Annotated in this window: 50 protein-coding genes, 1 tRNA gene and 1 pseudogene (1 of these 52 running past the window's edge); 10 read left to right on the top strand and 42 right to left on the bottom strand. The window is 43.5% G+C overall.

Annotation, left to right across the window (positions count from 1 at the left end):
- Positions 1 to 695, top strand: partial view of a LytR/AlgR family response regulator transcription factor gene (locus tag OCV77_RS08225; protein WP_262574553.1) — the 3' portion only. The gene continues 25 nt to the left of window position 1, outside the view; only the last 695 of its 720 coding nucleotides appear in the window; the start codon falls outside the window, past its left edge; its stop codon occupies positions 693 to 695.
- Here OCV77_RS08225 and OCV77_RS08220 read toward each other — a convergent pair.
- A complete protein-coding gene (locus tag OCV77_RS08220; RefSeq protein ID WP_262574551.1) occupies positions 690 to 1,526 on the bottom strand; it encodes a DegV family protein in 837 nt (278 codons plus the stop codon). The two genes, OCV77_RS08225 and OCV77_RS08220, sit on opposite strands and share 6 nt — an antisense overlap.
- A gap of 213 nt (positions 1,527 to 1,739) precedes the next feature.
- Here OCV77_RS08220 and OCV77_RS08215 point away from each other — a divergent pair, with 213 nt between their 5' ends.
- The 3 genes from OCV77_RS08215 to OCV77_RS08205 are packed head-to-tail and all read left to right on the top strand — an operon-like array spanning position 1,740 to position 4,451.
- Positions 1,740 to 2,894 (top strand): NAD(P)-dependent malic enzyme, encoded by a 1,155-nt coding sequence (locus tag OCV77_RS08215; protein ID WP_262574549.1) that lies wholly within the window; start codon positions 1,740 to 1,742, stop codon positions 2,892 to 2,894.
- Positions 2,895 to 2,896: 2 nt separating this feature from the next.
- Positions 2,897 to 3,913, top strand: coding sequence for a tRNA modification radical SAM protein MnmL/YtqA (gene mnmL / locus OCV77_RS08210; protein ID WP_262574548.1), 1,017 nt, complete (start codon positions 2,897 to 2,899; stop codon positions 3,911 to 3,913).
- Positions 3,914 to 3,938: 25 nt separating this feature from the next.
- Positions 3,939 to 4,451: a DUF4364 family protein gene (locus OCV77_RS08205; RefSeq protein WP_118798725.1), complete on the top strand. Its 513-nt coding sequence runs from the start codon at positions 3,939 to 3,941 to the stop codon at positions 4,449 to 4,451.
- Between the two features lie 52 nt (positions 4,452 to 4,503).
- On the opposite strand, the gene OCV77_RS08200 is transcribed toward OCV77_RS08205, so the two are convergent.
- The 4 genes from OCV77_RS08200 to OCV77_RS08185 all read right to left on the bottom strand — a co-directional run bounded on the left by OCV77_RS08200 (position 4,504) and on the right by OCV77_RS08185 (position 10,680).
- The gene (locus OCV77_RS08200; protein ID WP_262574546.1) at positions 4,504 to 6,408 is read right to left on the bottom strand and encodes a DUF5722 domain-containing protein; all 1,905 of its coding nucleotides are present in this window, start codon (positions 6,406 to 6,408) and stop codon (positions 4,504 to 4,506) included.
- Positions 6,405 to 7,766 (bottom strand): replication-associated recombination protein A, encoded by a 1,362-nt coding sequence (locus OCV77_RS08195; RefSeq protein WP_118798723.1) that lies wholly within the window; start codon positions 7,764 to 7,766, stop codon positions 6,405 to 6,407. The genes OCV77_RS08200 and OCV77_RS08195 overlap by 4 nt, the downstream gene beginning before the upstream one ends.
- A 3-nt stretch (positions 7,767 to 7,769) precedes the next feature.
- Positions 7,770 to 8,615 (bottom strand): formate/nitrite transporter family protein, encoded by an 846-nt coding sequence (locus OCV77_RS08190; protein ID WP_262574545.1) that lies wholly within the window; start codon positions 8,613 to 8,615, stop codon positions 7,770 to 7,772.
- An 88-nt stretch (positions 8,616 to 8,703) separates the two neighbouring features.
- Complete coding sequence (locus OCV77_RS08185) at positions 8,704 to 10,680, bottom strand: RsiV family protein (RefSeq protein WP_262574544.1); 1,977 nt, start codon at positions 10,678 to 10,680, stop codon at positions 8,704 to 8,706.
- Positions 10,681 to 10,951: 271 nt separating this feature from the next.
- Here OCV77_RS08185 and OCV77_RS08180 point away from each other — a divergent pair, with 271 nt between their 5' ends.
- Positions 10,952 to 11,104 carry a hypothetical protein gene (locus tag OCV77_RS08180; protein ID WP_262574543.1) on the top strand — a complete coding sequence of 51 codons (153 nt, stop codon included), beginning with the start codon at positions 10,952 to 10,954 and terminating at the stop codon, positions 11,102 to 11,104.
- Complete coding sequence (locus OCV77_RS08175) at positions 11,088 to 11,765, top strand: GNAT family N-acetyltransferase (protein WP_262574540.1); 678 nt, start codon at positions 11,088 to 11,090, stop codon at positions 11,763 to 11,765. Before OCV77_RS08180 ends, OCV77_RS08175 begins: the two co-directional genes overlap by 17 nt.
- A 67-nt stretch (positions 11,766 to 11,832) precedes the next feature.
- On the opposite strand, the gene OCV77_RS08170 is transcribed toward OCV77_RS08175, so the two are convergent.
- The 9 genes from OCV77_RS08170 to OCV77_RS08130 all read right to left on the bottom strand — a co-directional run bounded on the left by OCV77_RS08170 (position 11,833) and on the right by OCV77_RS08130 (position 19,160).
- Positions 11,833 to 12,573, bottom strand: a complete 741-nt coding sequence (locus OCV77_RS08170; protein ID WP_262574539.1) for a polysaccharide deacetylase family protein — start codon at positions 12,571 to 12,573, stop codon at positions 11,833 to 11,835.
- Between the two features lie 128 nt (positions 12,574 to 12,701).
- Complete coding sequence (locus OCV77_RS08165; RefSeq protein ID WP_118798719.1) at positions 12,702 to 12,890, bottom strand: hypothetical protein; 189 nt, start codon at positions 12,888 to 12,890, stop codon at positions 12,702 to 12,704.
- Positions 12,891 to 12,990: 100 nt separating this feature from the next.
- Positions 12,991 to 14,130 carry a serine hydrolase gene (locus OCV77_RS08160; protein ID WP_262574538.1) on the bottom strand — a complete coding sequence of 380 codons (1,140 nt, stop codon included), beginning with the start codon at positions 14,128 to 14,130 and terminating at the stop codon, positions 12,991 to 12,993.
- Positions 14,064 to 14,282, bottom strand: a complete 219-nt coding sequence (locus OCV77_RS08155) for a hypothetical protein (RefSeq protein ID WP_262574536.1) — start codon at positions 14,280 to 14,282, stop codon at positions 14,064 to 14,066. Before OCV77_RS08155 ends, OCV77_RS08160 begins: the two co-directional genes overlap by 67 nt.
- Positions 14,251 to 14,430, bottom strand: coding sequence for a DUF4250 domain-containing protein (locus OCV77_RS08150; protein ID WP_118798717.1), 180 nt, complete (start codon positions 14,428 to 14,430; stop codon positions 14,251 to 14,253). The genes OCV77_RS08155 and OCV77_RS08150 overlap by 32 nt, the downstream gene beginning before the upstream one ends.
- 30 nt (positions 14,431 to 14,460) lie before the next feature.
- Positions 14,461 to 17,052, bottom strand: a complete 2,592-nt coding sequence (clpB, locus tag OCV77_RS08145) for an ATP-dependent chaperone ClpB (protein ID WP_262574533.1) — start codon at positions 17,050 to 17,052, stop codon at positions 14,461 to 14,463.
- Positions 17,053 to 17,291: 239 nt separating this feature from the next.
- Positions 17,292 to 18,515 carry a site-specific integrase gene (locus tag OCV77_RS08140; protein WP_055147117.1) on the bottom strand — a complete coding sequence of 408 codons (1,224 nt, stop codon included), beginning with the start codon at positions 18,513 to 18,515 and terminating at the stop codon, positions 17,292 to 17,294.
- Positions 18,516 to 18,715: 200 nt separating this feature from the next.
- A complete protein-coding gene (locus OCV77_RS08135) occupies positions 18,716 to 18,910 on the bottom strand; it encodes a hypothetical protein (protein WP_004841353.1) in 195 nt (64 codons plus the stop codon).
- A 100-nt stretch (positions 18,911 to 19,010) separates the two neighbouring features.
- Positions 19,011 to 19,160, bottom strand: a complete 150-nt coding sequence (locus OCV77_RS08130) for a hypothetical protein (protein WP_242858392.1) — start codon at positions 19,158 to 19,160, stop codon at positions 19,011 to 19,013.
- Between the two features lie 357 nt (positions 19,161 to 19,517).
- Here OCV77_RS08130 and OCV77_RS08125 point away from each other — a divergent pair, with 357 nt between their 5' ends.
- A complete protein-coding gene (locus tag OCV77_RS08125; protein WP_055147120.1) occupies positions 19,518 to 20,078 on the top strand; it encodes a helix-turn-helix domain-containing protein in 561 nt (186 codons plus the stop codon).
- Between the two features lie 180 nt (positions 20,079 to 20,258).
- Here the strand turns inward: OCV77_RS08125 and OCV77_RS08120 are convergent, their stop codons facing one another.
- From OCV77_RS08120 to OCV77_RS08040, 17 genes are all read right to left on the bottom strand, one after another.
- Positions 20,259 to 22,007, bottom strand: a complete 1,749-nt coding sequence (locus OCV77_RS08120; protein ID WP_055147124.1) for an ABC transporter ATP-binding protein — start codon at positions 22,005 to 22,007, stop codon at positions 20,259 to 20,261.
- Entirely contained in the window at positions 22,000 to 23,817 is a 1,818-nt protein-coding gene (locus tag OCV77_RS08115; RefSeq protein WP_055147127.1) for an ABC transporter ATP-binding protein, read from the bottom strand. The genes OCV77_RS08120 and OCV77_RS08115 overlap by 8 nt, the downstream gene beginning before the upstream one ends.
- Before the next feature lie 72 nt (positions 23,818 to 23,889).
- The gene (locus OCV77_RS08110; RefSeq protein ID WP_055147130.1) at positions 23,890 to 24,660 is read right to left on the bottom strand and encodes a hypothetical protein; all 771 of its coding nucleotides are present in this window, start codon (positions 24,658 to 24,660) and stop codon (positions 23,890 to 23,892) included.
- A gap of 112 nt (positions 24,661 to 24,772) precedes the next feature.
- Complete coding sequence (locus OCV77_RS08105; RefSeq protein ID WP_081016865.1) at positions 24,773 to 25,795, bottom strand: helix-turn-helix domain-containing protein; 1,023 nt, start codon at positions 25,793 to 25,795, stop codon at positions 24,773 to 24,775.
- A 242-nt stretch (positions 25,796 to 26,037) separates the two neighbouring features.
- Positions 26,038 to 26,727: a DUF6040 family protein gene (locus OCV77_RS08100; protein ID WP_242849369.1), complete on the bottom strand. Its 690-nt coding sequence runs from the start codon at positions 26,725 to 26,727 to the stop codon at positions 26,038 to 26,040.
- Positions 26,663 to 27,904: a relaxase/mobilization nuclease domain-containing protein gene (locus OCV77_RS08095; protein WP_242849370.1), complete on the bottom strand. Its 1,242-nt coding sequence runs from the start codon at positions 27,902 to 27,904 to the stop codon at positions 26,663 to 26,665. Before OCV77_RS08095 ends, OCV77_RS08100 begins: the two co-directional genes overlap by 65 nt.
- Complete coding sequence (locus tag OCV77_RS08090) at positions 27,853 to 28,233, bottom strand: plasmid mobilization protein (protein ID WP_055147136.1); 381 nt, start codon at positions 28,231 to 28,233, stop codon at positions 27,853 to 27,855. Before OCV77_RS08090 ends, OCV77_RS08095 begins: the two co-directional genes overlap by 52 nt.
- 803 nt (positions 28,234 to 29,036) lie before the next feature.
- On the bottom strand, positions 29,037 to 29,483 hold the full coding sequence (locus OCV77_RS08085) for a hypothetical protein (RefSeq protein ID WP_055147143.1): 447 nt from the start codon (positions 29,481 to 29,483) through the stop codon (positions 29,037 to 29,039).
- Positions 29,480 to 30,424, bottom strand: coding sequence for a ParM/StbA family protein (locus OCV77_RS08080; RefSeq protein WP_055147146.1), 945 nt, complete (start codon positions 30,422 to 30,424; stop codon positions 29,480 to 29,482). The genes OCV77_RS08085 and OCV77_RS08080 overlap by 4 nt, the downstream gene beginning before the upstream one ends.
- 159 nt (positions 30,425 to 30,583) lie before the next feature.
- Positions 30,584 to 32,383, bottom strand: coding sequence for a DNA primase family protein (locus OCV77_RS08075; protein ID WP_242849371.1), 1,800 nt, complete (start codon positions 32,381 to 32,383; stop codon positions 30,584 to 30,586).
- Positions 32,384 to 32,506: 123 nt separating this feature from the next.
- A complete protein-coding gene (locus tag OCV77_RS08070) occupies positions 32,507 to 32,854 on the bottom strand; it encodes a TnpV protein (protein WP_055147149.1) in 348 nt (115 codons plus the stop codon).
- A gap of 274 nt (positions 32,855 to 33,128) precedes the next feature.
- Positions 33,129 to 34,040, bottom strand: a complete 912-nt coding sequence (locus OCV77_RS08065) for a hypothetical protein (protein ID WP_262574521.1) — start codon at positions 34,038 to 34,040, stop codon at positions 33,129 to 33,131.
- A 59-nt stretch (positions 34,041 to 34,099) separates the two neighbouring features.
- A complete protein-coding gene (locus OCV77_RS08060; RefSeq protein WP_262574519.1) occupies positions 34,100 to 35,398 on the bottom strand; it encodes an ATP-binding protein in 1,299 nt (432 codons plus the stop codon).
- Positions 35,399 to 35,796: 398 nt separating this feature from the next.
- Positions 35,797 to 37,143 (bottom strand): ATP-binding protein, encoded by a 1,347-nt coding sequence (locus tag OCV77_RS08055; protein ID WP_262574518.1) that lies wholly within the window; start codon positions 37,141 to 37,143, stop codon positions 35,797 to 35,799.
- A gap of 303 nt (positions 37,144 to 37,446) precedes the next feature.
- Entirely contained in the window at positions 37,447 to 38,460 is a 1,014-nt protein-coding gene (locus OCV77_RS08050; protein ID WP_262574517.1) for a DnaJ C-terminal domain-containing protein, read from the bottom strand.
- Between the two features lie 63 nt (positions 38,461 to 38,523).
- Positions 38,524 to 38,964 (bottom strand): Hsp20/alpha crystallin family protein, encoded by a 441-nt coding sequence (locus tag OCV77_RS08045; protein ID WP_118798705.1) that lies wholly within the window; start codon positions 38,962 to 38,964, stop codon positions 38,524 to 38,526.
- A 325-nt stretch (positions 38,965 to 39,289) separates the two neighbouring features.
- On the bottom strand, positions 39,290 to 39,598 hold the full coding sequence (locus tag OCV77_RS08040; protein WP_262574516.1) for a tyrosine-type recombinase/integrase: 309 nt from the start codon (positions 39,596 to 39,598) through the stop codon (positions 39,290 to 39,292).
- A gap of 152 nt (positions 39,599 to 39,750) precedes the next feature.
- On the opposite strand from OCV77_RS08040, the pseudogene OCV77_RS08035 reads away from it, so the two are divergent.
- A pseudogene (locus tag OCV77_RS08035) lies at positions 39,751 to 40,182 on the top strand (helix-turn-helix domain-containing protein); the annotation flags it as partial.
- A gap of 680 nt (positions 40,183 to 40,862) precedes the next feature.
- On the opposite strand, the gene OCV77_RS08030 reads toward OCV77_RS08035, so the two are convergent.
- The 3 genes from OCV77_RS08030 to OCV77_RS08020 form a co-directional block, all read right to left on the bottom strand.
- Complete coding sequence (locus OCV77_RS08030; protein ID WP_262574515.1) at positions 40,863 to 42,197, bottom strand: ATP-binding protein; 1,335 nt, start codon at positions 42,195 to 42,197, stop codon at positions 40,863 to 40,865.
- Positions 42,198 to 42,337: 140 nt separating this feature from the next.
- Complete coding sequence (locus OCV77_RS08025; protein WP_262574513.1) at positions 42,338 to 44,077, bottom strand: ABC transporter ATP-binding protein; 1,740 nt, start codon at positions 44,075 to 44,077, stop codon at positions 42,338 to 42,340.
- A 1-nt stretch (position 44,078) separates the two neighbouring features.
- Positions 44,079 to 45,833, bottom strand: coding sequence for an ABC transporter ATP-binding protein (locus OCV77_RS08020; RefSeq protein WP_262574512.1), 1,755 nt, complete (start codon positions 45,831 to 45,833; stop codon positions 44,079 to 44,081).
- A 405-nt stretch (positions 45,834 to 46,238) separates the two neighbouring features.
- Here OCV77_RS08020 and OCV77_RS08015 point away from each other — a divergent pair, with 405 nt between their 5' ends.
- Positions 46,239 to 47,519: an IS110 family RNA-guided transposase gene (locus OCV77_RS08015; RefSeq protein WP_262574511.1), complete on the top strand. Its 1,281-nt coding sequence runs from the start codon at positions 46,239 to 46,241 to the stop codon at positions 47,517 to 47,519.
- Between the two features lie 99 nt (positions 47,520 to 47,618).
- Here OCV77_RS08015 and OCV77_RS08010 read toward each other — a convergent pair whose 3' ends face one another.
- From OCV77_RS08010 to OCV77_RS07985, 6 genes are all read right to left on the bottom strand, one after another.
- The gene (locus OCV77_RS08010) at positions 47,619 to 48,569 is read right to left on the bottom strand and encodes a glycosyltransferase family 2 protein (RefSeq protein WP_262574510.1); all 951 of its coding nucleotides are present in this window, start codon (positions 48,567 to 48,569) and stop codon (positions 47,619 to 47,621) included.
- The gene (locus OCV77_RS08005; protein ID WP_118799421.1) at positions 48,562 to 49,314 is read right to left on the bottom strand and encodes a lysophospholipid acyltransferase family protein; all 753 of its coding nucleotides are present in this window, start codon (positions 49,312 to 49,314) and stop codon (positions 48,562 to 48,564) included. Before OCV77_RS08005 ends, OCV77_RS08010 begins: the two co-directional genes overlap by 8 nt.
- Before the next feature lie 28 nt (positions 49,315 to 49,342).
- Complete coding sequence (locus OCV77_RS08000) at positions 49,343 to 50,737, bottom strand: glycoside hydrolase family 9 protein (RefSeq protein WP_262574508.1); 1,395 nt, start codon at positions 50,735 to 50,737, stop codon at positions 49,343 to 49,345.
- Between the two features lie 211 nt (positions 50,738 to 50,948).
- A complete protein-coding gene (locus OCV77_RS07995; protein WP_262574506.1) occupies positions 50,949 to 51,815 on the bottom strand; it encodes a peptidoglycan DD-metalloendopeptidase family protein in 867 nt (288 codons plus the stop codon).
- Between the two features lie 148 nt (positions 51,816 to 51,963).
- On the bottom strand, positions 51,964 to 54,255 hold the full coding sequence (locus OCV77_RS07990) for a hydratase (RefSeq protein WP_262574505.1): 2,292 nt from the start codon (positions 54,253 to 54,255) through the stop codon (positions 51,964 to 51,966).
- A gap of 131 nt (positions 54,256 to 54,386) precedes the next feature.
- Complete coding sequence (locus OCV77_RS07985) at positions 54,387 to 55,130, bottom strand: SDR family NAD(P)-dependent oxidoreductase (RefSeq protein ID WP_262574502.1); 744 nt, start codon at positions 55,128 to 55,130, stop codon at positions 54,387 to 54,389.
- Between the two features lie 264 nt (positions 55,131 to 55,394).
- Between OCV77_RS07985 and OCV77_RS07980 the strand changes: the two genes are divergently transcribed.
- Positions 55,395 to 55,480: transfer RNA gene (locus OCV77_RS07980), tRNA-Ser, on the top strand.
- A gap of 110 nt (positions 55,481 to 55,590) precedes the next feature.
- Here OCV77_RS07980 and OCV77_RS07975 read toward each other — a convergent pair.
- Positions 55,591 to 56,982, bottom strand: a complete 1,392-nt coding sequence (locus OCV77_RS07975) for a flagellin N-terminal helical domain-containing protein (RefSeq protein WP_262574501.1) — start codon at positions 56,980 to 56,982, stop codon at positions 55,591 to 55,593.
- A 153-nt stretch (positions 56,983 to 57,135) separates the two neighbouring features.
- Complete coding sequence (locus OCV77_RS07970) at positions 57,136 to 57,411, bottom strand: carbon storage regulator (protein ID WP_262574499.1); 276 nt, start codon at positions 57,409 to 57,411, stop codon at positions 57,136 to 57,138.
- Positions 57,412 to 57,671 lie beyond the last annotated feature (260 nt).

The following is a 57,671-nucleotide window of genomic DNA, read 5'->3' as shown; positions in this document are numbered from 1 at the left end:
ATATTGCTGACAGAAAACAGCTGGAACGTCTTCTGAAGCGGGAATCGGATAAACGGAAGGCCAAAACCGGACTTTTATTTGCCGATTCCTTTGGTGACTGCCGCATTCTTTCCACCAACCATATGCAGTATGATCTTTTTTTTCTGGATATGACAGCGTCTGCACCCGATGGGCTTACCTTTGCCCTGCAGCTTGTCGAAAACGGAGTTACAGCTCCTATTGTGCTGTGCTCCTCGAAAATCAATTATAAGGAAAAAGCCTCTGCTCTGTCAGGGATACCGGATAGTATTCTGTATCTGGATAAGCCCATTATCACGGCAGAGCTCACCGCTGTTCTTGACAGAGCAGAAGAGCTTGGTGCCTGCCGTGTTCCGAAAATCGAGCTCCGCAGTGAACAGAAAACCTGGTATGTAGATGAGGATGATATTCTCTATGCGGTCCAGGAAGGACGCTATGTACATGTTTTTCTCCAAAACGGAAAAAAGGTTTCCGTTCTTTCTGAAATGTATAACTTTTATAATACTATTTCCGCCTTTGAACACTTCGTGTTCCTGAATGACCGGGGGCTTATCAATGTTGTCCACATGGATCATTATACCCCCCTTGCTGTCTTCATGAAGGACGGATACCGTCTTCCCTCCAATCCCTTCGTGATGAAGTATATTAAAAGTGCTCTACAGAATATCACCTTATAGCGTAACGATCACACCACCATCATTGGCATACATGCTGCTGACACCTCTGGTGTCCATGATCACCACATCCCCGCAGGAAATCTTCTGCAGGATCATGTCCTTTACTGCTTCTGCTCTTTCAAGGCAGTTACAGTGAGTGATCATCAGTGTCTTCTCTTCGGGATGTACTGCATCTGCTGCAACGGCTGCTGCCATCTTTGCCAGTCCCTTCTTGATCCCGATCGCCTGTCCAAGCTGGATGATAGCTCCCTTCTCTGATCCCATTACCGGCTTGATGCTTAAGGTGGATGCTACCAGTGCCTTGATTCCGGTCAGTCTTCCGTTTTTCCGTAAGGTTTCCAGATTATCTAGAACAAAATAGGTATGCATATGATCCCGGTACTCAGATACCCTTCTGCACACCTCTTCAAAGGACAGTCCCTCTTCACAGAGCTTCGCTGCAAGCAGTGCCTGATTTGTTTCTCCACAGCTTGCAGATTCTGAATCACAGATAAAGATATTCTTATGTCCATATTTTTCCAGATACAGCTTTTTGCCAAGCTCTGCGCTGTTGTAGCTTCCGCTCAATTTGGAGGAAAGAGTAAATACAAACACATTCTCTGCCTCAGTCCGGTAAGCCTCCATAAATCTCTCGGGTGACGGACAAAATGACTTCGGGCATTTCGACGAAGCTGCCACCTTTTTTAGGAAATCAATCTGATCAAAGTTCTCATCATCCATGATCACTTCCCCTTCTACCTCAAGGCCAAGGGGCACACGCTCAAAGCGGATATCATTCTGGTACTGAAAAGGCAGTTCACCGCAGCTGTCAATCACAATTTTATATTTCATCAGAACCTCCAAAACTATTTCATTTATTATTTAACATTTTATAACATAGTTTTCATTACTACTTATAATAGCATATTATATCTTACATGTAAAGGTTAATTCACGATATCACATTTTTCAGAAAGCACATTTTATTTTTCCTTCCCTTGCACCCCCGTCCGAAATAATATATGATAGAAATGATGTATAAAAATGAAAAGTGAGGTATTCGTCATGACAATAAATGAAAAAGCCCTGAAGCTTCATGAAGAATGGAATGGCAAGCTTGAGATTGTAGCCAAGTCCCCTGTCAAATCAAGAGAAGATCTTTCCCTGGCCTATACGCCCGGTGTTGCAGAGCCCTGTAAGGTGATTGCACAGGATAAGGAGGCTGCTTACAAATATACCATGAAAGCAAATACTGTCGCTGTTGTATCCGATGGCAGTGCCGTTCTCGGCCTTGGCAATATCGGTCCCTATGCCGCTATGCCGGTCATGGAGGGAAAAGCTGTTCTGTTCAAGGAATTTGGCGGTGTCAATGCAGTTCCGATCTGTCTTGATACCCAGGATACGGAGGAGATTATCAAGGCTGTGACCTATCTTGCCCCCGGCTTTGGCGGCATCAATCTGGAAGACATCAGTGCTCCCAGATGCTTTGAAATAGAAGAACGCTTAAAAGAAATCCTTGACATCCCTGTCTTCCATGATGACCAGCATGGTACAGCCATCGTTGTGCTTGCCGGCATCATCAATGCCCTGAAGGTAGTTGGCAAGAAAAAGGAAGACTGCCGTATCGTGGTAAATGGAGCCGGAAGTGCCGGTGTTGCCATTACCAGGCTTCTTCTGACATACGGATTTCCTCATATTACCATGTGTGACAAGGTTGGTATCGTCTCCAAAAAGACAGAGGGACTGAACTGGATGCAGCAGAAAATGGCTGAGCTTACCAATCTTGATCAGCAGACCGGTACTCTTGCAGATGCCATGAAGGGTGCAGATATTTTTGTTGGCGTTTCCGCTCCCGGCATTGTGACTCCCGAAATGGTAGCCTCCATGAACAGGGATGCCATTCTCTTTGCCATGGCAAATCCGGTTCCCGAGATCATGCCAGATATTGCAAAGGCTGCCGGTGCAAAGGTCGTTGGTACCGGACGCAGTGACTTCCCCAATCAGGTCAACAATGTAGTGGCTTTCCCCGGAATCTTCAAGGGCGCCCTGGAAGGACGTGCTCCAAAGATCACCGAAGAAATGAAGCTTGCCGCTGCAAACGCTATCGCTTCCCTTGTTCCTGATGAAGAATTAAACGAAGACAACATCATGCCTGAAGCCTTTAATCCCAGAGTAGCAGAGGTTGTTGCAGAAGCTGTCAGATCCCATATTGAAAGATAACTATGTCAGTATCAGATTTTTCTGCAGAAAATAAGGTTTCTCTTCCGGAATACTGGCTGGACAAGCCCTACTATTCTCTGGATGCCTTTTTTAAGCAGAAGTTTTCACAGAAAATATATAAGATCTCTCTGAATGCCGGACTGACCTGTCCAAACAGGGACGGAACCTTAGGCAGAGGAGGCTGTATCTTCTGCAGCAGTGGAGGGAGCGGTGATTTTGCCGCTCCTCTTCTTGACAGATCTTCCATCCGTGAAAGTCTTGAGAAGGGAAAGTCTCTCTTCCACCACAAGCAGACCGGCTCCCGGTTTATGGCTTATTTTCAGGCCTTTACCAATACCTATGGTCCTGTTTCCTACCTGGAACAGATCTATCGAGGTGCCCTTGAGCTTGAAGAGATCATCGGCATTTCCATTGCCACAAGACCTGACTGCCTGCCGGATGAGGTGCTATCCCTGCTTAGCCGGCTGAAGGATGAATATCCCGACAAGCTGATCTGGATCGAGCTTGGCCTTCAGACCATCCACGAAAAGACGGCACGCTTTATCCGAAGGGGCTATGAGCTGCCCTGCTTTGAAAAGGCCGTTCACAGTCTGGCTACCCTTGATATACCGGTCATAGTTCATCTGATCCTCGGTCTTCCTGGTGAAACAGATGAGGATATGTACGCTTCCGTTTCTTACCTGAATACCCTGCCAGTATCCGGAGTCAAGCTGCAGCTTCTTCATATCCTGAAAGGCACAGATCTTGCTGACCTGTATGAAAGGGATCCTGCTTCCATCTGTCTTTTTCCAGACCGTGATGATTACCTGGCTGTACTGATCAGGTGCCTTATGCTTCTTTCTCCGGATATTGTAGTACACCGTGTCACCGGAGACGGCAGCCGCTCCCTCCTGACCGCACCACTCTGGAGCCTTGATAAAAGAGGAGTATTAAATGCCCTGCACAAACAGATGAGAGAACAGAATGCCTTTCAGGGTGCCCTGTTTCCGGGCAGCAGTTCCGATGAATCTATTTTTTAGCTTATTTTGAAACGGAGTTTTTATTATGTCAGATCCCTTAACTTTATATAAACTGATCGTACTTTATATGCTGAACAGGGTCAGCTTCCCTCTGACTGCTGCCCAGATCAGCGATTTTATCCTGACAAGGGAATATACCAACTTTCTTACCCTGCAGCAGGTCATCCGGGAGCTTACAGATACCGGCCTCGTAGATGCCAGAACGGTCCGGAACAGAACCCAGCTTCTGCTGACAAAGGATGGAAAGCAGACCCTGGATTTCTTTTCCCAACAGATCAGTGCTTCTATCCGACAGGAAATTGATGAATATCTGAAAGAAAATGAAATGGAGCTTCGTAATGAGGTTTCTATACTTGCCGACTACTACAAGTCAACCTCCGGCGAATACGAAGCCCATTTAAAGGCCAAGGAAGGAAATGTCACGCTTGTCGACCTGATCATTTCCGTCCCTGTAGAAGAAACAGCTGCTGCCATCTGTGACAACTGGCAGAAAAAAAACCAGGAAATCTATCAGTACCTGATAGAGCAGCTGTTCTGAATGTAACGCCTATGCAAAAACCGCAGGTGCATCACTGCTCCTGCGGTTCTTTTTATCTCATGATCTCACTCCAGCTTGATATGCCAATGATCGACTTGGCGAAATCCGTATACTGGGCATGATTTGGTGTATCTATATATTTATATACATTGTAGGACTGCTTTGGACTTCCGTTTGCATGGTTTAACCCAAAGGCAAGTCCCTGCGCCACTTCTTCTGAAGCATCGGTCTCACGGTTTAAGAGGAAACCATCAATATGAGGGTTATTCTCTACCCGGTAATACGCATAGGCGATCGCAGCTGCCTGCAGTGCCTCCCCTGCTGTGGAGGTGTAGCCCTGTTCACTCAGGATAATGCTTCTGACCTCTCCGTCATCTGTCCGGTAGGCATCCTGTGCCATATAATTGGTCAGCACCTCGATATTGGCCATTGTGATCATGGACGTATCCGCACTGTGGGTGACCAGCTTATTTGACTTCCAGATCCTTGCCTCTGTCAGAGGTACATTGTAAGGATGCTGGGAAAGACCCCAGTCAATATTTCCCGTAGATTTGATATTTCTGTTAAACTCATCCACAATATCACGGCCATCATAGTTCGTATTGTTCTTCAGATTCCTGTCCCACTGCTGATCGATCGGCATGTATACTCTGGCACTGCTGCTGACACTCTTGATCGCAGTATAGAAAACCCGGAAAGCCTTGGCATATTCCTCCACATATTCTGAGGTGCCCACACGCTCCATATAATTCCATTCTTTTCTGGCATTAATCTCATTAGCAATGACCCAGTTGGAGATCCGCCCGTGGCTGTTACCGGAATACCTCTCCGCCAGGAAGGTACCGATCGCCGCCATATAGTCCACTCCGGATTCCTCTGCTCCGTTGAACATATAATAGGGAGCTGCCCCATAGCTTCTGGACTTCGGATGAATGAGCTGTGGATAGGAGCCGGAATAATTATTCAGGATAATTGCTGTCGTAGAGATCCCCTTGGCTGTCAGTGTACTGAATACAAGATCATACTCTGCGATCACCTGCCCGTTCAGTGTGTAGGTTTTTCCGTTATAGGTATACTGGATCGTCGGGTAGGCACTGTGGGTACTCGGACCGAGCAGTCTTGCTACCGGAATATTATAGGCAGCCTGCTTGATCCCAAGATCATCCAGTTCGTTTCCTCTGAGCTTGTTGGGATCCACAAGAAGTCCCTTTTTCGTTGCAGGCACCTGATAAACAGAGCCATATTTAGCGATCGCTTCCGGATTGGTGATATACCTTGGTCCTGTCACTGCCAGATACTTTCCATCCTTCTTCACCGCTACAACAAATTTCTTGTAAAGCTTACTGGTGGAATAATTGTAATTTAATGGTGTAGAGAATTCTGCCCCTTCATCCTTATAAAGCCTGGAAAGATATTCGGCATCATCCGGGATCGTATTATCATAAGTATTGAGAGCAAACAGATAATAATACTTATCATCACTGGCAGGTATTCCCTCTCCCTTGACCTTCACATTGACCTTGCCTGCAGAGCCATCGATCAGACAGGACTCCAGCGTTGCAAAATCTGCTGCATTCTCCTCCGTGATCTCTACTGTCTTAGGTCTTTTCTGATAGGATTCCTCCACAGCAGATTCTGCCGTCAGGATATGGTTGATGATGTTTGACCCGATTCCCTTCTGTGGTGCTTCTTCCTCCGGCTTTTCCTGTATCTGTATATCATTCCCCGGCACTTCTGTAATTTCTTTTCCGGCGTTTTCCCTGAACACAAGGAAATATAAAATAACACCTGCTATTAGTGCTGCTGGCATCAGAATTGCCAGGATCGTCAGGATCCTTCTTCTGAGCGATACCCTTCTTTTTCCTTTCCTTCGCACTTTTTTCTTTACGGCTGGTTTTTTCCCGGTCGTCTCACTCATATCTCCGTTCCTTTTTCCCTCTTCATGCTCTTTCTTCATCTTGGATCAGCCTGATCGGTCTTCTTATCCGGCTCTGCCGCTTCTCTTTTCAGACGGCTCATATGTTCCTTAATCTTCACCTCATATCCGTTTCCTGACGGATGGTAAAATTCCTTACCGTTCAGTTCATAGGGAAGATACTGCTGTTTTACATAATTGTTCGGATAATCATGGGCATACAGATATCCGCTTCCGTGTCCCAGCTTCGCAGCGCTCTTATAATGGGCATCCTGCAGATGCGGAGGAATCGGAAGATTTCCTGACCTTTCTACTTCACTCATCGCTTCTCCTATGGCCGCCACACAGGCATTGCTCTTTGGTGCGCAGGCCACATACATGGCCGCCTCTGACAGTATGATCTGTGCTTCCGGCATCCCCACTCTTTCTACCGCAAGAGAAGCACTTACCGCAACCTGGATCGCCTGTGGATCTGCCATTCCCACATCCTCAGAAGCACAGATCATAATACGTCTTGCAATAAAGGTCACGCTCTCTCCTGCATACAGCATCCTCGCCAGATAATACACCGCCGCATCCGGATCAGATCCCCGCATACTTTTGATAAAAGCCGATACGGTGTCATAATGGTTGTCCCCGGATTTGTCATACCTGACTGCCCGCTTCTGGATACATTCCTGTGCTACCGGAAGCGTGATATGGATCTTTCCATCTGGTGCCCTCTCTGTCGTCATGATGCCAAGCTCCACCGCATTCAGTGCATGTCTGGCATCTCCCCCTGAAATATCCGCAAGAAAATTAAGGGCATCTTCATCGATCTCTGCATCATATGCCCCCATTCCTCTCTCTTTGTCATAAACGGCACGATGGATCAGCTCCTTGATATCCTCAACAGAAAGTGGCTTCAGTTCAAAAATAATGGACCTTGAGATCAGCGCCCCGTTCACCTCAAAATAAGGATTCTCCGTCGTCGCCCCGATCAGGATCACTGTACCATCTTCCACAAAGGGAAGCAGATAATCCTGCTGGCTCTTGTTAAAGCGGTGGATCTCATCTATGAAAAGAATAGTCTTCTTTCCATACATGCCAAGGGTATCCTTCGCCGCCTTTATTACATCCTCCATGTCTTTCTTACCGGCTACCGTGGCATTGATCTGGGTAAATTCCGCACTGGTTGTTCCGGCGATAACCTTGGCAAGAGTCGTCTTGCCGGTTCCCGGCGGTCCGTAAAAAATAATGGAGCTGAGCTTGTCTGCCTTGATCGCCCGGTAAAGCAGCTTGTCCCTACCGATGATGTGCTGCTGTCCTACGACCTCGTCCAGTGTCCTTGGCCGCAGTCTTGCTGCCAGAGGAGCTTCCCTTTCCATACTCGTGCTCCTCATATATTCAAATAAATCCATTTCTTAATACTCCTCTGCCGCGTCGATCTCTTCCTGTTCCTGTTCAATCGGCTGTACATATCCCGGTGTATGACGTAAATACATAGCCCAGTAGCCACATCCCACAATACCTGCACCGCCTGCGATATTGCCCAGTGTTACCGGGAGCAGGTTTTTCAGCAGGAAGCTTGCAAGTGTCAGGGCATCCCCACTGACTCCATATTTCGGCATGGTCAGAAGCCCAGATACCCCAAAATAAATATCTGCGATACTGTGCTCAAACCCACAAAGTACAAACAGCATGACCGGCCAGAAGCTCATCAGGAGCTTGCCGGATACCTTCTTCGCTGCAAAAGCTCCCCACACCGCTACACAGACCAGGATATTGCAGAGAACACCTCTGGCAAAGGCTTCTGGAAAAGTCTGATTCACTCTCGTCAGTGCGGCTGCCACCATCTTTTCAGCAAGCCTGCCATCATAGAGTCCCGGGATTCCGGCATATACTACCATCACTGCCACAAAGGAAGCACCGATAAAATTGCCCACAAATACGAAGAACCAGTTCTTCAGCATTTCTGTCAGTTTAATCTTCTTTTCCAAAAGAGAGATAATGATCAGGTTATTTCCGGTAAACAGCTCACTTCCGGCGATCAGCACCATCGCCATACCGGCAGGGAATACACAGGCACTTAACAGTCTTGCCACAGAAGGATTCTCTATCGTTGCTGAGGCTGTCGTTGATGCGATCCCCGCAAAGCCGATATAAATGCCGGCAAAAATACCAAGCACAAGCATCTTGAAGGCTGACAGTCTTACCTTGTGGAGTCCGATCTCCACAAAATTCTTTGCTATTTCCAAAGGCGAATGCATAACTTCATTCCTTTCTTCTTCAAATCTACAGGAAAAAAGCCTGCAGAATCCCTTCCGCAGGCCTTTCTACTTATTTTAGTATACAACATTACAGATTAATATTCAATGCCTCATAGGGGATCTCTACTCCAATATATCCGGATGCATAAGGTCCATATTCATAAGGCGAATACTCGATCACAATTCCATCTGTCCCATACCGCATCAGCATATCCAGCGATGCGTTATCGTAAAGGTCTGCATAGGCGGCATCCTCACTGTCCCAGCCGAAATAAGGATCCGGATTGTCCTTCCAGTTCTGTACACTGTACTGTGCCACAATATCCTTAAACTCCTCTACACTTCCCTGATACAGATCTGCCAGTGTCTTTTCCTCTCCTGTAGTCAGATCAAACAGATAATGGCTGCGATAGGGATAGCCATGGGCACCGCCAGTATATTCATAACCGCTGTAATCCACTGTCAGATAGTCTGCTCCAAGCACTTCCACCCGGCTCAGTTCATTATCATAAGATAAAGGATACATGCTCCGGGAATATCCATCCAGTTCGTCATTCCCGGTCAGATAAGAGAGCTCCTGTGCTGCTCCATCTTCCGCATACCGGATATCCCCTTCCCAGATCTCCTTCAGGGTCTCATTGATCCGTTCTGCCTGCTCATAGGAGGGATCCAGCTTAAAGCATTCCTGATAATACTCATAAACATCGATGTCATAGCTGTCACTGATAACTGTTTTTTTAATGCCTTCTACTGTTCCATACTGTCTGAAATCACGTTTCTCATCCCATACAGAAAAGTATGCTCCGGGATAAGACTTTCCCCCGGCCGGGGTTTTCCCGATTTCGTCTTCTGAAAGCACAGCCCAGCCAATGCTGTCCTCTTCCATGGCAGCAAAATAATACCTTCCCTGATAAACATCAAAACCACTGACTCCTGCAGTGATCGTATTCATCGGCGGTCCGGCAAGTCTTCCCGCCTCATACAGAAAAGTTTCTTCTCCTGTCTTAAGCTCATAGCTGTAGATCTGTTTCCTGTCGAATACTTCCCTTTCTTCCTGTTTTTCCTCACTCTGATAATAGTACAGCTTATCCTCTGTAAGCTTTAACGGTATTGCCCTTTTATCCTCTGACTTCTCATTCCAGGTAAAAAGTGTCTGCTCTTCCCCTGTTCTATTATCATGCAGGATCAGACTTCCATCATACAGATCATATCTGTCCTCTTCCGGGTAATCTGTGTAGCTATATACCGTATAATCACTGTTTACCTCATCCACATCATACGTATCCTGAAGCAGTGCAGATTCCCAGAGAAGATTTCCATCCGTATCATAGCTGATCAGACGGTTTCCCTCACTGTCAAAGGTGATCAGTTCACCGCATGATTTCAGTGACTCCAGTGCTCTTTTCCAGTTTGCATAAATGCTTCCTTCTGCAAAGCCCGGAAGCTCTGCAAGCTTCTGATACCTGTCTCCCTGCTGCCAGCCCTCTGACGTTTTCGTAAAATCGATGACCTTTGTTTCGGAGGAATTATTAAAATTCGCATAATCTTCCATCACGTACTCTACGATCAGGCTTCCGTCCACGTACTCCATCTGCAGTGCCCAGCTCATCGTGTCATCAATATCCAGGAGTACTGTTTCCTCTCCGTCCTCTACCGCACACAGCCTGCGTTCCAGCTCCCCGCTGTCTGTGCTTTCGGAATTCTGCTCCTGATAAACAGCCACAAACACTATTCCGTCCCCATAGACTGCACTCTGCACATAATATCCTTCCCCGGCTTCGTACAAAAGGTCTGCTGTGCCATCCGGCTGCACACCTACGACCTTCTTCCTTCCTGCAAGGAGCAGCACATCCTCTGCCTGATCTTCCCTGCCGGTTTCGTCCTCTGCGCTCAGATCCTCATCTGCCTGTGCATCTGTCTGTCCTGCTTCCTGCTGCTTCACTTCGCCTTCTGCTCCTACCGGTAAATCTGCGTCAGCTTTTCCTGTGCAGCCTGCAGATACAAATACTGCTGCCAGCAGGATCGCCAGAAACCAGCCCTGTTTTCTTTTCCATGTACACTTCATCTTTATTCTCCTCTGTTATGCGGTTTCTTTGGATTTCAGTGTAACATAGAGAGGCTACGAACTCAATGAATTTGATTATGAATAAATGTTCAAAAACTGCATATACAATAAAATAATTACTTGTGATTTTATTGTCCCCATGCTATAATACTCAGAAATAATTTCATATTATAGCCTGAAACAATGATTGTTTTCCCGCTCCCCTTAATGGTATAATATGAATAAGAAAATAAATTCTGGTCACTCATCAATACAAAAGGAGGAAATTTCCATGGCTGTATTAGCAAAACCTGTTAATAAAATATCCATCATCAAAAGGCAAAATTCCTCTCAATTCGTTCAGGAATTCAATACCAACAAGGTATCCGGTGAATTTCTTGATTCCTGTAAAAAGGCGGCAAATCTCTTTGCAAAACGAAAGTAATTTTCACCCTCATACACATATAGAATATTTTAATCCTGATGTGACATCATTGGCAAAAGCATATCAGGATTCTTCGTCTGCCCTTTCTCATTTCCATGCGGGAAAATATTATGATTCTTTTGATGATTTCATAAAAAAAGAGGCTGTTCAATATCAAAACTCTGGTGATGGCGTCTCCTATGTGGTCTGGAATGTTTTTTATGATGATACCGGTCAGGAAGAAAAAAGAGAAATTGTTGCCTACTATACACTTTCCACAACCTCCATCCCCTACGAAGACCGGATACGTCTTGACCCAGATGAAGCTCAGAAGTACAACAAAGAGTTTGATATACAGATCTGTGGCATTCCAGCAATAGAAATCAAAATGTTTGCCGTCAATGAAAAATACCAGAATCTCTTCTACCAATATGACAACGAGGATCTTCCCATTGCTGCCTGGATTATGAGAAATATCATTTATCATACCAATTCTCTGTTAACCGACGTCATTGGTTTCAAAGCATTATTTCTGCATGCCATTCCTGAAGCAGAATCATTTTATCTAAAAAATGGTTTTCATCCAATGGAAATAAATATGAAACCACTCCATTCTGTCGACTCAGAATTCACACCCATGTATTTATCCCTTCGAGAAATTCATATGATCTATGATGACTGATGAAAATGACAAAAAGCCCCGTACCTGGTATGAAGCTTCCTGCGTTGTTTCATTTATAAAAACCAGATCAGTCAAACAAAATTTCATCCACCGTTACAAATTCGTACCCCTCCTTCAATAACTGATCCACTACCATGAGTGCAGCCTGCACGGTAGATTCATACTCATCATGCATGAGGATAATATCATTTTCTCCGGCTTTTGCCAGAATGCTTCTTGCGATACAGCCGGCATTGGATGAGCACCAGTCCAGAGGATCCACAGTCCAGAGTACAGGAAACATATTCAGTTCTGTTTCAAAGGTTTTGTCCCATGCGCCATAAGGCGGCCTTACATATTCCGTCTCCTTTCCGGTAATATCATAAATCACCTGATTGGTTCTGATCAGCTCCTCCTTAAATGTATCTCTGTTGGAGGAGCGCAGCTGTACATGGCTGTAAGTATGATTTCCAATCAGATGTCCTTCTTCGTCCATTCTTTCAATCAGCTCCGGATAGTTTTCTGCCTGTTCCCCGGTCACAAAAAAAGTAGCCTTCACCTTTCGCTCCAGAAGGCCATCCAGAAGCTGCTTCGTATATACCGGATGTGGACCGTCATCAAAGGTGATGGCTATTTTCTTATTTTCAGGCTCTTCCACCTGTTCTGCATCTGCCAGTGTTTCCTGGATTTCCTCTCCTTCACAGAAAACTGCTGAAAAATCTGTTTTTTCCTGCCTCTTTTCCTGTTCTCCGTGCCAGGCATTAAGCAAAACCAGAGCAAGCAATAATAAAAGAAGCATACAGGACAGGATTCTTTTCGTAAGGCTCATGAAGGAAATCTCCCTCTTTTGCTCTCTTATCCTATCTATATGCTTCTGCATTTCTATCCATGTCTTCTCAGGGAAATATCAGCATCCTATATGCATCTTTTCCCGGAAAATTCCTGTTTTTTTACACTCTACACACCGATCCCAAGTGTCCTGATCAGAGCATAAACTGCTGCGCACAATACCACAGTAAGCAGCAGCATGGCAAAGATCTGCCCTCTTTTATCTGCCTCCTTCTGACTTATCGCACGTCTTCTTTTCTTCTCTGTTTTCTTTGGTTCTTCTGCTACATCAATAAATTCAAGTTCTTCTTTTTGCATATCACATCACCTCTCATAGCTATAACGTGATTATAGCAAAAATTTCTTCAAAAAAACTGTAGCCATTCTTAAAGCTGTCTAAAGATTTTCTTAAGGCAGCTCAGGCTGTAAATTCACTGTACAGTGCCACATGGTCATAAATACACCGCCATGCACTGGTAGAATCGGCAGTCACACAGATATAACCGTTTCCGTTCTGATCCTCTCCATAGCTGGCTGCACAGTTTCCGGACTGCACCACATACCCGGTCTTGCCACAGACGATCTCTGCCCCGGTTTCCTTATCCTCGATCCGGCGCAGAAACCAGTTGGATATGGTAATCCCATCCGGGTGCTCTGCCGTAGCAGATGTCGTATAAGTATGTGCTGACATAACCTCTCTGCAAAGTGGATTATCCATCGCCGCTTCCATGATCATCGCCATATCATAAACTGTGCAGCGATGTGCCTCATCATATAATCCGACACAGTTGGTAAAATGTGCCGTGTCAGAAAGGCCAAGCTTCTGCAGCTTTTCATTCATCAGCTCCACAAATGCCTCCTGACTCCCGGCCACATAGGTTGCCAGTGCCAGTGCAGCATCTGCACCGGAGGGCAGGATCGTTCCATAGAAAAGATCCTGTACTGTCACCCTTTCATTCTCTGCGAAGCCCACACTGCTGCAGTCGTTACTGTAGCTGTAGTCTGTAATATCTATAGTGATCGTCACCTTATCATCAAGATTCTTTTCCTCAATCTGCTCTGCTGCCACAAGTACCGTCAGGATCTTGGTCATGGATGCTGGATCAATGACCTGTCTGGCTGCCCGCTGTGCAAGGATCTCATTTTTCCTCAGATCGATAAAAATAGCATTGCTGCTGATGACCTCCTCGCTGACTGCTTTCATATCCGGCGATTCTGCTGCCTCATATATTTTATTTTCTTCAGGCTCTGCTGCCTGTACTTCTGCTGGCTCTTTCTGATCTGCTAAAGGTAAGGACTCCTCTGCTTCTGTTTCCGCCACTGCCTGAAGTTCTGCTGTTTCTGTCTGTACACCCTGCTGCTCTTTATTCTTATTTCTTTTTGAAATACCATTACCGATCAGAACAACCAGAACAGCTATAAAAACTACAGCTCCAATTGCACCAAAGCGGAAGTACTTCCGAAACAGTGCCTGCTGCTTCTTCTTACGCTTCATCTCTGCGAGCCGGCGCTGCCTTCTTTCTCTGGCTGCATCATATTCATCAAACTGCTCTTCCAATAATCAAACTCCTCTATATACACTGCTGCTTCCGCAGCCGCTCGTTTTCCTTCTGCTATGGCCGCTCTCGAAGCCGCTCGTTTTCCTTCTGCGCACACAAAGAACAGGATAGCCTTACGGCTATCCTGCAATAAACTGATTCTTCTCTCCATCGTAGGTATATCCTATCCCGGAAAGTGTCTTCTGTATCTGCTCCTTATCCTCATCCAGATCCTCACACAGAGCATCCAGACTTCCATAAAAATCACGGAGCTTCATATTTATAATACTCAAAAGCATATCTGCGTCCTGCGGTAACATCCTGTAACCTCCTGTCTGTTTCTGCAGTCCTTAGGCTTTCTTCTCCACCCTGGCTGTAAGCTCTCCGTTCACTGCATCGATCAGGATCGTATCACCCTCATCCGTCTCATCAGCAAGGATCAGCTTGGCTGCCAGTGTTTCAACATATTTCTGTACATATCGCTTCAAGGGCCTTGCACCATAAACCGGATCATAGGCATTCTCCACGATCAGGTTCTCTGCTTCCGGAGTCAGCTTTACGGTAAGCTCCTTATCTGCAAGTCTCTTATTCAGGTCTGCAATGATAAGTTTAATTATGCCACCGATATTATCTCTGGTCAATGGTTTGAACAAAATCGTTTCGTCCAGACGGTTCAGGAATTCCGGTCTGAAGTGGGCACGCAGATCATTCATAACCTGCTTCTTTGCTTCTTCACTGATATTGCCCTTTTCATCAATTCCATCCAGCAGATAGGATGCTCCGATATTGGATGTCATGATCAGGATCGTATTCTTAAAGTCTACGGTACGTCCCTGGGAATCCGTGATACGTCCATCATCCAGTACCTGCAGAAGTACATTAAATACATCCGGATGAGCCTTTTCGATCTCATCAAACAGGACAACGGAATACGGTTTCCTCCTGACGGCCTCTGTCAGCTGTCCGCCCTCTTCATAACCAACATATCCAGGAGGCGCTCCGATCAGTCTGGACACAGAATATTTCTCCATGTACTCGCTCATATCGATACGCACCATATTGTTCTCATCATCAAACAGGGCTGCTGCCAGAGCCTTGGCAAGCTCTGTCTTACCTACACCGGTAGGTCCGAGGAACAGGAAGGAACCGATCGGCTTTCTGGGATCCTTGATACCTGCCTTGGAACGGATGATCGCCTCTGTCACCTTCGTAACACCCTCATCCTGTCCGATCACTCTCTTATGCAGCTCCTCATCCAGATGCAGTGTCTTGTTTCGTTCACTCTCCGTCAGCTTGGCAACCGGGATACCTGTCCATCTGGAAATGATCCTTGCGATCTCCTCCTCGGATACACTCTCATGAACCAGGGAAAGATCCTTATTCTTTACGTTTGCTTCCTCGATCTCAAGCTGCTTCTTCAGGCTTGGAAGGGTACTGTAGTTCAGCTCACTGGCCTTGGCAAAATCACCCTCCCGCTGAGCAATCTCTATCTGATTATTAACATTTTCAATTTCCTCACGGAGCTTTGACAGCTTCTCAACGGAAGCCTTTTCATTCTCCCACTGTGCCTTTCTGTTACTGAACTCTTCCTTCAGCTCAGCCAGCTCCTTCTGAAGATCCTCCAGTCTCTCCTGACTGAGTCTGTCATCCTCCTTTTTCAGGGCGATCTCTTCAATTGAAAGCTGGTCGATCTTACGCTTCAGCTCATCCAGCTCTGTAGGCATGGAGTCCAGCTCCGTCTTGATCAGGGCACAGGCTTCATCCACCAGGTCAATCGCCTTATCCGGCAGGAACCTGTCAGAAATGTATCTGTGAGAAAGCACTGCTGCACTGACGAGGGCATTGTCCATGATCTTGACACCATGGTAGACCTCATATCTCTCTTTCAGTCCACGGAGAATGGAAATAGTATCCTCAACAGTAGGCTCCTCTACCATAACCGGCTGGAAACGACGCTCCAGTGCTGCATCCTTCTCAATATACTGACGATACTCGTCCAACGTGGTTGCCCCGATACAGTGCAGCTCACCTCTTGCCAGCATAGGCTTTAACATATTACCGGCATCCAGTGCACCATCTGTCTTGCCTGCACCAACAATGGTATGCAGCTCATCAATGAACAGAATGATCTGTCCCTCACTGTTCTTCACATCTTCAAGAACCGCTTTCAGACGCTCCTCAAATTCTCCTCTGTACTTGGCACCCGCTACCAGTGCTCCCATGTCCAGTGCAAAAATCTTCTTATCCTTCAGTCCCTGCGGTACATCACCTTTCACAATACGCTGTGCCAGACCTTCTACAACCGCAGTCTTACCTACACCAGGCTCACCGATCAGAACCGGGTTGTTCTTTGTCTTACGGGAAAGGATACGGATCACATTTCTGATCTCGTTATCCCTGCCAATAACCGGATCCAGCTTCTGGTCTCTGGCTTTCTCTACCAGATCCTGTCCGTATTTGGTAAGTGTATCATAGGTCGCCTCCGGATTGTCACTGGTGACTCTCTGATTGCCTCTTACCGTAGACAATGCCTGTAAAAACCGCTCTCTGGTGATGCCAAACTCACGGAACAGCTCCTTCATGGAAGGACTCGGATACTTGATCATGGCGAGCATCAGATGTTCCACAGAGACATACTCATCTCCAAACACCTTCATCTCATCCTCAGCAGAGATCAGTACCTTGTTCAGATACTGCCCCACATAGGACTGTCCTCCCTGAACCTTGGTTCTCTTACTGATCATCTCTTCGACTTTGTTCACAAAGTACTGCTGGTTGATCTCCATCTTCTCGATCATTTTTAAAATCAGGCTGTCCTCCATAGTCAGCAGACTATAAAGAAGATGCTCCTGCTCTATTTCCTGATTGCCATAATCGCTGGCAATTTTTTCACATCCCTGTACGGCTTCCATAGATTTCTGGGTAAATTTATTGATGTTCATACGCACACCTCCTACTCATGTTCTATTGATACTATAACACCAGTTGTTAGCACTGTCAAGAGGTGAGTGCTAATAATTTGAATATTTTTTTGCAAACCGTAATTTTTACAGGGTTTGCAAGGGATTTCAAATTGCACTCACACTCAATTTTCTTGGTTTTACACCATTTTTACACCATTTCATTTGATTTTGGTGTAATGCTTATTTTCTTTACACCAAATTACACCAGTGACCTGAATTTACACCACTGCTGGTACAGCATCTGGCAGGTTCATTTTTGACATTTCATTTTCTACATGAGACATTTCGGCGATATGGTTATATACGTTCATCGTAATCTTTGCATCGGAATGTCCCATCACATACTGCATGACTTTCGGATTGACATTGTTTTCACCCAATCTGGTACAGCCCGTATGCCGAAGCGTATGAGCAGATATATGAGGCATCAGCTCAGGTTCTCTGTTTTCCTGGGCTGCCAATGCCGTTTCCTTTTTGTTATAAGCATTTACAATGTTCTTTAGGAAACTGTTTACACCTGCCGGCATGATCGGACGTCCATGTTTTGTATTGAAGATGAATCCACTACGTCCACCAATCTCTACATTACTCTGCAATCCCAGCATCAGATTCAATTCCTTCTGCTTACGAAATGCGTCATACACAGTCTGCGTCATCGGTATCGTTCTGATGCCCGCATCCGTTTTGGTTTCAGAATCATGGAAACAATAGCCTTCATCACCTTCATAGTAAACAAGCTGACCTCCCACATGGATTTCCCTGTTCTTCATATCTACATCCGACCAGGTCAATCCAATTGTTTCACTCACTCTCAGACAAGCCCCGAACATAATCTGCATCATTGGAAGATGTGGTTTATATACCTTACTATTCTCCACAAATTTCAGAAGTTTTTCCTGCTGTTCCAAAGTCAATGCTTCTTTTTCTTTTGCCGGGGCACCATAATCTCCAAGTGTTCCTGTAACCGGATTCTTTCGGATAATCTCGTCTGCTACTGCCATCTCAAAACTTGGGTTAAGCATAGCATAAAAGCCTTTGATCGTACTGTGTGCCAGCCCTTCATCTGACAGCTGCGAAAAAAATGTCCGTACATGAGAGGTCTTAAAATCTACCACACGAATATTTCCCAGTGTATTACGCACCCGGTGATTCCACATACCGATATAATTCTTCTTCGTTCTTTCCCGGATATTCGTCGTTGCCATATACCGTTCAAACAAGCCATTTACCGTCAGCTTCTTTACAGATGTGTCTGTAATAAGCTGATCATCCATATCTTTATTGACCTTTTTTTCCTGTTCTCTCAGGCTCGCAAGATCCATATCATAGATTGTTATCCGCTTTCCGGTAATCTCATCTTTGTAGCGATACATATAACGTCCATCTGATCGCTGGCTCTCTCCTGTTCTTAAATTTCTGCCTTTGTTGTCTTTTCTTGCCATACTAATCATTCCTTTCACATTCGTTGTTTGTTATTCGGAATGATTTTTGTCCTGTTCGTATCAGTCATAATCTGTCTGATATCTGCTCACAGATTAACATAATATTTTAGGATTTCCAAGGGTAAATTCTTGAAAAACACCAATTTTTCTTTGCACTCTCATTCCGAAGGAAATTCGTTGTTTTCTCCTGTTCTCGTCCATTACACTGCCATTGCATCAAGATATTTTTTTATCTTATCCACGTTATAGAGAACACGTCTGCCAACAATGATCTTTGCTTCTGCACAGTCTGCGATTTTTCTTGCTGTGACTGCACCGCAGGATAGCATTGCCATTAAACCTTCAATATCCACAGTCAGACGATTTTCTGTGTTATACTCTGTTGTCTTTCTCATGATGCACATACCTCCTTTCCTCCGTATTCTTCTGCATCACCTCCCAGACAGCGGTTTCATGCCCGTTGTCAGTACCTTCTTCTGTCGTTTTCGATGTTGTCTAATGATGAATTTTCTTCTGTTCGGCGTGTTGGCTTCCATTCGTACAGGCGGTGTCAACGTTACATTTGACCTCTATCAGAATTTTTCTGAATGCTGCCAGCTCCTTCTCGAGCCTGCCAGCCGTTGCCGGAGTATCTTCGACTTCCACATGCTACTCTCTGGTACAGCGGTGGAATTCTGTGTTGTCCTTTAAACCTCTAAGGGTACCTATACAGCTCATTTAATTTTCAAGGTACATAAAAAGCTCTTGAATTCCTATTCAAAACCTTTTTCTACTAATCACACGTGGCAGAGGCAATAAGGTCATATTTTTCATAAAAAAATTTGATTTTTTCATCCCCGCTTTGTTTATTCGCTTTTATGCGAATATTGATTATGCTGTTATTATATTTCGCTTTAATGTTAATGTCAAGCATTTCATTCGCTTTGTTGCGAATGTTTCTGTTTACATTCTGAGCTTTTGATAGTAAAATAGACTTATCAAATAGAAAGCAGGAAATCTGATATGACAATTGGTGATAAAATTAAAAAAATTCGGACATTCCGGAATATGACACAGGCTGAACTCGGTGCCGCTCTCGGTTGGGGCGATAAGGGTGCAAACCGCCTTGCCCAATACGAAACCAACTACCGGGTTCCCCGTAAAGATCTGGTGACTGAAATGGCTAAAATTCTGGATGTGAACCCACTGACACTACATGAACCAACTACGATGAATGCTTCTGAGCTGATGGAAATTCTGTTCTGGATGGATGAATTTAATCCCGGCATGATCAATCTCTTTCAGTTAGAGACTTATCCGGGTGAAAAATCAAATTCCAGCGACGATACCGCTATCCGCTACCATGATTCTGATAGCTGGCCTGCACATCCACCTGTTGGTATGTGGTTTAATTATGGGGTTCTCAATGATTTTCTGAAAGAATGGACACTTAGAAAAGAAGAACTAAAATCTGGCGAGATAACCCGAAATGAATATTTTGAATGGAAAATCAACTGGCCGCAGACCTGTGATGATTGTGGTAAACGAGAGCCGTCAAAACAGTGGCGAAAATCAAAAGAATAGAACTTAGTGAACCTTAGCAAAACTTAAATTTACTGAATTTTTCTCTTTACTCAAAAAAAGGCACTGTAAAACCAATGGTTCCATGGTTTTCAATGCCTTTTGTACATATTCTCTATTGGATTTCTCGCATCTATTTGTACATGTGAAACTTAGCGAAACTTAAACCAGCATCACTACAAATTATATATTAAGTTTCCAGTTTGCCGCTTCCGTCTGCAGATCAACTAACTTACGATATAGACCATTTTTCTTCATAAGCGTATCATGGTTTCCTTTTTCTGCCACAACACCTTTATCCAGAACAACGATCTGATCCGCTGCTTCAATCGTTCTCATCCTGTGAGCGATTACCAGAACTGTCTTTCCACTGACCAGTTCAGATATTGCTTCCTGTATCTGTGTTTCACTGTCCACATCTAAAGAAGCAGTTGCTTCATCCAGCAAAATAACAGGCGCATCTTTTAAAAGTGCACGAGCAATGGAAAGACGTTGGCACTCTCCACCGGAAAGCGTAGAACCATTTTCTCCTATTACTGTCTGATAACCCTGCGGTAAATTTTCGATAAATTCATGACATTTTGCTGCCTTTGCTGCTGCAATAACGTCTGTATCACTTGCGCCTTTTCGTCCAACACGAATATTTTCCATAATTGTATTATTGAACAGGACAACATCCTGAAATACAATCGAGAAATCTTTCATCAATGCAACCGAATCAAGTTTTGCGATATCAACGCCACCAAGTGTAATCTTTCCTCCATCCAGGTCATAGAATTTTGCGGCAAGTTTTGCTACAGTACTCTTACCACCGCCGGATGGTCCGACTAATGCGGTTACCTGTCCCTGTTTCGCAGTAAATGATACATCCTTTAAGACCGGCTTTCCTTCTTCATAAGAAAATTTCACATGGTCAAAGGTTACGTCATAGCCCTTGGTGTGATAGTCTTTTTGTCCGCTTTCTAAAGGATATTCCTGAATCTCTTTCAGACGATTAACCTGTAAATTTGCACCAAAGAGTTCAGCCATATTTGCCATAGCTCCGGAAAGCGGATCGTACAGGCGTGAGGCTGCGATCAGATACAGAATATACGTAAACAGACTGATCTTTCCATGTAAGATTAGAGAACTTCCCACAACGATCACAGTTACAAGACCAAGTCTTAAGATCATCTGACCGGTTGTAACTAGACTTGCGCTGACCATCTCGCTGGAAATCTGTGCTTTCTCTGCTATATCCATTTTTGCATCCAGTTTCTTAAGATAAGTATTCTCCTGATTACACGCTTTGATATCCTGTACGGTTTCCAGACATTCCTGGATTCCTTCTGACAGATTCATTCTTTCCGTCATATATTTCTTTCCAAGCTTCTCCTGCCATTTTCGTGAAAGCAGTACGATTGCAAATGCCACCGGTGCAACCCATAGCAGTGCCAGTCCCATTTTCCAGTTCATAATCAAAAGTACGATACACACAATCGCTGTCGAGATCAATGCTCCAAAGAACTGAGGAACAGTATGGGAAAATGCATGTTCAAAGCTTGCACAGTCACCCATAATTGTACTTGTCAGATCAGCAAGATCACGTTCATGGAAAAATCCAAGTGGCAACGTCCTAAGCTTTTCTGCAAGTGTAATACGTCTACGTTCACTTTCCTCATAGGTACCAATATAAGCTTTTGTATATTGCAAATAATGAAAAATAAAAATAATAACTAAAATGATAATTCCTGCAGCTGTATACCATGCAAGCCCTGCCGTTTTATCTTCCATTCCAAGAGCCACCGGAAGCATCGCATTTAATACTATTGCAAGTAAAGCAACTGGAAGCATCAAGCTGATATTTGCCAGTACAGAGTAAACAATTGCTTTAAAAAGATCTTTTGCACCCTGATCGCTCAGAGCATATTTTTTCTGCAATCTGTTAATCATGTTTTTTTTCCTTTCCCACAGATTTTCCAACCTTCCAGGTAATCTGTGTCTGATACTCTTTCCACATCGATGCATAAATGCCATTTTGATTCACAAGTTCCTGATGATTGCCACATTCTACGATTTTTCCATCACCAAACACGAGAATCGTGTCTGCATTCTGAATCGTAGACAGACGATGTGCAATCATAAGTACTGTTTTTCCACGGGTCAATCCTTCAAAGGCAAGCTGGATCTGATGTTCATTTTCTGCATCTGCAAAAGCAGTCGCTTCATCAAGTACGATAATCGGTGCGTCCTTGAGAATTGCACGGGCTAATGCAATACGCTGATTTTCACCACCGGACAGATAAGTTCCTCCGTTTCCAACCACAGTATCGAGCCCATTTGGGAGTCTGTCTATGATATCTTTGCACTGGGCTGCTCCCGCTGCTTTCAATACCTCATCACGTGTGGCCTCCGGTCTGGCAGCTCTGATATTTTCTAGTAAAGTGTCATTAAACAGGCGTGTATTCTGGAATACAAATGCAATCTGCTCCATCAGATCATTTTTTGCAATCTCACGAACATCTACACCGCCAACCAGAACAGCGCCTTCCTGCACATCATAAAAACGTGGGATCAGACTTGCCGCTGTAGATTTACCACTGCCGGAAGCTCCGACTAATGCAATGGTTTTTCCTGACGGAATTTCGAAGCTCACATGATCCAGTGCTTTTTTCTCAGTGCCCTGATAAGTAAAGGAAACATCCTGAAATACAACGGAAGCATCCTTTGGCTGTTTTGGAGTATTGGATTCTTCGAGTGGTTTCTCCTGTAAAACAGCTTCAATTCTGCTTATCGCACTTTTGGCTGCCATCAATTGTTCGCTTGCAAACATGATACGGTTCATCATTGTCGTGCAAATCGGTGTAAACAGACTATAAAACAGGAAATCCAAAAACAGCTTCTGACTGTCAGCCTGTCCACTTGCACCCGTAAGAATCAACACTGCTGCCGGAATCAATAAAATGAAAGTTCCATTTAAAGTAACATTAAATCCGGTCAGTGGAATACGACAGCAGATTGCATATCCGCTGGCATATTTTTTGTATTCTTCAATCGCAGCGTGAAAGTTTTTGAAAGAATACACAGTTTGCTGAAATACCTTTACAACCGGGATTCCACGGACAAATTCAACCGCTTCTTTGTTCATTGTTTCTAAGGCAGTCATGTATCCAGACATAAAATCTGCATTATCTCCACCCATCATTTTTTTCAGAAAAAATACGCTGATGACCAACGGAAGCAGACAACAAATTCCAAGTCTCCAATCAAAGACAAACAACAAAATGATAACTGCAACCGGCATAACAACTGCACCAGTTAGATCCGGTAACTGGTGTGCCAGAAACCCTTCGGTCAGTCCAGCATTATCATCAATAATTTTCCGAAGTCTGCCACTGGCATTCTGACTGAAATATCCAAGTGGTAATGTAACAATATGATGCATAGCTTCTTTTTTCATATTGGTTGCTGTGCGAAACGCTGCCAAGTGTGAACAACATAGTGCTACAAAATACAAAAAAATGCTAAGCATTGAAAATGCCACAGCGAGCCATGCATAATGTCCGCTGGATGCTGCCAGAGAAATATTCCCCTGCACCATTGCATGTAAGATATCCCTAATCACAAACCAGATGCAGACAAAGGGAATCATAGAAAGTATCGTGGACAGTCCTGCCAGAATACATCCGGCAATGGTCAACCAGTGTCGGTTCCCTGCAAATTCAAACATCCGAGATAGTTCAGGATTTTTCTTTTTATTCATGATCTTATATCCTCCTAAAAAAAGTCGGTGGTATCAGACTCTTTCCAATTTCCACCGACTCAAATTCATTTACTATTCAGACAGATTCTCTTTACAGAATAGTTGTATACAATTCTCAACATCTGCTTGCGTATAGTCAACAGAAATTCCTGCTGCCAGCCAATAAGCATATTCACCTGCGTCATACTTTTCCAGTGCATCCAGATCACTGCCATATCTGAATTCAATATGCCATGTTGTTTTCATCGTATCCGGAGCGATACAGAAATAGGTAAACTCGCCGGAATCAGCATCATCACTTTCGTAAATGTACAGACCACGCGTTTCTTCCATACCTACGTAATGATAAGAATGGCTGAATATATCATTCCCATTTTCATCCACACCTGATATTGTTGTTCCGTCAAACGTAAATCGATCTATATTCTGTAAAAATTCACAGTCGTATGCCATATTTCTATCCTTGTAAGTTTCCACTGCTTCTTCACCAGTGACTGTTCCAGTTACCATAGAAGACATCTTTTCAACAGCCGCCTGAGCATTATCCTCTCCTACAATTGAAGCACTGTCATCCAGCCACAGCTGATCGTATTCATCTGCTAGAATAACCGGCCACAGTTCCTGATAAGTACCTTTCAGATCACTTAAAAGTTGATCTGCTGCCTTCTGATTCTCATCAGTTCCACTTTCCTTCTGTACGCTCGTAGTCTGTTCGTCTGTAACACTGCTTTCTGTTTGCTTTGTTTCAGATGTACTGCTGCTTGTATTTCCACAACCTGTCAATAAAGAAATAGACAAAGTCGCTGCTAAAAACAAGCTTGTTAATAGTTTTCTCTGTTTCATTATAATCCTCCTAAATCAAAAAATATGCATTAGTCAGTCTTATCTAACTAATGCATATTTTATCTGGTACTAATATAAAACTCAATGACCTGTCAGACTGGATTCTATCCAATCAGACATTCTTTTTATACTCCGTCGGTGTCATTCCATATTCACCTCGAAATGCCGAAGTAAATTTATTTGGATTTGTATATCCTATTTCTGTTGCAATTTCACCTACAGATAAACTCCCCTCCCGTAATAATTTTTCAGCAATTTGTAAACGATAAGTCCGGAGATACGCATAAACAGGTGCGCCATACATTCCCTTAAAACAACGTTTCATTGCCGTTGGTGATATTTCAAAACGCTCTGCCAACTCCTCAATTGTATAATGTTCTTTGATATGTTCTACAATAAAATCATGAATCTGTCTGGTACAGTTCCTTTGCGATTTTGAAAAATAAACATAGTCGTTCTTAATCCTGTCAAAATCCATTTCTGTTAATATCAATAAAAGTTCCAGAAGCTTTATTCTAATATAACTAGGCTTTATATGTTCCTGAACGGTATATAATTCCGAAAATATATGTTGTACAGTTTCATTTGCACGAACCATATAAAAATCCTGTTTTCCTGCAAACTCTGAAATTTGAGTAAGATTAATAGAAAGAAGTTTCAAGATTCTTCCCATCTCATCTGTAATTCCTTCCAAATCAATCGTTATCGTTATCCCATGATAATGGGAAGTAGGAAATGTTGATGTATGTGATTTCCTATGCAAGGTACAGATGGATAAATTTCCCGCTGCCATATAGCAATAACTACGCTCTCCAAACGCACACTCACACCGCCCCTCCCGACAATAATTAATTTCAATAAATCCAGTACGTGGACTCTGCATCTTATTACAATATTCCATATGCATATCATTATAGACCAACTCCATTCCTGGAAATGTCTGATATACTACGATATCTCCTGTACCACTTTCATTCTCAAGATGAAATCTTGAACATATCGTATCTTCTTTTTTTCTTCGGACAGAAGTTCCATATAAATCAACACTTCTGAAATCCGCTTTCACTTCCGAAGATGCCAAAAGTATATCTCCAGCAATCTTATATGGATTGTCCGCTGCTGTTACTATTCTCATTTTACACCTGTCCACTTTCTTCCGTTGCTGTTCTTACTTTTGTCTCCTCTTTCATAGCTTGTCTCCTTCAATAATTAGCTTCATCATACCTTCTCATATAAAAAAATGTTACCTTGTAAAGCTCCAGTTCCTACAATAGGTAACATCGTTTGAGTTTCTATACGCTTTCAGTGTAACATCGTTAGGCCTGACTGACAAGAAAATATAGAAATTCATTATAGCAAATAAATTCGCTTTATCGTTCAATAACCAACATTCTTATTATTCAAATATATTCTAATCAGAACAGCCCCTACATTTATGACCAAAATCACAAACAGCAAATTAAATGGCAAATATTCCCGTATCAAGTTTCCTAATACCACAATAAAGGAAATACTGGCTATCAAAACCATTTTATAAATCTCATCCCATATCTTTCTATACTGCTCAATTCCACCCCATACAAGAAGTACGCACCCGACAATTCCTGCCATAATCACAGCACTTGAAAATATTCGTTCAAAAATCACCTCTCCTGCAGAATATCCAATATAATCCAGCTGTTCAAACCATGCCACATATCCCCTGCACCAATTGATTGGCACCGTGATAAGCTGCAATAAATCCCTCTGAAATGCTCCATTCTGAATAAACGAAAAGAAAATGACACAAAGATATCCCCAATCCCAGAAAAACTGCCTTTCTCTCATATCCTCAACTTCTGATTTTGCTTTTCTCCTGGCTCTTTGTATCTCCACATCTGCCTGTTTTCTTTCTCTTTCCGCCTGATTCTCTGCCTGCCTTGCCTGTTTTTCTGCTTCTTCCTGCTTCTGCTGTGCCTGTTCAACCGCTTCCACAGATGATTGGTTCACCCGTATTTTTAATTTAGAGTTCTGGTTCCGAACGTCTTTTATTTCTTCTTCGAGCTGCTCTTGCTCGCTCCTGGTCATCAATCCGTTTCTGTTCCTCAAATCGTCGTTGCTCTGCTGTAAAGACTGATTGAGTTTCCGCATTTCGGACAATTCTTCTGTCATCTGCTGAATTTCGGCATTCGACTTCTGCATTTCTTCTTGCATTTCGTGATTCTCGAAGAATAGCTGCTGTTTTTCCATTTTCAGACTGTGTGTTCTTTTCTGAAATTCCAGGATAAACTCGTTCATCTTCTGATTTCTCACCTGTAACTCGTCCCTCTCTTTCGTTACCAGCTCCAGTGATGTCGCCTGCTCCTTCGCAAGCAGTTTCCACTTGTCGGTAGTATCCGACAAGTTCTTCATCTGTTCCTGCTGTTCGTTCTGCTTCGGCTCGTACCCTTTCGTAATTTCCATTAAATTCATGCTCCAACGCCTCCTTACTGATATCCAGATGAAACGTTTTGGACAGATTGCTATCACGCACCTTCTTCCCATCCTGATTTTGGAATGTGATATGCTTTCGCTTTTCCGTCCAGTTCACCCTCCATCCGAACTGTTTCATTTTTTCTATAAACTGTTCTTTACTGATACAATTTTCCAGTGCTTTTAATACTGCCATTGCACAGTCCGCTACAAAACTGTCCTTTACCTGTTGACGGAACAGATTATATTTATCTTTGCTCCACGCAATGACCTCCCCTTTCTCGATCTGGCTACCATCAAAATGTTTTCCCTTTTCCACAACTGTCATTCCCCGTTCCCGGCACATCTGGTTTGTGAGCTGCTTCATCCTTTCCAGATCTCTTTTTGTACTGTGCAGCTTTCTCCCATCTTCATAACTGACAGAATTGGTCACCAGATGGCAGTGAATATGGTCTTTGTCTTTATGGACTGCCACTAAGGTCTGAAATCCCGGAAACCACTTTTCTGCAAATTCTTTTCCAAATTCAAATGCCTGCTCCGGTGTGATCTGTTCATCCTTATGCCAGGAGATAATATTGTGAGCATACATTCTGCCGGAATCCTTATTCCACAGCTTTTTTTCTTCCAGGAACGTGCGGTACACCAGATCATAGTTGATCTCATCATAGCAGTATGGGCCAGTCACATAGGCAAGCTGTTCATTGGTCTTGTCCTGACGCAGTACATATTCCATACAGTTTTTCATTGCTCCATGAGAATTTGTCCGCTTATTAACCGTCTTATTAATAGCCATATCTTTTCACTCTCCTTCCGGTATTTGAGGATATTCCGATTCAGGTAATACAAAACTTCTTCCATTGGCATAACACCGTCTGAATTTAGCTTCCGTGTGATCTGATTGATATTCGTAGCCGCACCACGGAGCTGGCTTAGTGTCTCTGCAAGCATCTGGTTTAGCTTTTTCAATTCTTCCACTTCCTCTGCGGATTCAATTTTTAAATCTGCTATTGCATGGAGTACAACCGCTTGTTGGGTTTGCCCGGATTCTTTTACTTTGCTTTGAAGCAGGTCATACTCTGCCTTATTCATTCGTATTGTTACTGTATAATTTCGTTTTCGCATAAATTTTCGACTCCTTTCTTCATTCCTTTTTCCATAAATAGAATCAGCCATAACATTTCCGGCTGGTAAATTAGCAGGGGATATATAAGGGAGTGCAACGCTCCCTTATACAGGTGCAGGACAGCGTCCTAGTCAATCAGTAAGTCTTCCGAAGGAATGTCCTGTGGACATTTTGCAGGATTACTTACGCCATTGACGTGCCGGGGTTCCAAGGGGCAGAGCCCTCTGGCAAGTTTAGGAACAGCCCCAAGGCTGGCTCCGGTGCATAGTGGCTTGCCACTTTGCGAAACTTGCCTGTCATCTGCCGCCCACTGTAAGAATCGGATCGCCATGTCCCCTGCGGCATCTTCCAGAATAAAAAGCGGCTGATGACGGTGGTTTTGTGGTGTGTGGGAAGGCTGCGTAGGAAAGCTGGAATACTCCCCTTTGTAGAGTTTTCCATATTTCCGGAGCAGGCTTTTCACACGCCACTCCGATGCGAAGTATCGGACAATCATGTGCCGTATCCGGCACTCCATTCTTTTTCGCCCTGGCTGCCACTTTCTCTGCCAGATTTCTTTTTATTTCTGTTCTTTTCCTTTCGATTCACCTTTTTTCTGTTTAAAAGCATAAAAATTGGCAGTCATGAACATCTCCAGGATTTTCTCTCCGAAAAATGCCATCACTGCCACTGCTTTCTCTGTTATTTTGTTTTTATGGAACTGTGATATCCTGTTATTTAGCTCCATTCTTTCTGCTATTTTACCTTTTTGACGATATCGAAGACCTCATCCATCAATTTTTCCAATTTCATTTGCAACTACTTAAAAACTATCCGCAAAATCCAATGCCGCATCCAAATCTGCTTCCTGTTCCCAGTCCGTTATATCTTCCGTGTGCTGCTCACTTTCCTTTTCTTCTGTCAGATCGGACAATTCTTTTTCTCCTGCTGATTCTTTCACAAATGGTGCAAGCATCTCAAATAAATTCTTTGCCATAGCCATCGGAACAGATTCTTTCACTCCATTCCGGATAGCTGTCTCCACTCTTTCCAGAAAAGCGTCTTCCTTTTCTCTAGTTTCCAGATATGGATCTTCTTTATTTCGATATTCTCTGGCAAAATAATCATTCAACGCTGCCACAACTGCTTTTGTATAGGATTTATATTTCTGCCTGTCCATGGTCTGAAGATATTCCCATGCTTTCCTATCCTGTTCATCACACAGGTTCAACCGAATATTGGTGTTGATAATTCTCCGTTCTTTTCTCATACCAGCATTCCTCCGTTTTTCTGAATTTTTCTCACCGTCATAGCTTCATATCCTTTTGCGGTTGCACAGATATCCCGTACAATCGTTACTCTGTCTTTGTCATATTCCCCGAAGTTCTGGATCATACAACCACCACCGCCAACTACATATAAACGCATCAGCTCCGGGTTGTATTCCCGTTCTCTCAGCTTATGGAAGATTTCTTTCGTATAATCTCCGGCAGCTTTACGAATAACCGAAAGATATTTTTCACCAATATCTGCCGTCCCGGTGCGGATCACCTGCTCGATCACCAGATCATCTACCACTGTTCCCAGTTCTTTCAACAAAGATTCCCTAACAGCAAGTACACACTGATGTGTTCCATATTTCTCTGTATAGCATTTCTTCTCCACCGGGCGAGAATTGTTGATATACATGATGTTCATAGTTCCGTTTCCAATATCTGCCAGCATATTGATACCTTTGAAATCCTGTAAGCGGTAAAAGGCTGCTGCAAATCCCTGTGGGTAAATATCAGCTCCTGCAAACTCTACATGATACTCTTTATTGCGGAATATAAAATCCACGCTTTCATTCTTGAGAAGATATTTCTGGAAATCTTCTTTCTGTGTAGCTACCCAGGTAAGCGGAAGTCCGGCTGCAATGTGTACCTTTGCCTGATCCATTCCTTTCCCATCAAGTTCCCTTGCGATAGCCGCCAGTGTCAGCACATAATAATCCTCGTCCTGCGTTTTCTCCGCACAGAACTCCTTATGCTCCTCACCGATCTGGTAAAACATACCATGGTAAACAAGAAGGTTATTCTGAAAGATTGGCTCCTTCTCATATCTGGCTACACCGGATGGAAAACATCTGGTTGCAGTTTTCATGTTGCCATAACCATGGTCAATCCCAATCACCATAATTGTCTCGTTTTTGTTTGTTTTCATCATTCTCATAATCATACCTCATTCTTTCTTCTTTATTTTTATTGATAAAAGCACAGCTGGGGCAAAAAGGGCATTTTTTTGAACCTCCTGACAGCCTTTTTATTTTTTTGCCCTGTCCTGACCTCGTTCATTTTTGCCTTTTTTGCCCCAAATGCCCCAAACCATCTGTCATATATTCAATTTTAATTGTTCAGAGTGTTCCTCAAAGGGAGTCCTGTCCCCTGCTTCCAGAGGCTGGAAATCTTCTTCCCGTACAGCAATATCCTGATAACAGTAATCGCCGTTATATTTCCTTGCCTGAAACCCTTTGCCCTCCATATTTTTAAAAAATCCTGATTTTGCATGTCCCTGACGGCCATTGTCCTCGCAGTATTCCTCGTACATCCGGAACACGTCGCTGCGTTTCAGCCGCTTTCCTTTTTCCTTCACCAGTTTCTCCTCCAGGAAAGCACATACACTGTCTGATAACCGCCGCAGTTCCCAGACGCATTCTTTGCTGTGTTCGCTTTCGATAAGTTCCCCACGATCATAAACATCTTTCAATGCTGTCACTGCCATATGAATCGCATAGTCCGCTTCTGCCTTGATCTTTTCTTTCAGCCGGATATCTTTTTCCTCTCTTGGAATCATCTGGTTCATATCCAAAACAAGGAGTCTCCGGTAGAAAGCATCGGATTTGTCTTCCAGATTCTGCGGCATTTCGTTGGTTGAAAAAAGTAGCTTTGCATATGCCTTATAAAAGACCGCATCTTTTCCTTTTTTCTCATACAAAAGTGTATCTTCACCAACTGCCTTTTTCAGCACATCGGTTGTATCCATTGCCTTGCATGGGATATCTGCACAGGCATTTAACAGCTTTCCATACATCCCGGTAGCATAAAACCGTTTGTTCAAGTCCTGCAATGAGATACTGGACGTATTCTCATTTCCGATCACGTGCTGGATCAGTGCAACTGCAACGGACTTTCCGGTACCTCCATTTCCTTTCAGCATCAGGAATTTCTGGAACTGGGTGTCTGTTGTCATGCAATATCCGAAATACTCCCAGAACATCTGCTGTTCCACCTTATCCGGTATGGAAGAATCCAGATACTTTCTGATATTTTCTCCACCTCCCAGGACTTTTTCCCTGTCCTCCGGATAATATGGGAAGGGGATCTGATTGATAGTCAGATACTTCGGATCATGCTCTACCAGCTCATCTGTCAGTACATCATAATAAGCATTTTTGAAATTGATCCAGTGGGCTGGCTGCTTATTCAGCTCATACGAATTCCGGTAAATCTGTGGCTGCGTAATCAAGAGATTATAAACTCTCTGGATGGTGCTGCTGTTGACCTGATCCCGGTAAATCAGCTTTTGAATCCGGTATTTCAGCTTCACACCTCTGGCATCCTCGATAAAAACACCATGCTCATAATAATAGGGAATCTCTCCCCTTACGAAGAAGCTCACATTTTCCACAATATAATCCACAATCTCCATATCCCGTACACCGGTGACTTTCCCTTTGGAATCAAACTTGTGGAACCGGCTTAATTCCGGATCGTTCTTCGGTTCCCGTTCAAACCGCAGGATAAACTGCTCAAGAACTTTACCAAGCTCCTGCTTATTGTCAAAATTTCCAAGATACTCTTTTTCTTTGAACAACTGCCACCCGGATTTTCCGTCCAGTCCGGCATCCTTGCAGAATTCCAGTATCCGGTCATTCATCCATTTGACTGTACAGGCTGCCACATAGTGATAGGAGCTTTGACAGCTTCCCTGAAACTGCATCGAACGCATTTCATCGACAAATCCATCTATACTGTAATAACCGTCCTCTTCTTCCTGCACTAAATAAAGGGACTGATAACCGGAAATTATGATATTTAACGCAATCTCCTGATTATCCACCAGAAAAATATATTTCTGTGCAGTCCCTTCCGGTTCTGTCTCCATATAATGCTTTAGGAACTTCTTGTTCATATTCATCACTTCCCCTCAGAGCAAAAGAAAAGACGTGGGCCACATTTCTATGACTCACGCCTTATCTGCTCACAATATTCTGTTTACTATCAATTTATCTGTTACTTACTGTATTCCTCAATCTTACACGTAGATCAATTCCTTCAAAATAATTTCTTCTGCAACTGCTCTGTGCTGATTAGCTGCTCTTACCCATGCCATCTGGTCTTTCTCCTTATCCGGCAAAGGCTCTTTTTCCTCCAACTGCTTCAGAATAACTTCTTCCCGTTCTCTGGCAGCCTTGTCCACTTCCAGCAGATGCTCACCGATTGTATCCTGCAACAGCATCACCTGATACAAGGAATTACGGTGATTCTTCAGATAATCTCTGCGTAAGAATCCATATTTACCAAGCTGCTCCATCTGATCACCAGATTTGTAGGTAAGGTTCGGAATCAGATATCCATTTACATTCGTATAAGTCAGTTCCATTTTATTAGCACTCTCCTTTTTTCTCTGATTTTTTACACCAAATTTACACCATTTGCAATTCATTTGACGATATTCTACGATACCAGACAAAATGACTGATTGCTCAGAAAGCCCGTAAAATAGGCATTTCTGCGATACACAAAGCAGGACAAAAATCGACTTCCATTATCAACAGTTGAGTGCTAATTATTTGTGAAACTTCTGTGAAATCTATGAGTTACGCATATTTCCTGGAAAAGCTTTTCCTCCGCCCCACCTGACAGGAAGATCTCTTTTAAAACAGATCCAGCATATTATCAAGGTAGATTTCTTCCCTGACCCGAAGCTGATACTCCGGCTTTGTCATATAATAAAGAAGAAACTCCAGTATCAGTGCACTGCCAAGTCCCCGGCCTTCAATCTTGAAGTTGGAAAATCCCATAGGCAGATACACATTCCTTATGTCGTCAATACCGATAAATCCCGGATTTTCCATTGCTTTGGAAAAGCGATAACCCTCCCTGATATCCGGTGCCTTGCAGGAAAAATCAGGACAGACTTCCCCCAGATTCTTTCTACTGACTGCTTCGTAGCAGCGTTTTCTGTCTTTACACCCAAAGAAACAGCACTCATTACACAGAAATTCTACCTTGTCCCTTTGCTCCTCTGTCAGTGTCTGCAACCTGACAAAGGCTTTATTTAATCGGAAATCCGGCACTACATACAGGAAATCTGATCTTTCCACTTCTTCTCTGAACCGCTGAAAATCTGTCAGCACTTTGGTCGTAGAAGAAACAAAATAGAGATTTGGGTACTTTTCTTTTAAGTAATCCAGCAGTAGACCCGAATGAATAATAACTCCATTTCTGATTTTGCTGCCCGCATCAAACAGTCTGCAGAGGTCATTGCATTTTTTATCTGAAAGATGTCCTTCTGTAAGTAACGAATTGCTGAAAGTCAGTCTGGCAGAAATTCCATATTTCTCCATGAGAGAAAGAGCCTCCAAAGGGTCATGATCTCCAAAGGATGTCCGTCCACCGCCCCAGATACAGTCCGAGGGTGCCCCATAGACAGATCCAATTTCACACCAGTCATAAAAATATTCCCGGTGATCATAAAACAGCGGTAAAAAGACACTGTAAAACTCATAAAATTCAAACAACCCGGGAAGATGATAATATGCTGTCTCTTTTTTCACGCTCTCCATGTCCTATCTGTACTCCAGTATTTCTTCCAGCTTCTTTCTTGAAGTAGCCCCACAGAATATTAAAACGCAGTAATCTGGTCTATCGCATACAATGGCAGATTGACGAGCCATTCTTCTTTTTTATAATCTGCCATAGATGTACGAACAGATATTTCAGGTGAAAATTTTTCCTGATAACTCTTCAAACTCTTCGCTCTGAGATTTACCTCTGCTTTTACTTCAACTGGGACAATCTTTCCTCCTGTGTCAACCACAAAGTCAATCTCGCAGGAGCCTCTGTCATTGGTGTAATAATAAATATCCAAATCCTCAATATTTTTTAACTGCTGGCAAACATATTGCTCTGTCAGTGCGCCTTTAAATTCTACAAAAAGATCATTTCCATCAAGCAGCGTATGCTGACGCAGTCCGGCCATACAGCCAAGAAGTCCAACATCCACTACAAACAGTTTAAATGCCTTCAGGTCCTCATAAGCCCGCAAAGGAATACCTGCCGTATTGACACGGCTGATTTTATGAACAAGTCCACAATCACTGAGCCACATAATTGCCGCCTCATAATCCTTCGCACGAGCCCCTTCCCTGACAAGGCCATAAATAAACTTCTTATTTTCCTTCGCCAACTGAGAAGGAATACTGTTCCATATCATACGTAATCTCGGAACGATTTCATTAGGTGCATGCTTTGAGAAATCCTGTTCATAGGCCATAAGAATCCGCCTTTGAATTTCGCGAACCTCATTAAAATCTTTATTCTCTGCGAAGCTTTGCACAGCTTCAGGCATACCACCAACATAATAATAGTGTTTCAGTGCGTCAATATATGTCAGCTTAAAACTTGTGATCATTTGAAAATCCCGTTTGTCAATCAGTTCAGCAAATCTTTCCTGCCCATTTGCCATCAGAAACTCTCTGAAAGAAAGAGGATAAAGATTCATGAAATCTACCTTGCCAACTGGAAAAGATGTTCCCTGATGCAGAGCAATGCCAAGTAAGGAACCTGCACACACAATATGATACTGCGGCGCATTTTCATAAAAATATTTAAGTGAAGAAAGCGCCCTTGGAACTTCCTGTACTTCATCGAAGATCAATAAGGTATTGTCAGGATCAATTTTGTGTCCTGCATACAATTCCAATCCCATGATCAGACGCTCTGTATCCAGATCAGAAGCAAATAATTCTGCCATTCTGGAATTGGAATCAAAATTGATATATACAGTATCTGCATATGCCTGTTGTCCAAACTCCTTCATCAACCAGGTCTTACCAACCTGACGTGCTCCTTCTATAATCATGGGCTTTCGATGTTTATTTTGTTTCCATTTTAACAGCTTTTCAATCGCAGTCCGGTACATACTTGCACCTCCATTATTCTCTATATAAATGTATCATAAGACATATTTACAAAAAGTACAACGAACTTTTGCTCGTTTATCACATTTTTTACATCGAACTTCGTAACTATACCATCATTTTTTACATTGTAATTATCATTTCCATGTATCATAGGTTTGTTTTATTTCCCACACTTCACGAAAGTTTATCAATCATTTCTGAAAACAATTCGGCCTTCAGCCAGTCATTCAATTTGGCCGCAATCGGCGTGAATCTGGTTACAACGGTTCCGTCAGGTTTTGTTTCATTGATGTAATTCTGACAGTTCCTTGCTGTAATAGTCGTAGATGAGATTCTGGAAAGCAACGCTTGTCTGGGCGCACAATCCCGATTTATCGTTTTATCACTTCTTCCAACGTTATAACCCTTCCATATCCAGATTCACTATTAGCTTTCCAATTTTCCGTTCTTTTAAGAGATAGCACATATAGACAGGAAGATATACTACGGCTCCCTCCTGTTCCACATTTGCTACCGATAAAACATATGCCTTCTCAATATGATAATCGGGAATTTTCATAAAGTTATCCAAGGCTTTGTGTACCTTGTAGGCTTTCCCGGATTTTACCTCAATTGGAACCACTTTTCCCTCCATTTCGACCAGAACATCCAGTTCCCCTATATTTTTCTTTTTGCAGAAATAGGGTTCCAGACCATTGGAAGTTAATTGCTGGATCACAGCATTTTCAAAGTGAGCGCCGTTATTTACTTCGCTGTTTTTATTGATCAGTTCCAGTTTGGTTTCCGCCGGATATGCACTGGTAAGCAATCCGGTGTCATTGGAGAAAAGCCGAAACACATTGCTGCTCTTGCTCGCTTTGAGAGGAATAATGGGAGCTTCCACGTTATATACCGGCAACGCGACTCCGACATCTTTCAGCCACAAAAAACTGTTTTCATATCTGTCAAACTTTAGCTCTTTGTCCAGCATTGTAAATACAAACTTTTTATTCTGTTTGTTTAATTCTGCCGGAATGATATCATAAATAGATATCAATTTTAGTTTTTTATCTTCACTCTCATATTGAGAGAAATCCTCTTTGTATAGCGCTACGATATCCCGTTGTACTTTATCCACCTCCCGAATATCTTTTGTAGCAATATAGCTTTTTACCGCATCTGGCATGCCTCCAACAATAAGGTAGATAAAAAACAGAGACAATAGCTTTTGGTGTATGAATTCATCCACCGGCTGGTATGCTTCAAATTTTTCTTTCAACATTTCCAAAGTTGTTTTTGACACATTATTCGCTATCATGAATTCTTCAAAATCCATAGGATACATTCTTAGGAACGTTAAATATCCCACCGGAACCGACGCTATTCCCTTAAGCTCTACTCCTAATAAGGATCCGCTCATTACATATTTGAAGCTGCCTTCTTCGACAAGAAACTTTATCTTTGTCACTATTTCCGGACATTTCTGTATCTCATCAAAAAAAACGACAGTTTCCTGTGGCTTACAATCTTCCGGCATAATCATTTTTAATTTCACCAGAAACTCATCCGCACTCATTTTGACATTGAGATAATCTATCAGATCCGGCTGATCTATGAAATTTACTTCAAACTTGCGATATCCGCTTTTGGCAATTTCCTCTCTTATAAGCCAGGTCTTTCCAATCTGTCTGGCTCCTGTCACCAATAATGCTTTATCAGAACTTTTCAACCATTCTTCTATGATAATGGAGTCTTTTCTATACATAAATTTTCTCCTCCCTTTTTAACAATACCTCTTTTGCCCCGTTTTTTCAATTTTATCATATGAATTTTGCCCCGTTTTTATTGCTCCACTAAATTGATTTACTTTTTCGTGTATCGGTATATAAACACTGTTTATTTCATGCAATCATCCAGAAAACGGCAGAAAAAGAAAGGGAAGGCAACCTAAATTGCCTTCCGCTCATTCTAAAACCTAGATTTAAAAATTCCCTGCAAGCGTTGTCTCAAACGCAGGCAGATAGTCGCTGATAAGATCTTTATATGGTACTAAAGGCAGCCTCCCTCATCAGGAAGCTGCCTTTACAAACTCTGTCAGTTTCTGTCTTGCGTCCGGACTTAGATGCTTTGGCACCTGAATCTGGATCACCGCATATTCATCACCTTTTTCCGAAGCATTCTTCATGGATACGATTCCTTTGCCCTTCAGCCGGATCTTTGTTCCGGACTGGGTTCCTTCTTTGATCTTGCAGCTTACCCGCCCATTTAAGGTAGGTACGATCGCCTCACCGCCAAGGGCTGCTGTTGCAAAGGGAATTTCAACTGTGGTATAAATGTCCATGCCCTTCCGTTCAAAGCCGGGTTTCTTAAGGACATTGACCTCCAGAAGCATGTTACCGGCACCGCCGCCATTTCTTCCCGGCATGCCTTTGCCTTTCAGCCGGATCTTCTGTCCGGAATCAATACCTGCCGGGATATGCACCTGCAGGGACTCTTCTTTCCCGTCTGGTGACCGGAAATGGATCACCTTATCAGCGCCAAGAGCCGCTTCTTCAAAGGTAACATCCACCTTAGCCAGAACATCCTCTCCTTCCTGGCTGCGACTTCTGCCCCCTCCTCCAAAGAACCCGCCATTATCCTCAAAATCCTGCGTGCGGAAGCCTTTGGAGTGGAATCCACTGCCAAATCCCTTTCCTTTGAAGCCTCCGAAAATACCATCAAAAATATCATCCAGATTATCTCCGGAATAATGGAACTCCTGATAGCCGCCACCGGGACCGCCATTAAAATGGAAGGTACCATCTGAGCCAAAACCGCCCTGATAGCCACCGGCTCCGGAGTTGCCGCCCCCTTCGTCAAAGGCAGCATGGCCAAACTGATCATACAGTTTTCTCTTTTCCTTATCACTTAATATATTATAAGCCTCCGTGACTTCCTTGAATTTCTCTTCAGCGGAGGGATTGTCCTTATTCATATCCGGGTGATATTTCTTCGCAAGCTTACGGTATGCTTTTTTGATCGCTGCGTCATCTGCATTTCTTGCTACGCCAAGTACTTCATAATAATCTCGTTTATCAGCCACTGTTCTCACCCTCTTTTCTGCTTATTCAAAAAATGCCCCGGAAAGTCCGGGGCAGGTTACCTGTCATCCTTCAATGGCAACATGTTTCTTTGTTTCCACTGCCTTCGCTTCCTTCTTTGGAACATCCAGCTTCAGAATACCATTTTCAAACCTTGCATGAATATCGGTATCAAGGATATCCTCACCTACATAGAAGCTTCTGCTCATTTCACCGGCATAACGCTCTCTGCAGATGTATTTACCTTTCTTATCGGCTTCATCCTTGTCAAGTCCCTTGGCTGCTGATACAGTCAGATAACCGTTTTCAAGCTGAACCTCGATCTCATCCTTCTTGAATCCCGGCAGATCCATGATCACTTCATATCCCTCATCGGTCTCCCTGATATCTGTCTTCATCATGTTCTTCGCATGCCTGCCATACAGCTTCTTATTTACATCCGGGAATCCAAAACCATCCATTAAATCATCAAAGAAATCTCTTCCATATACACTAGGCATTAACATAAGTCATTCCTCCATTCTTTCCTCTTCCTTTGTTCTACATGTAATATAACACCTATTATTAGCACTGTCAAGTGGTGAGTGCTAATTTTTTGTGAAGATTTTGTGAACGCTGCGAGTCATGCACATTTACGTGAAAGAGCCTTCTTTCAAGCTTGCTTGGTAAAGATGGCTCTTTCATGGAAATGTATAGGGCGGCAGCCCGACAGCGAAGGAATTCTTTCCCGAGCTGTGCATGGCGTATGCCACTACTTCACAGGGATTTTTCACTTGCTTTCGCACTCGATTTTCTTGATTTGACCACATTTTTACGACAACAACTTATGATTTATACCACAACAGGTACGGTTTCCGGCAGGTTCATTTTAGACATCCCATTCTCCACATGAGACTTTTCTGCAATATGATTATAGACATTCATTGTGATCTGTGCATCTGAATGGCTCATCACATACTGCATAACTTTGGGATTGACGTTGTTTTCACCCAATCTGGTACATCCCGTATGACGAAGGGTATTCGATGAAATAGGCGGCATCAGCCCCGTCTCTCGCTTCTCTTCTTCTGCCAGTTTGCTTTCTTTCTTATTATAGGCATTGACAATATTTTTTAGAAAGCTGTTCACTCCCGCCGACATTATCGGACGTCCATGCTTTGTATTGAAGATGAATCCACTAGTCCACCGATCTCCACATTACTCTGCAAACCAAGCATTCTAAATATCGGTAGCTTCTTTCCAAGCATACCGACCGTTTCCGGAGTATCTTCAATGCTCCCCATAAAAAGCTAGTTCCCCGTAAAGATCTGGTTACTGAAATGGCTAAGATTTTGGATGTGAATCCACTGACACTGCATGAACCAACTACGATGAATGCTTCTGAACTGATGGAAATCCTATTCTGGATTGACGAATTTAATCCTGGCATGATTAATCTCTTTCAGTTAGAGACTTATCCAGGCGAAAAATCAAATTCCAGTGACGATATCGCTGTCCGTTACCATGATTCCGATAGCTGGCCTGCACATTCACCTGTTGGTATGTGGTTTAATTATGGAGTTCTTAACGATTTTCTGAAAGAATGGACGCTTAGAAAAGAAGAACTGAAATCTGGTGCAATTACCAGAGATGAATATTTTGAATGGAAAATCAACTGGCCACAGACCTGTGATGATTGTGGAAAACGAGAACCATCAAAACAGTGGCGGAAATCAAACGAATAGAGCTTAGTGCAACTTAGCAAAACTTAAATTTATTATATTTTTTTCTTTTTACTCAAGGAAAAGGCACTGAAAAACCGGTAATCCATTGTTTTCAGTGCCTTTTTAGCATATTTTTCTATTAAAATTCTCTCACGTGCTTATATAAGTGAAACTTAGCGAAACTTAAATTATGCCCAATATGGAATGTACTTTTTATATCTTGGTGCTGTATCCGGGTCCATTACTTTAATATATCCACCTTCGACAGCACTGGTAAGAAGTCTTGATGCCTTGGCCTTCTCTTTTTCTCCCAGACCAAATATTTTTCGAATATCTGAATTAGAAATACCTTCAAAATTGACATATGCTAGACACGCCTGCATATAGCAAGTCCGCATCCGATCTTCTTTGGTAGTTAATTCAAATGGTACTTTTGCAAACAATATTGCTTTTGTGAATTGGTTATTCTGATTTTCAATTCTCGGAGCAAGCAGCTCATTTTTACCGGTTGCTTCAACAATCTTATCATAACCACTGCCTCGTTCCTATGATAATTTGGTGTTTTTACTTCATTATCAGCATTGACTTTATCATATTTTCCATCAAGCACAGCATTTGCAGTAGGAAGAATAGGCTTTTCCGCCAAAATATCCCGGAAAATTGCATGATTCTTCTTCTCACCATCGTCCAGATAATAGAGATCATCTGGTCGGCAATGCCAACCCAATCAATCGATCCGTCTGATCTGCCATGAACAGTGGGATATTCAGCACATCATCGTCCAGCTTCAGATTGTCCAATGAGAAACGGATGCGGAGCTTGACCTTGTCAGGAAACAGTTCCTTGAACTTCTTCATACTCTTGCTGGATGTGTTGGTTTCGGATTTGACCTCCACGGGGAAGATGTCGTTCTCCCGCTGAATGAGGAAATCCACTTCGTAAGGCGGGTTGTTCTGGCTCCAATAACGGGGCATGACTTCAAACTGAGTAATTAAAGTCTGCAGCACAAAGTTTTCGGTTAATGCGCCTTTGAATTCAGTAAAAAGGCGGTTACCTTCGCCAAAGGCAGTGGGAGAAAGCTGTGCCAGACGGCGGAGCAGTCCCACATCCACCAGATAAATCTTGAAAGCAGACAGGTCATCGTAGGCTGCAATCGGCAGGCTGGGAGCTTGGCTGCGGTAAACCTTATGCACCAGACGGGCATCTACCAGCCATTGCAAGGCATCCTCGTACTCACGGGCTCGTGCTCCTTCCTTGACCACTTTATAGATGAACTTCTTATTCTCTTTTGCCAGTTGAGAAGGAATGGATTTCCAAATCATTGAGATTTTCGGGAACTCGCTGAGATTAGGATGTTTTGCAAAATCACGCTCATAGGCTCCGATGATTCCGGACAATGCTTCCTGCATGGCAGAAACATCCCGTGCTTCCGTCCACATCAATACCGACTCCGGCATACCACCGGTGACATAGTACATTTTCAGCTTCTCATATAGCGGATTAAAGAAGGCGTCAGGGATGGGTTCAAGGATATCCACCTTTTCCAGATACTGTGCCAGATTTTCATCACCGTTAGCAAGCAGGAATTCATTAAAGGTCATCGGATCAATCTGCATAAAGTTGACCTTACCCACTGGAAAAGAGGAAGGTTTTGCCAGAGCAATACCAAGCAGAGAACCAGCGCAGGCAACGTGATACTGTGGTGCATTCTCGCAAAAATACTTCATAGAGTTAATGACCTTAGGGCAGTCCTGCACCTCATCAAAAATGATAAGGGTTTTTTCAGGCACGATTTTTTGACCGCTTGCCAGTATAAGGTTTTGTAGAATCCGATCCACATCCTTGGTTGTTTCAAAAAATTGCTTATATTCTTCATTTTCGTCGAGGTTAAAGTAAGCTGTATTTTCATAATAGCGCCTGCCAAACTCTTTCAGAATCCAAGTCTTACCCACCTGACGTACGCCCTTCAAGATTAAAGGCTTGCGGTAGGGAGAATTCTTCCAAGCCAGCAATTTTTTTAAGATAAATCGTTCCACAGAATCATTCCTCACATTTTTATTTGTGTTTTTGTACTAAGCAATCACACTTTTATTATATGTGAAATCTATGATAACTACAACCGAAAACACAAAAATATTTAATTCCATTTGGATATTCACCAGCTGTGGATTATTTCTCAATGCGCCAGTTTCCAGCTTACCGCCTGCTGCCTTGCATCCACAAATCTCTTATAAATACCTTCCTGCTTCATTAGCTGCTCATGTGTTCCCTGCTGCACAATTCTTCCTTTGTCAACAACCACAATCTGGTCTGCATGTCTGACTGTTTTTAATCTGTGGGCAATCATGATAATCGTTTTTTCCTTTGTAAGTGCATCTACTGCATCCATCAGATCTTTTTCATTCTCCGGATCAACATTGGCCGTTGCCTCATCTAATATAACGATTGGTGCATCCTTCATGATTGCTCTGGCTATCGAAATACGCTGCTTCTCACCACCGGAAAGTGTGGCTCCGCCTTCTCCGATTACTGTGTCATATCCATCAGGAAGTTTACTGATGAAATCGTGACAGCACGCTTTCTTTGCCGCTTCCATCACTTCCTCATGGCTTGCATCCTGACGTCCAAATTTAATATTATTCTCAATGGTGTCTGCAAACAAATACACAGACTGAAACACAAATGAAAAATTACGCATCAGACTGTTCATGCTGTAGTCTTTTACACTCACACCTCCAAGCGTCACTTCTCCGGAATCCACATCCCAGAATCTGGCAATCAGATTGCAAAGTGTTGATTTTCCTCCACCAGATGGTCCAACGATTGCTGTCGTTGTTTTCTGAGGAATAGATAGCGATACATCATCAATAATCTTCCGTTTGTCATAAGAAAACGAAATGTCAGAAAGTCTGATATCGTAATTTTCCGGCTGGATTTCTTTGCCATCGATATCCATGGTATCCAGTGCCAGTATTGCATTTGCTTTATCTACGCATACACTTACCACATGCAAAAGGGATGAATAATTTCCCGCGCATTCCAGACTGGAATAAAGCATAAATGCTGAGATTGTCATACCGATCGCATAGACCGCACTCATGGTTCCATTGATATAAAAATATGCACTGCACGCTACGATCACCGCACCTGTGATTTTTGTTACCACACTTTGCAGGAAATGATAGGGAACAAACAAAAGTTCCATCTTTGTATTGATCCTTTCGCATGCTTCATTTGCATCATTTAATCTTTTCGCCTGTTTTCCAAGCAGATTGTATGATTTTACTTCTGATATTCCCTGCAGATACTCCATGATCTGGTTTACAAGCTCTGTATCACATACTACTTTCTGCTCTGAAGCTTTTTTCCCTGCATTCTGCATCACAGAATTGACACCAAAGAAAATAAGCACTCCTGCTGCAGCTATCAGACCGATTCTCCAGTCAAAAAGAAACAGTATAAGAATGATCATTGATGTTTCCAGGATTCCCTGCATAGTCAGCATGACCACTCTCGCAGCCACATCGCCAAGTACTTCCATTGTATTGGTCGTAATGGAAGAAATTTCCCCGATACTATTGGAATTAAAATATCCCATTGGCAGATAGCGCAGATGCTCTGCAATCTTGATTCTCATAAAAGCACTTGCATTATATCCGCCTTCTGTCTGAAGCACTGTAGAATATCTTTTACAGATAACATCAGCTACGATTGCAATGACCATAATCGCAATGGATCCTCCAATATATTTTCCTATCGGTTTTCCACTCAGCAGACCGATCAATATGTACATAATAGCCGGAATCTTCATTGCTGAGGCAAGAGCCTCTATGAGTCCGATCACCATCGAAATTTTAAATTTATTACTATTTTCCCTGCCCGAGAAACGAAAGAATTTTGCCAGAATCCCAACCATATCATTCTCCCTCCTTCACAGTATCTTTTACAGAAATATGGGCATTCCACATCTCATTATAAAGCGGGCATGACACCAGAAGCTCCTCATGCGTGCCATGTGCTGTTACATTTCCATCATTTACAACAAAAATCTGGTCACTGTCCTTAATGGTAGAAAGTCTGTGTGCTATTACAAGCAATGTCTTCCCCGCTACCAGTTTTGCGATAGAGCTCTGCAGAATTGCCTCATTTTCCGGATCTGTGTAAGCAGTTGCCTCATCAAGGATCACGATCGGAGCATCTTTCAGCATTGCTCTTGCAATCGAGATACGCTGTCTCTCGCCTCCTGACAGATGTCCTCCTGCGCCTCCTACAACCGTATCAAATCCATTTTCCAGCTGCATGATAAATTCATAGCATCCGCTTTTCTTTGTCACCTCGATGATCTGTTCATCTGTCGCATCCGGATTTCCCTGTCTGATATTTTCACAGACCGTTTCATTAAACAGATAATTGTCCTGTGCAACATATGCAATTTTCCGGTTAAAATCTGCAAATGCCATTTCTTTTACATCAACTCCGCCGATTTTGATACTTCCAAAATCCACATCCCACAGGGATGCGATCAGCTTTGCAATGGTTGACTTTCCGCTTCCGGAAGGTCCTACGATTGCATTTACCGTTCCTGCTTTCAGCTTCATAGTTACTCCGTGCAGGATTTCTTTGTCGTGATAACCAAATCTGACATCTTCAAGAGTAACGGAGTTATCTTTTGGAACACCTTCACTTTTCTCTGGACGTTCCAGCTCCGGCTGTTCCAGAATCCCCGCCACTTCATCAACAATCACTCCGATCTTGCCAAGATCATCTGTATAGGAACCCACTGTGATCAACGGCCCAACGATTCCAAGTGATAAAATAATACAGATGACAAAATCAGAAACCGCAAGTGTTCCATTCGCTGCATAGTGTGCCCCAAACGGCAATACCGTAAGAAGCGTATAGGGTGTGACCACCATCATCAGTGCATGAAATATTGAGCACCTTTTCATCCAGGAAATAAAGGAATCCGCATATTCCATAGCCGCCTTGGTAAATTTGGCATAAGAGCTTTCTGTCTTTCCAAATGCCTTTATTACTTCGATTCCGTCAATATATTCCACTGCCGCATCATTCAGATCTTTTGTTGTCTGAACCGTTCTCTCAAAGCTCGGCTTATACTCAAGCATCATGCCAAAATAGGAAAGAAATCCCACTATAACCGGCACCAATGACCAGAGTGCCAGTCTCCAGTCTGTCAAAAAGAAATAGATCAAAATCACAATCGGTGCCAGCAGATTGGAGGTGAATTCCGGGACAATATGCGCCAGTGTCGTCTCAATACTGTCGATTCTTTCCACCATGATATTCTTAAATGTACCGGATGGTGTATCCTTCACATAACCAAGTGGCACCCGGGCCAGCTTGTCACAGCAGGATTTTCTTATATTTGCGAGTACAGCAAATGTTGCTTTATGTGACAATGCCGTTGAGAGTGAATGAAACAGTTCCGCAATGATAAACGACAGCGCGATCAGAACCACTTTTACAAGATATTTCTCAAGCTCCTTCTCACCACTTAAAAACAGCTTTACTACATCTGCAATGATAAAATACGGAAAAATCTTAAAAACCACATTTCCTATTGCAAGTAACACACTCCACACATAGGCAATTCTTTTTTGTCCGGCCCATATCAGAATCCAGCTGACTGCCGACTTCTTTTTTTCTTTCACACTTGTTCACTCCTCGTATTATAAGTTTATAGACCTCTCATTCAGAGGCTATAGACTTATTTTTTATGATGTAGGTATGGATGAATTGTTGGACATCCTTTTATACCCACATAGTTAATAAGTTACTTTATAGTCATGGTCCCAGATGTTACAATAAGTTCTATAAGAACTGTAGCTATGGTCACTGCTTCATCACTCCAGCAAAGTTTTTACTATTGCCAAGAAAGCATGCAGCCCTAATGCTACGCTAAGACTTATTACACAAATGCTGCATCCTGGTATCTAGCCACCAGCAGGGTATTTCTGCCAGGTAATGCTCATAACGCGAGGTTTAGGGTGGCGTAGTGATCTGGGATAAACCATGATTACTTTTCTTCATTCTGTATTGAAAGGTGGTGATGATCCGTGAAAGAACATATTGATTACCTTACAACACTGTTTGTCGGGATTGATATTGCATCCCGTGTTCATGTCGTCTCTGCACTTGATTTTAATGAGCAGTTCTACATCAAAATGAAACCTGTAGAGAACACTCAAGAAGGTGCGGGACTTATTGAACAGATGATTTCTGATGTGTTAGAACACAACCATCAGTTCAAATACGTTGTTATCGGTATGGAAGCTACCGGCTTCTATGGAGTGCATCTGGCGAATTATCTTTCTGCCAGCGACTTACTAGCTCCATTCTCTGTCAGAGTTTATTGCCTTAATCCCAAGGAAGTTAAGAACTATAAAAAGTCTTTTAATGACATTGGAAAGAATGATGGCATTGACTCTTATGTGATTGCTGATTTCGCCCGTGTCGGACGTATTGCAATCAAGCCGTGGCGTGGTTCCCAATACCTTGCTTTGCAGCGCCTTACCAGACACCGCATGCATATCACTGAATGTATTGCAAGCGAAAAGACCTACATGCTAAACAACATTTATCTGAAGTTCAGTGAATACGCTTTACTTCGCGATGGAAAACATCCATTCGCTAACAAATATGGTGCAACTGCTGAAGCCATTCTTACTGAGTACACAACCAATGAAGATATCGTGAACTCTTCGTTAGAAGACCTTGTCTCTTTTATCAATTCAAAAAGCAAAGGTCGTATTGCTGATCCAGAAGAAACAGCCAAAATTCTACAGGCTGCAGCGCGCAACTCATACAGACTCGATAAATGTCTTTATGAGCCACTTACTATTTCAATCGCGTCTTCCTTTAACTGCATCAGTTCCTTTGAAAGAGAGCTGAAAGCGATTGATAAAGCAATTCTTCAAACAGTTCAGGGATTAAACCCTGACGAGTATACTGTACTGAATTCCATACCTGGAATCGGTAAAGTTTATTCCGCTGGTATCTTAGCTGAAATGGGTTCCATAAAGGCTTTTCCTAATGCCAATGCTCTTGCCAAATACTGCGGCATCGTTTGGAACGATAATGACTCCGGTGACTTTGTCGCTGAGGACAAACACATGAGCAAAGCTGGCAACAGATATCTGCGCTACTACATCATAGAAGCTACTGGAAGTGTTATAAGGCACTGTCCTGAATATCGAGCTTTCTATGAGAAGAAATATGCTGAAACAAGAACACATCAGCATAAACGAGCACTCGCGTTGACTTCCCGTAAATTTATACGTCTGCTCTTTGGTCTGCTGGACAAAGGCCAACTCTACTCTCCGGAAAAGAGTAGGTAATCCATATCGAATTCCTAACTTACGTCTTTTTTGAAAAACAAGCCGTAGGTCTATTAAAGTTACCCATTTATATGAAAAGCATTTCAAAATACTTCTTGACTATTTACCAAATTGCTCTCTCTGTCTCAGTTCTTTTTCGCAGACGAGAGTATAACGATATTCAAAGTCTCTCCGGTTCTTCTGCGCACTGTTGGATAACATCAGTCCCGCAAAGAAAGACTGGATGGCAGCCAGCATGACAAATCCACACACGATCAGCGTCGGGAACTTCAGTACCAGTCCTGTAGCAAAATATTCTGCCAGTACCGGTATAAAAAACAACACCGAAACTACTGCCAACAGAAGTGCAAACAGACTGAAAAAGCCAAAGGGCTTATAATCCCGGTACAGCCTGAAAATGGTCCCAAGAACCCTAAATCCATCAGCATAGGTATTCAGCTTGGATACACTGCCCTCTGGCCTGTCCCTGTAATCCACGATCACATTATCGATCTGCAGCTGATTATATACAGCATGGATCGTCATTTCTGTTTCGATTTCAAAGCCCTTTGACAGGATTGGGAAAGTCTTGACAAAGCCATAACTGAATGCGCGGAATCCGGTCATAATATCCTTGATATCACACTGAAACAGCCGATTGATACTGGCGCGTACCAGGGAATTTCCCATATTGTGGAAAGGACGCTTATTCTCTGAAAAATAAGTGGAGGAAAGTCTGTCACCGACTACCATATCTGCATTGTGATGTAATACCTTGTCTACCATTTCCGGTGCGAATTCCATGGGATAGGTATCATCCCCGTCCACCATGATATAGCAGCGGGCTTCCACTTCCCGGAACATCCTGCGGATGACATTGCCTTTTCCCTGCATATATTCATGCCGGATCACAGCCCCTGCTTCCCTTGCCAGTTCTACCGTTCTGTCTGTGGAATTATTATCATATACATAGATCACCGCCTCTGGCAGTGCTGCCTTTGCATCCTTTACCACCTTGGCAATCGTCTTTTCCTCATTATAACAGGGAATCAATACTGCTATCTTATCCATATCCGTTCTCCTTTGCTTCTTCCTTCAGACGGAAATAATTTTCCATGATCAGATCTCTGCTGTATGCACCAACCCTTTTCTGGGTTTCCTTCGGCAGATCCTTAATGTAGAAGGGCTTGCCGTACTCTACGATCACCGTGGTTTTCCTGATCCACGGGATATGATCTTCAAAAATAGCAGCGGAATTATAGATTGCCATAGGCACTACAGCACAGCCGCTCTTACTTGCCACCTTGAAGCTCCCTTCATGGAATTCCATAAACGTGTCATTGACCCGGTTTCTGGTTCCTTCCGGGAAAATACAGATGGATATGCCTGCTTTTACCTTGTCAATGGCAGTCAGTATTGTCTTCAGTCCCTGCTTCACATCCTGTCTGTCCAGGAACAGACAATGCAGATTCTTCATCCAGTTTACCAGAAGCGGCCATCTCAGCATTTCCTTCTTGGCGATATATCCTGTCAGATCTGGAACTCTTGAATATGTGATAACAATATCAAAATAGCTCCTGTGGTTTCCCACATACAGAACCGGTTCATTCTTTGGTACATTTTCCTCACCTTTTATAACAACCTTGGTACCGGCAAGAAACAGGATCATCTTAAATGCCCACTGCACGATGCGCAGGGAGCTGATATCCTTCGCCCTCTGATTAAATTTACCGATCACCCACTCGATCAGCAGCAGCGGTATGCCAAGCACCAGAAAAAGTACCAGAAATACTGCAACCAAAATCAAACGTATCATATTTTATCCTCTCTTTTCTGTCACATCTTCAGCTTCCGGAAACAATACCAGCCAGCATAAATACCAGCATACTGTCTTCTTTGAACTGATTGATCACACAGGGAGCTTCCTCTGTGTCATCGCTGATATAATCAATCCCCCTCTCATTTCTGCCAAGGAGATAATGGAGCTGGTTTTCTATCATCAGCTTATACTCGTAATTGGAAATCACGTGATTGACCACTGTCAGATATGCTGCCTGCGTCAGGATCCTGCTGCTGTCACCCTCTGCTTCTGTCGAAGTCATATACAAGGATCCCCTGACTTCCTCAGAAATTTCTTCAGCCTGATCCATCAGCATCGTCATGATCTTTTCACACAGTACCATACTTACCGCCTGTTTCGTAGATATATATGTAACACAGCCTGAAAGCTGCACCATATCCCCTGCCAGCGTCAGATCTCCATCTGAAAGATATTCTACCAGATATTTCTGATAGGATACCTGCCCTGCCGCCCGGTAAATCTCTGCTGCAGCTGCAAACCGCCAGATTTTTTCTTCCCGGTCATCTGCTTCCTCACATAAAACTGCATGTTTAAATGCCCGGTCCGCTGCTTTCAGACAAGTCATGGCATATTCCTTGTCATAATTCTGATACAGATATCCGAACTTTGCCATCGTCATGGCAAAAGCAAATTCTGCCTTTGCACAGGCCGGTTCCACATAACTGCCCTTGTCATAGGCTGTAACACCCGCATATACTGCACCGGTCTGTTTATCCTGCATTTTAAGGAACCACCCTGTTTCATAACGGATCTCATCCAGAATATCCGGGATCTGATTTCCACTTTCCGGTAATCCTTCCTGGTCGGTATATTCCTGTGGATACAGCTCATAGGACATCATCAGCACAGCCATAGCCCCGGAAGCACCGGTAATATTTTTTTCACCATTTTCATTCTGATGCCATCCGCCGGAAGCATCCATACTTACAGAATCATTTCCCCGGAGCACACTCTTACCGGTATGACAGGCATTATGTGCCTTATCCCCCGCATACTCACTGCCAAGGGTCATACCGCACCGGTTATAATAATACTGTTTACAGGCCTCCTGAAAAAGGGAATCATACACCGCATCCGATATGGAAAAAGAATAGGATTTCCCAAGGATCGGTGCTTCTATGTAATAGGTGCCCGGAGCAGCAAAATCAGAAAAGTCACCGTATGCCTCCTTTTCTTCTCCCTCTTCCTTTCGGATCTCCGGATACCCCTGATAAACAATCTGTTCTGTTTTCTTATCTACCACATAAAATTCCTGCGGCAGATCCTTTCCTTTAAAAATAACAGTTTTATTCTCCTCTGGCAGATAGCCGAGCCGGTCAACCAGGATCCCCGGCATGCTTACCGGCACCTCATAAGAAAGCTGTGGTTCCTGTTCCATACTGTCAGCCTCAGGTATATTTTCCTGGCCATTCTGCCGGTTTTCCTTTATACTGCCGCATCCCGTAAGGACAATCAGGCAAAGGAAAACCCAAATTACCGAATGCCTTCGCAAGATTCTTCCTCCCAAATGGTATATCTCTATTGATTATACCTGTTTTTAACAGTCGGGTAAAGATATTTTCGTTTTCCGGTTCCTAGCCGTGGGTTCCCTAGCTGAGTCTGGTCATGGGATTGACAGGATTACCATCCTTTGTCAGCTTGAAATATACATTGGTTCCCTCAATACTGTAGTATTTCGTCGGAGCTGCCACACTGGCGATCATATCTCCCATGGACACATAGCTGCCTTCTGAGACCAGTATTTCCTTAAGCTGTCCGTAGGTGATCTCATATCCATTACCAAGATCCATAGTAACCGCCTGCCCGATCTGCGGATCCTCAAATACACTTGTCACTTTACCCGCTGCCGCTGCCGTGATCATGTCTCCCTCATTTGCAGCGATTACAATAGCCGGGTTATATTTGTACTGATCCAGTGTCGGGAAATACACGGTCTTGTCCATACTGTAATTGATCAGCACGTTTCCTACGACCGGCCAGACAAGAGTATCCGTATCTCCAAAGGAAAGAGTCGGCTGCATGGCCGTGGAGATTGCTGGTGCATCTGTTTCCTGAGCTTTCGTGCCTGTTCCTTCCTTTTCTGCCGCATCTTCAGGCAGCTTTTCTCCTGCTGCCACATCCTCTGCCGGTGATGCTGACATACTCTCACTTACAGACCCATCCGGATTCTCCACGTTCTGCGACCCTGTTTCCTGAAAATATGGATCATAATCAAGGTCGTCTCCCGTCACCTCCTGTTCCTGCACATGCTGGATCGCCCTGATCTCATCCCCAGTATCATTTGCCGCTCCGTTTTCCATTTCACTTAAGTCCACAACATATCCACGGTCCTGCGTGGAAGTACTGTCCTTCATCCACAAGCCTGTGGCTGTTAATACCCCAAGCACCGTAACAGCACAGACTGCCATGGCGATCCGTTCCTTCAGCAGACCTTTTCTTCTTATTTTCCTTTTCATTTTCTATCTCTCCATTCCTTTTCCATCCGGTTGATGAAATTCATTGTTCTATGGATAGTTTTACCCGATACTTCCTGTTTATTCATGGAGAGATACTAAAAAAGACAGTATTCTGAATCGTTTTCAAAATACTGTCCTTTATACTGACTCATTTAACGCGGTTATAATTGATCAGGCAGCCATCCAGAATGATCTGCCGTTCTTCATCTGTAAGATCTCCAAGCCTCACAGTAAATGCTTTCATACTGCCGTTCTTTACCGTATAGCCTGTGATCTCCTCTGCCTTCTCCTCTACAGCACTGCGGATGCCGGGGAAGAACAGAAAATCCTTATTGGTAAATGGCAGCTCTCCTTCAGGGATCAGGAAAGGAAGCATACCCCAATTGATCAGGTTGGAACGATATCTCTTTGTCGCATATTCATTGGCGATATTTGCCCAGCCGCCAAGCACCTTCTGGCAGGAGGCCGCCTGCTCTCTGGCAGAACCATCACCTGGCTTTACTGCAAAGATAGTAGAGCCAAATCCTGTGTTGGTATGATTTACTTCTGCAAACTGCTCTTTGATCGTTCCCATGACTTCTTTCAGATACGGGAATGCCTGACAGGGATGTCCTCCCTGTACTCTTTCCTTCTCTGCCTTCTGGATCTCCTTGGCAAGTCCCACATAAGCAGGATCCTTTCTGGAAAGGGTAAACTCTGCAAGTCCAAGAGGATTGGAACGATAGGATGAGGTTTCTCCGGAAGGAATCAGCTCATCTGTGGTGGTTACCGGGTCATGGATCTCGGAAACAACCTGAAGCACCAGGTTCTCCGGGAGTGCCTCCATAGCAGGCCAGTCCTTGATATTGGGTCCAAAATGGATCTCCACTGAAGGATCTGCCACGCCTTGGGAGTCGAAGACTCTGTTCTTATAAATATTGGCATCAAAATGATATTTGTATTTACCGATCGTGCCATCAAACTCTGTTGCCGGTGTCAGAACACCTTTATTTGCCGCTGTTGCGGCAATGGAACGTGCATCCATCAGTGCTACGGAAGCGATCTGTCCACTCTGCAGCTTGGAGCCTTCTCTGTTCGGGAAGTTTCTTGTGGAATGACGGATACTGAACGCATTGTTTGCCGGTGTATCTCCTGCGCCAAAGCAGGGACCGCAGAATGCCGTCTTCAAAACAGCTCCTGTCTCAAGCAGTGTCGCTGCACAGCCATTTTTGATCAGCTCCATATAGACTGGCATGGAAGCCGGGTATACGCTTAAGGTAAATTCATCAGATCCGATGTAGCTGCCTTTCATAATATCCGCCGCCGCACAGATATTCTCAAATCCACCGCCGGCACAGCCTGCAATGATTCCCTGATCTACCATGAACCTGCCATTTCTTACCTTATCCTTCAGGGTATACGGTACAGCACCGTCCAAAGAAACGGCTGCCTTTTTCTCTACATCATTTAAAATATCCATCAGATTGGCATTCAGTTCTGCAATCGTATAGGTATTGCTCGGATGGAACGGCATGGCGATCATGGGCTCAATGGTTCCCAGATCGATCGTGATCATACCATCATAATATGCCACATCTGCAGGATTTAATTCCTTATATTCTTCACTTCTGCCATGGATCTCGTAGAACTCCTTAATGGTCTCATCCGTCTTCCAGATAGATGACAGGCATGTCGTTTCTGTCGTCATGACATCAATGCCGATCCTGAAATCTGCACTTAAGGAAGCCACACCGGGACCTACAAATTCCATGACCTTATTCTTTACATAACCACTGGCAAATACTTCACCAATGATAGCAAGTGCCACGTCCTGCGGACCTACACCCTTCTTCGGCTCTCCGGTCAGATACACACCAACGATACCCGGCATGTTAATGTCATAGGTCTGTGACAAAAGCTGCTTTACCAGCTCCGGTCCGCCTTCTCCCATGGCCATGGTTCCAAGAGCACCATATCTTGTGTGGGAATCACTTCCCAAGATCATCTTGCCGCCGCCAGCCAGCATTTCTCTCGCAAACTGATGGATGACTGCCTGATGAGGAGGTACATAGACACCGCCATACTTCTTTGCGCAGGTCAGTCCAAACATATGATCATCTTCATTGATCGTACCACCCACCGCACAAAGCGAATTATGACAGTTGGTCAGTACATAGGGAATCGGGAATTTCGTAAGGCCTGAAGCTCTTGCCGTCTGGATAATTCCCACAAACGTAATATCATGGGATGTCAGCTTGTCAAATTTAATCCTAAGCTTGCCCATATTTCCGGAAGTATTATGCTCCTCCAGAATCCCATAAGCGATCGTACCCTTTCTGGCACTTTCTTTTGAAATCTCTCTGTCGGTCTTTGCTTTCAGCGCTACGCCTGCCTGCTCATCATCCGGAATGATCTCCACTCCATTTACAAGATAAGCACCACTGCCCAATACCTGAACCATATGTATCTGTTGCCTCCTTTGATTGCTGTTTATCAGTAATCAGTATAAAATAAAATATACTGCTTTGCAATCATTCTTAATGATCATACCGAAAAATAGTCGGTATCGTTCCAATATGTCCCTGTCGCAGATCAGCTCATCGCTGCACCATCCACGGACAGGATCTCACCTGTCACGTAGGCTGCCAGATCACTGGCAAGAAACAGAAATGCATTGGCCACATCCTCCGGCTCGCCAACTCTTCTTAAAGGAATCCGGTCAATCAGCGGCTTTATCATTTCCTCCGGAAGGCTTGCGACCATATCTGTTCTTGTCACTCCCGGTGCCACCGCATTTACCCTGATCTGGTAAGGACCAAGCTCCCTTGCCAGAGAAATGGTAAGCCCGTTCACTGCGAATTTGCTGGCCGGATAAGCGACTCCTGACGGCTGGCCAAACTTACTGACCATAGAACTGGTATTCAGAATACAGCCGCCGCCCTGCTCCTTCATGATCTTTACCACAGGCTGTACCGCATGGAAGATCGCATTTACATTCAGACCGATCACCTCATCAAAATGAGCCGGATCACAATCTATGGTAGGTACTCGGTCAGAAACACCTGCATTGTTTACCAGAATATCAATTCTTCTGTACTTCTGATGAATCCTTTCTATCTCTGTCCTTACTGCTTCCGGATCCTTCAGATCTGGCCATGCACCTTCTACCGGCCAGTCCGGATTTTCTTCCTTCAGCTTCTGCAGTGCTTTTTCCACAGTTTCCTTTCTCGATCCAAAAAGGATCACCTGTGCTCCGTTCTCCAGGTACTTCTTCACAACCGCATAACCAATTCCTCTGGTTCCTCCTGTTACAACTGCTGTTTTGCCCTTAAGCATAAAAATACCTCCCTTCTTCTACTTTTATCATATAAAATTTCAGCCAGAATAACAACAAAATAGCTTCACACTTTCTTGTCGGTTATGCTGCCGGAATGTGCATATAATAGGAATTAACAGGAGGTGGTAATATGTTTGCGTGGATCGTCTATATCTGGGAAAAGCTGCGGTCACTCTGGAAATCCTGATAGCTGTGAAGTCTGCCCGAAGTCTGAATTTATTTCATTGACTTCATTTCTGTAACTCAGTATAATAAAAAAGGTTGGAGACGTATCGAAGCGGTCATAACGGGGCGCACTCGAAATGCGTTAGCCCTCCGGGGCACGAGGGTTCGAATCCCTCCGTCTCCGCTTAAGGGGCTTATTTCACAGCCCCTTTTTCTTTCGCTTCAAAAGAGAAAAGGCCGGAAAACCCGACCTCTTCTTCACAATTCATCTTTGCAATTTTACTCTTACAGAAATTACTGTAATAAGGAAAGTACGCCCTGGTTAGACTGATTAGCCTGAGCCAGCATAGCCTGACCTGCCTGGGACAGGATGTTGTTGTTGGAGTACTTAACCATCTCTGTAGCCATATCGGTATCACGGATCTGGCTCTCTGCGCTGGTGGTATTCTCTACTACGTTGTCGAGGTTGCTGATGGTATGCTCAAGACGGTTCTGGGCAGCACCAAGAGCTGAACGCTGTGTGGAAACCTTCTGAATCGCTTCCTTGATCGTATCTACTGCAGAAAGAGCATTTTTATCATCTGTTCCATCAACTTTTAATCCATTTACGCCAAGCCCCTTAGCACTCATAGCATCCAAAGTTACGCTAATCTGATTATTAGAAGTAGCATCTGCACCTACATGAAGGGTAAGTGTTAATGCACCTACCAGTGCATCATCATCTGATTTAATAGCAGCTGCATCTAAAGTAGCTTCATTTCCTGCAGCATCATAAAGCTTCTTACCAGCAATCTGTGTCACCTTGCCATTATCACCGGTAACATAATTGCTTAAAGCGTTAGCTGCAATTTTATTTCCATCCTTATCATAATACTGTGCAGGTCCTGACTTAGCTGCTGAGTCTACACTCGCAATTGTAAGTGTTTCTGTACGATCCTTACCAGTGTCTGCGGTGATAGTACCATCAACTTCCAATTTAACTCCGGTTTCTTTACCATCTTTTTTGACATTACCGTTTGTATCAACTTCAAATCCCTCCAAGCCAGCAACTTTACCCGTTGTTTGGCCCTTTTCGATAGAAATTGATGCTCCTTTATTTGCCAATGCATTCATTACCTCATTCTGTAATGTTGCTGTATCTGCAGTAGTGGGATCAGTGAGAGTAATTTTCAATTTTGCTCCACTTGCTCCATCAGCACCTGCCGTGAAAGTTGCTGCCTTATTTGTAAACGATCCATAAGAATAAATATTCTTTTTATCCGCAGTTTTATCACCCTTCAGCAGGTATGTTTCATTGAACTTTGTGGTTTCTGCAACACGGTCAATTTCAGTGGTCAGCTGATCGATTTCGTTCTGGATATAACTTCTGTCATCCTCACTGTTGGTACCGTTTGCAGACTTAACAGCCAGCTCATTCATTCTCTGCAGCATATCCTGAACTTCATTCAGGGCACCTTCAGCAGTCTGTACTGCACTGATACCATCCTGTGCGTTCAGGGAAGCCTGTGTCAGACCTCTGATCTGCTTTCTCATCTTCTCACTGATGGACAGACCAGCTGCATCATCTGCTGCACGGTTGATCTTATAACCGGATGAAAGCTTCTCGGTGGACTTTGCCTGGGTCTTGGTTGTGAGTCCTAACATTCTGTTAGAGTTCATTGCTGTTAAATTGTGTTGTACTACCATAATAGTTACCTCCTTGTATTTCTGCGCAAATCCGTTTGCGTCAGTTACTTTGTTATTTGTTTTTTTTGTTGCTTTTTTTATAGTAACCGGAAACCCGAACTTCAAAGACGGGCCCTGCCTTATGGCATTCAAAGCCTCCGGTTATTACCTTGCTCAGTCCTCCAGATTGCCGTGGGTAATGACGACTCTGGACTTTTTCTTTTTCAGGTACTTAGAATCCGTTTCCGGCTCGGCATAGTATTTAGGAAGCTTTGCCTTCTCCTCCGGATCTGTGACCCTGTTCTCCAGTACGGTGCTTCTGACGATATTCACGTCCTTCGGTGCATCCACCATGATGCGGAGATGGTTCTTCGTTCCGCCAAGGAACACGATCTTCACGTTGTCACCGATCATCAGATATTCTTCTGTGCTTACTGTCAGTCTTAACATCCTTAACCTCCCTGTCTGCTGGTATCCTGCTTTGCTGCTCCATGGACCTAAAGCCTCCAGCCAAGCCTCCCTGCTTTCCTTTTTAAAAATGAAACATTCTGTAATCAAATGTTTCATTCTTGCTCCAGTAAATTGTTTGCAATATCCGTGTTCTGTCCGGAGAATGGACATTGGCAGTATGCCTGAAAGGAGAAAAGATTTTATGAGTACAACACAGCCGATCAAGTCAGTAAAGCAGCTGGAACAATTTAAAAAATATT

The organism is Suilimivivens aceti, from assembly GCF_025567405.1.
Classification (GTDB): Bacteria; Bacillota; Clostridia; order Lachnospirales; family Lachnospiraceae; genus Suilimivivens; species Suilimivivens aceti.
This window is presented reverse-complemented; position numbering and strand designations above follow the sequence as displayed.

What these genes read in the sequence shown, in the direction of transcription:
- OCV77_RS07985 (WP_262574502.1), bottom strand. Translation starts at nt 55,130, where the DNA reads ATGCTTAAGGGCAAAACAGCAGTTGTAACAGGAGGAACCAGAGGAATT.
- OCV77_RS08140 (WP_055147117.1), bottom strand. Translation starts at nt 18,515, where the DNA reads ATGGCAAGAAAAGACAACAAAGGCAGAAATTTAAGAACAGGAGAGAGC.
- OCV77_RS08150 (WP_118798717.1), bottom strand. Translation starts at nt 14,430, where the DNA reads ATGTTACCGCAGGACGCAGATATGCTTTTGAGTATTATAAATATGAAG.
- OCV77_RS07970 (WP_262574499.1), bottom strand. Translation starts at nt 57,411, where the DNA reads ATGTTAAGACTGACAGTAAGCACAGAAGAATATCTGATGATCGGTGAC.
- OCV77_RS08055 (WP_262574518.1), bottom strand. Translation starts at nt 37,143, where the DNA reads ATGTATAGAAAAGACTCCATTATCATAGAAGAATGGTTGAAAAGTTCT.
- OCV77_RS07975 (WP_262574501.1), bottom strand. Translation starts at nt 56,982, where the DNA reads ATGGTAGTACAACACAATTTAACAGCAATGAACTCTAACAGAATGTTA.
- OCV77_RS08090 (WP_055147136.1), bottom strand. Translation starts at nt 28,233, where the DNA reads ATGCGAAAACGAAATTATACAGTAACAATACGAATGAATAAGGCAGAG.
- OCV77_RS08005 (WP_118799421.1), bottom strand. Translation starts at nt 49,314, where the DNA reads ATGATACGTTTGATTTTGGTTGCAGTATTTCTGGTACTTTTTCTGGTG.
- OCV77_RS08215 (WP_262574549.1), top strand. Translation starts at nt 1,740, where the DNA reads ATGACAATAAATGAAAAAGCCCTGAAGCTTCATGAAGAATGGAATGGC.
- OCV77_RS08110 (WP_055147130.1), bottom strand. Translation starts at nt 24,660, where the DNA reads ATGAAACAGAGAAAACTATTAACAAGCTTGTTTTTAGCAGCGACTTTG.
- mnmL (WP_262574548.1), top strand. Translation starts at nt 2,897, where the DNA reads ATGTCAGTATCAGATTTTTCTGCAGAAAATAAGGTTTCTCTTCCGGAA.
- OCV77_RS08170 (WP_262574539.1), bottom strand. Translation starts at nt 12,573, where the DNA reads ATGAGCCTTACGAAAAGAATCCTGTCCTGTATGCTTCTTTTATTATTG.
- OCV77_RS08180 (WP_262574543.1), top strand. Translation starts at nt 10,952, where the DNA reads ATGGCTGTATTAGCAAAACCTGTTAATAAAATATCCATCATCAAAAGG.
- OCV77_RS08065 (WP_262574521.1), bottom strand. Translation starts at nt 34,040, where the DNA reads ATGGAGAGCGTGAAAAAAGAGACAGCATATTATCATCTTCCCGGGTTG.
- clpB (WP_262574533.1), bottom strand. Translation starts at nt 17,052, where the DNA reads ATGAACATCAATAAATTTACCCAGAAATCTATGGAAGCCGTACAGGGA.
- OCV77_RS08115 (WP_055147127.1), bottom strand. Translation starts at nt 23,817, where the DNA reads ATGAATAAAAAGAAAAATCCTGAACTATCTCGGATGTTTGAATTTGCA.
- OCV77_RS08165 (WP_118798719.1), bottom strand. Translation starts at nt 12,890, where the DNA reads ATGCAAAAAGAAGAACTTGAATTTATTGATGTAGCAGAAGAACCAAAG.
- OCV77_RS08075 (WP_242849371.1), bottom strand. Translation starts at nt 32,383, where the DNA reads ATGAACAAGAAGTTCCTAAAGCATTATATGGAGACAGAACCGGAAGGG.
- OCV77_RS08200 (WP_262574546.1), bottom strand. Translation starts at nt 6,408, where the DNA reads ATGAAGAAAGAGCATGAAGAGGGAAAAAGGAACGGAGATATGAGTGAG.
- OCV77_RS08105 (WP_081016865.1), bottom strand. Translation starts at nt 25,795, where the DNA reads ATGAGAATAGTAACAGCAGCGGACAATCCATATAAGATTGCTGGAGAT.
- OCV77_RS08000 (WP_262574508.1), bottom strand. Translation starts at nt 50,737, where the DNA reads ATGGAACAGGAACCACAGCTTTCTTATGAGGTGCCGGTAAGCATGCCG.
- OCV77_RS08190 (WP_262574545.1), bottom strand. Translation starts at nt 8,615, where the DNA reads ATGCATTCGCCTTTGGAAATAGCAAAGAATTTTGTGGAGATCGGACTC.
- OCV77_RS08155 (WP_262574536.1), bottom strand. Translation starts at nt 14,282, where the DNA reads ATGGAGAGAAGAATCAGTTTATTGCAGGATAGCCGTAAGGCTATCCTG.
- OCV77_RS08080 (WP_055147146.1), bottom strand. Translation starts at nt 30,424, where the DNA reads ATGAGAATGATGAAAACAAACAAAAACGAGACAATTATGGTGATTGGG.
- OCV77_RS08120 (WP_055147124.1), bottom strand. Translation starts at nt 22,007, where the DNA reads ATGATTAACAGATTGCAGAAAAAATATGCTCTGAGCGATCAGGGTGCA.
- OCV77_RS08220 (WP_262574551.1), bottom strand. Translation starts at nt 1,526, where the DNA reads ATGAAATATAAAATTGTGATTGACAGCTGCGGTGAACTGCCTTTTCAG.
- OCV77_RS08085 (WP_055147143.1), bottom strand. Translation starts at nt 29,483, where the DNA reads ATGAGAAAAGAACGGAGAATTATCAACACCAATATTCGGTTGAACCTG.
- OCV77_RS07990 (WP_262574505.1), bottom strand. Translation starts at nt 54,255, where the DNA reads ATGGTTCAGGTATTGGGCAGTGGTGCTTATCTTGTAAATGGAGTGGAG.
- OCV77_RS08125 (WP_055147120.1), top strand. Translation starts at nt 19,518, where the DNA reads ATGACAATTGGTGATAAAATTAAAAAAATTCGGACATTCCGGAATATG.
- OCV77_RS08185 (WP_262574544.1), bottom strand. Translation starts at nt 10,680, where the DNA reads ATGAAGTGTACATGGAAAAGAAAACAGGGCTGGTTTCTGGCGATCCTG.
- OCV77_RS08095 (WP_242849370.1), bottom strand. Translation starts at nt 27,904, where the DNA reads ATGGCTATTAATAAGACGGTTAATAAGCGGACAAATTCTCATGGAGCA.
- OCV77_RS08025 (WP_262574513.1), bottom strand. Translation starts at nt 44,077, where the DNA reads ATGGTTGGGATTCTGGCAAAATTCTTTCGTTTCTCGGGCAGGGAAAAT.
- OCV77_RS08205 (WP_118798725.1), top strand. Translation starts at nt 3,939, where the DNA reads ATGTCAGATCCCTTAACTTTATATAAACTGATCGTACTTTATATGCTG.
- OCV77_RS08195 (WP_118798723.1), bottom strand. Translation starts at nt 7,766, where the DNA reads ATGGATTTATTTGAATATATGAGGAGCACGAGTATGGAAAGGGAAGCT.
- OCV77_RS08060 (WP_262574519.1), bottom strand. Translation starts at nt 35,398, where the DNA reads ATGTACCGGACTGCGATTGAAAAGCTGTTAAAATGGAAACAAAATAAA.
- OCV77_RS08040 (WP_262574516.1), bottom strand. Translation starts at nt 39,598, where the DNA reads ATGTCGGCGGGAGTGAACAGCTTTCTAAAAAATATTGTCAATGCCTAT.
- OCV77_RS08135 (WP_004841353.1), bottom strand. Translation starts at nt 18,910, where the DNA reads ATGAGAAAGACAACAGAGTATAACACAGAAAATCGTCTGACTGTGGAT.
- OCV77_RS08100 (WP_242849369.1), bottom strand. Translation starts at nt 26,727, where the DNA reads ATGACCAGGAGCGAGCAAGAGCAGCTCGAAGAAGAAATAAAAGACGTT.
- OCV77_RS07995 (WP_262574506.1), bottom strand. Translation starts at nt 51,815, where the DNA reads ATGAAAAGGAAAATAAGAAGAAAAGGTCTGCTGAAGGAACGGATCGCC.
- OCV77_RS08045 (WP_118798705.1), bottom strand. Translation starts at nt 38,964, where the DNA reads ATGTTAATGCCTAGTGTATATGGAAGAGATTTCTTTGATGATTTAATG.
- OCV77_RS08010 (WP_262574510.1), bottom strand. Translation starts at nt 48,569, where the DNA reads ATGGATAAGATAGCAGTATTGATTCCCTGTTATAATGAGGAAAAGACG.
- OCV77_RS08070 (WP_055147149.1), bottom strand. Translation starts at nt 32,854, where the DNA reads ATGGAACTGACTTATACGAATGTAAATGGATATCTGATTCCGAACCTT.